Origin of the sequence: Bradyrhizobium sp. SZCCT0153 (assembly GCF_018129995.1) — a bacterium.
Taxonomy (GTDB): Bacteria; Pseudomonadota; Alphaproteobacteria; order Rhizobiales; family Xanthobacteraceae; genus Bradyrhizobium; species Bradyrhizobium japonicum_G.
On the sequence record NZ_JAFCKS010000005.1, the window covers coordinates 1 to 54,480 of the forward strand.

A 54,480-nucleotide genomic window follows, 5' to 3' on the forward strand; every position below is an offset into this window, starting at 1 on the left:
ACCTGCATGCTGCTGTGCGGTTCTTTTGCGCTACATCTTCGCGCAGCGGACCGCGGGTGCCAGCCGGCACCCGGCCTTCCCTGCGCCCTCTTGGCTTGGAGAGGGCGGAGCGACAAAGCAAAGCTCGGGCGAAATGCGCCGCGAGGATGCGAAGGCGTGCCTGCGACACAATTCGAAGAGCGGAGCCGTCGCCTCATACTCCGTCATTGCGATCGCAGCGAAGCTAAATATTCGGCAATCGTGCCCGCACCGCCGATGGACTTGATTGGCGCAATCCGGTTCAATGCGGCGAATGAGGGTCTATCGAGCGACAATGATGTCGAAATATCTGCTGGTTATTCTGCTGATCGCCTCGCCGGCCATGGCGCAGATCAAGCTGACCCCAAAGACCACGGCGGCGCATCCGGACCCCTGCGCGCCGATCGGGCGAACCGCGGACGGCAAGCTGGTCTACTCCATGAAATGCGAGAACCTGCCGGCGCCGCCCGCGCCGCCGCCGCAGGCGGAACTGAAGGAGGCGCCGCTGCCTGCCGCCGAGCCGGAGCCGGAGGTGCGTCGGAGCGGCGTTTTCGGCTGGTCCTACGACCGCAGGTGATGTGGCCTCCCACTTGCGCGAACCTGTCTGGAATGCTCTTTGCTTGAAGATTCCCCGTGGGGGCAGCGCCCCCGATCCAGAGAGATGAGATGAGCAAACTCGTTATCCGCGCCGGCGATTTTACCTTCGATGCCCGCTTCGAGGAGCAAGCCGCGCCCAAGACCGTCGCTGCGTTCCGCAAGGCGCTGCCGTTCGAAAGCCATATCATCCATGTGCGCTGGAGCGGCGAGGGCGTGTGGATGCCGCTCGGCGACCTCGATTTCGGCGTGGGCTACGAGAACCACACCAGCTATCCCGCGCCCGGCCAGATCATCCTCTATCCCGGCGGCATCAGCGAGACCGAGATCCTGATGGCCTATGGCGGCGTGAGCTTCGCCAGCAAGATGGGCCAGCTCGCCGGCAACCACTTCATCACCGTGACCTCTGGGCTGGAGAACCTGGCAACGCTCGGCAAGAGCGTGCTGTGGAAGGGCGCGCTGCCGATCCGCTTCGAGGAAGTCTGAGTGACTGAGACCCGCTACCCGCGCGATCTCCGCGGTTACGGCCGCAACCCGCCGCATCCGCAATGGCCTGATAATGCGCGGGTCGCGGTGCAGTTCGTGGTCAATTTCGAGGAGGGCGGCGAGAACAACATCCTGCACGGCGATCGCGCCTCGGAAGCGTTCCTGTCCGACGTGCTCGGCGCGCAGCCCTGGCCGGGCCAGCGCCATGCCAATATCGAATCGATGTTCGAGTACGGCTCGCGCGCCGGCTTCTGGCGGCTGTGGCGGATGTTCAGCGAACGCAAATGGCCGACCACCGTGTTCGGCGTCGCCACCGCGTTGAAGCGCAATCCGGAGATCGTCGCGGCGATGAAGGAGGCGGGCTGGGACATCGCGAGCCATAGCCTGAAGTGGATCGAGCACAAGGACATGACCGAGGCGCAGGAGCGTGCGGAAATCGCCGAAGCGATCCGCGTCCATCTTGAGGCGACCGGATCGCGGCCGCTTGGCTGGTACACCGGGCGCTCCTCGATCAACACCAACCGTCTCCTGATGGAGGAGGGCGGCTTCCTTTATCTCTGTGACTCCTACGCCGACGATCTGCCCTATTGGGTCAAGGGCGCCAGCGGCAAGCAGCTGGTCATCCCCTATACGCTTGACGCCAACGACATGCGCTTCATCAACCCGCAGGGATTTGCGGAAGGCGAGCAATTCTTCACCTATTTGAAGGATGCCTTCGATGTTCTCTACGCCGAAGGTGAGACCGCGCCGAAGATGATGTCGGTGGGACTGCACTGCCGCCTCGCCGGCCGGCCGGGCCGCGCGGCGGGGCTGATCCGCTTCCTCGACTACATCGGCAAGCATGAGCGTGTCTGGGTTCCGACGCGGCTCCAGATCGCACAGCACTGGCACGACAAGCACGCGCACCTTGCGGCCGACGCATTCGAGATCGGGTGAGAGACGATGTCGCAGATCTCGCTTTCTGATCTCAATGCCGCCAGCGAAGCCGATTTCATCGCCGCGCTCGCCAATGTCGTAGAATATTCGCCGTGGATCGCAGAGCAGCTCGCCGGGAAGCGGCCGTTCGCCGGCATCAACCAGTTGCACGCCGCGCTGATGGCGGCGATCCAGAGTGCCGAACCCGACGTGCAATTGGCGCTGATCCGTGCGCATCCGGATCTCGCCAACAAGACCCAGCGCGCGGCGGGCCTCACGGCGGAATCGACCGACGAGCAGAACAGCGCCGGCCTCGACCGGCTCTCTGATGCCGAATACGCCGCGTTCGAGCGCGTCAACAAGGCCTATCGCGACAAGTTCGACATCCCCTATATCGTCTGCGTACGTCGTCACACCAAGGATTCCGTGCTGAGCGACTTCGAGGCGCGGTTGCGCAATATCGCCAAGACCGAGATGCGCCGCGCGATCGAGGAGATTGGCCGCATCTCGGCGTTGCGCCTCGATCAGCTCGTTGTTGCCGACGATAAGCTGAAAGTGCACGGCCGGCTGTCGACCCACGTGCTCGACAATCACGCAGGCAAGCCCGCTCCAGGCATCCCGGTGGAGCTCATCGAACTCGCCGCTCTCGGCGAGAGCCGCGTCATCGCGCGCACCTTCACCAATGCGGACGGGCGTACCGATCAACCGCTGATCGGCGGTCGTCCGCTGCCGATCGGCAGCTATGAGCTCCGCTTCAGCGTGGCCAAATATTATGCCGAGCGCAACGTCCAGCTCACCGACCCGGCGTTCCTCGACGTGATTCCGCTGCGCTTTGCGATCAGCGAGCCGGAAAGCCATTACCACGTGCCGCTACTGGTCACGCCGTGGAGCTACTCGACCTATCGTGGCAGCTAGTCGCCAAATTTCTCGTGCAGTGCCGGAAACAGCCGGTCCGGCTTGAAGGGAGGCGCGGTGAAGCGGATTCCGGTGGCGTCCGCGATCGCATTGCCGAGCGCGGCGGCGACCGGATTGTACGGGCTCTCGCTCATCGACTTCGCTCCCAGCGGTCCGATCGTGTCGCTGGTCTCGGCGAAGAAGACTTCCGTACGCGGCACGTCGGCGAAGGAGGGCAGGTGGTAATCGCGGAATTTCGGATTGGTGACGCGGCCGTCCGCGTCGATCACCATCTCCTCGTAGAGCGCCGCACCGAGCGCCTGCGCGACGCCGCCCTCGACCTGGCCGCGGCACTGCATGGGATTGGCGACGACGCCGGCATCCGCCGCCTGCACGCTCCTGAGAATCTTCAGCTCGCCGGTGCCCTTGTTCACGGCGACGCGGAAACCCTGCACGTTGAAGCCGACCGAACGCGGCGTGCCGCCGGAACGGCCGGTGCCTGCGAACGGCTGTCCGCGTTCGCGCGCAAGCCTGGCCAATTCCGCAAACGACATACGCCGCACGCCGCTGACGACAGCGTCGCCTTCGAGCGTGCAGCCGCCGACCTCACAGAGCCATGCAGCGGCTGCCGCCGCCTTCAACTCGGTCGCAAGCTGCATGGCTGCCTCATGGGTCGCCTTGCCGGCGACGAAGGTGCCGGCGCTGCCATAGGCGCCGGTGTCGTGGCCGCCATGGGCGGTGTCGGACTGGCGCAGATGGATGCGGTCGACGGTGGTCGCCAGCACGGTGGCGGCGATCTGCCGGTGCACGGTGCTTGTGCCGTTGCCGAACTCGGCGGTGCCGACGGTGAGATCGAAGCCGCCGTGGTCGTTGAGCGCGATCTTGGCGTCGGCGAGGTGGCCGGCTGGCGGCACCGTGTCGATCATGGTCAGCGCGACGCCGTCGCCGACCAGCCATTCCGGCGACAGGTCCGGCTGCGGACCATCGGCCTGCATCGCGCGCTCGACGAGGTCGAGGCACTGGTCGAGCCCGTAGGAGCCATAGAGCACGTCGTGAAATTCGGATGGCGGCGGCGACAGCATGGGATCGCCGGGCTTGACGACGTTGCGCCGGCGCATGTCGTAGGGGCTGATCCCGAGTTGCGTTGCCAGCTCGTCGATCGCGGCTTCGATCGCAATCTGCGTTTGCGGCAGGCCATAGCCGCGAAATGCCCCCGCCGGCACCGTGTTGGTGTAGACGGCGAAGCCGTCGACCTTCTTGTTCGGACAGTTGTAGACGCTGATGGACTCGGCCAGCGAGTGGAACATCACCGGGCCGGCGTGATTGCCGTAAGCACCGGTGTTGGAGAGCACCTCGAGCTGGAGCGCGGTGAGCTTGCCGTCCGCGTCTGCACCGGCCTTGATGTGGACGCGCATCGGATGCCGCGTCGAGGTTGCGATGAACTGCTCCTCGCGGGTGAGCTCCAGCTTCACCGGCCGCCCGGTCTTCAGCGCGGCAAGCGCCAGGATGTCCTCGACGAACATCTCCTGCTTGCCGCCAAAGCCGCCGCCGACGCGTTCGCAGAACACGCGGACCTTGTCCATGGGAAGCTCGAAGATATCCGACAGCGCGCGCCGGGTCAGGAACGGTACCTGCGTCGAGGTGCGGACATTGAGCACGCCCGACGCATCAAGCCAGGCGAGCCCGCCATGGGTTTCCAGAGCGGCATGCTGCACGCGATGGCTGTGGAAGGTGGCCTCGTAGGTGACGGCGGATGTCGCGAGCGCGGCCGCAACGTCGCCGAATTCGCCGTGCGTCTCCGCGACGAGGTTACGCTGGGCGTCGGCAACGCGATTTTCGCTGGTCCGATCGGGATGAATGATCGGCGCGCCCGGCGCCATCGCCTTCTCAGGGTCGATCAGCGCAGGCAGAAGCTCGTAACTGACCTGCAGCCGGCGGCAGGCCTCCTCGGCGGCGGCCTCGCTTTCGGCGACGACGGCGGCGACCTTCTGGCCGATGAAGCGGACGACGTCGTCGAGGATTCGGGTATCCTCCGGATCCATCCAGTCCTTCTCATGCCGCGCGGTCGAGATCAGGATCGTTGGAGCATCCTCATGCGTCAGCACCGCGTGCACGCCGGGAACGCGAAGGGCGTCCGATTTGTCGATCGCGACGATCTTCGCGTGCGCGTGCGGCGAGCGGAGCAGCTTGATATGCAGCAGGCCGTCGATCTGCGTGTCGAATGTGTAGCGCGCCTTGCCGCGCACGACGTCGGGTCCAGCCGGAGCCGGCAGGCTGCGGCCGAATGCAGCGCCGGGCTCGACGCTCTCCTCGACATTGATCTTGCCGAGAAGCGCATCCTCGATCGAACGATAGCCGGTGCAGCGACAGATGTTGCCCTTCAGCGCGACGCCGAGATCGGTGCGCTGCGCCTGATTCAGCGACGCGCAGGTCAGGATCATGCCGGCGGTGCAGAAGCCGCATTGAAAGCCTTGCGCATCGAGGAAGGCCTGCTGCATCGGATGCGCGCCGTGGTCGTCGCCGAGACCTTCGATCGTGGTGACGGCACGGCCTTCGGCGCGGAAAGCCGGGATCAGGCAGCTATGTACCGGCTCGCCGTCGAGCAACACGGTGCAGGCGCCGCAATCGCCGGCGTCGCAGCCCTTCTTCACGCCGAAATGGCCGAGCTCGCGCAGAAACGTGCGCAGGCACTGGCCGGCGCGCGGGCTCTGCGAAAACGGCTTGCCGTTGATCTCGAAGCTCATGATGGCGTCGCGTCCAGAAGTTCGTCACGGATCTCCTCGGCAAGCCGCAGTGTCATGTGCTTGCGCCAGAGCGGCTTGCCGTGGATGTCGGTGTGGTACAGATCGTCCGTGATCTGCCGAGCAATAGCGTCGCGAAGCGGGCTCGCCTCCGGGGCCTTGCGAAAGGACAATCGGATCGGCCGCACCGTCGATGCGGTGACCGTGATCGTCAGCGTGCCGTCGGCATCCAGGCTGCCGATCAGGAGCGCCGCCGAGCGGCCGACCGGTGCCAGCGAGATCTGGCGAAAGGCCGTGCGGCGCTTCAACGCGGCGATCGGAATATCGATTTGCCGGAGCAGGTCCCCCGGCATCAGAAGGTTGCGCTGGTTGCCGGTGACGAAGTCCGCGACTTGCATCTTCTGTTCACCGCCGCCGGCCTTCCAGATGGTACAGACGCCATCGAGCGCCGCGGTGAGCGAGATCATCGGTCCTGCCGGCAACGACATGCAGAGATTGCCGCCGACCGTCGCCGTCTTCCAGATCTTGAACGAAGCAAGGAAGGCGCGGCAGCATTGGTTGATCAGCGGCGACGCGAACCAGCCGAACGGACAGGCGAGCCCATCGAGCTGCGCGATGGTGCACGTGGCGGCAATGCTGAGATGACTGTCGGTGACCGTCAGCGCCGGCCACTTCAGGTCGGTGAGATCGATGAGCCGAGCCAGGTGGACTTGCGGCTCCGAGAACAGCCATGTGCCGCCCGCGAGCCAAGCATCACCTGGCGTCCAAACGGGCAGCTGCGCGCGCGTTTGCGGATGGGTGACCGCTGTGATGGTATTCAAATCCATGGCCGCGCCAACGCTTCCGCCCGGTGAATCGTGCAGATGAGTCTTGCAAGACCGGAGCCAAGTCGCAACAACAAGTCGCAGCAGGATGGCGTTCGGGCTGGCGTCTGTCTTGCAGGCCTGCCGTCAGCGGATGTGAGGAGAGCAGGATCATGAGCGACGCAAAGCCGATCTGGATCAAGGATCCGCTGGCCATCCTCGCCGACGGGGCCGAGTGCGGGGTCGTGGTGAAGGACGGCCGGATCGTCGAGCTGGTGCCGGTCGGCGCTGCGCCCGCAACTGCGGATGTCGCAGTGTTCGATGCCGGCGAACACGTCGTGCTGCCCGGCCTCATCAACACCCACCATCATTTCTACCAGACCCTGACGCGGGCGTTGCCGGCGGCGATGGATCGCGAACTGTTTCCCTGGCTCCAGGCGCTCTATCCGGTCTGGGCGAAGCTGACGCCGGAGCGGCTGCAGCTCGGCGTCACGGTGGCGATGTCCGAGCTGCTGCTGTCGGGCTGCACCACCACGACCGACCACCATTACGTGTTCCCTGCGGGGCTCGAGGAATCCGTCGACATCGAGGTTGACGTCGCAAAACGTCTTGGCGTGCGCGTGCTGCTCACGCGCGGCTCGATGAACCTGTCGCAGCGCGATGGCGGCCTGCCGCCCGATAGCGTCGTGCAGGACGAAGACACCATCCTCGCCGACAGCGCGCGCGTGGTTGCCAAGCATCATCAGCGAGGTGCGGATGCGATGGTGCAGATCGCGCTCGCGCCGTGCTCGCCGTTCTCGGTGACGACGTCCCTGATGCGTGCCACCGCCGAGCTCGCCGACAAGCTCGAAGTACGCCTGCATACCCATCTCGCCGAGACCGAGGACGAGAACAGGTTCTGCCAGCAGATGTACGGCTGCCGTCCGCTCGACTATCTCGAGCAATGCGGCTGGCTCAATGCGCGCACTTGGCTCGCCCATGGTATCTTCTTCGATGCCGACGAGATGAAGCGGTTGGGTCGCGCCGGGACGAGCATCAGCCATTGCGCCTGCAGCAACCAGCTCCTGGCATCCGGCTGCTGTCCCGTGTGCGATTTGGAGGAAGCCGGCGTCGGCATCGGCATCGGGGTGGACGGTTCGGCCTCGAATGATGGATCGAACCTGATGCAGGAGGTGCGGGCGGCGTTCCTCCTGCAGCGGGCGCGCTACGGGGTGGCGAAGGTCAGCCACAAGGATGCGCTGCGCTGGGCCACCAAGGGTTCGGCAGCCTGCGTCGGCCGGCCGGAACTCGGTGAGATCGCCGTCGGCAAGGCAGCCGATCTTGCGCTGTTCCGGCTCGATGAGCTGCGCTTCTCCGGCCATGGCGATCCTCTGGCCGCAGTGGTGCTGTGCGGGGCGCATCGGGCTGATCGGGTGATGGTGGCTGGAAAATGGGCCGTAGTCGATGGCGCGATCCCGGGCCTCGACGTTGCAGACCTCATCCGCCGCCATAGTGCGGCGGCGCGGGCCATGCAGGCCGGATAATATCCCGGCGAAAATAGAAAGAGGGGGCGACCACAAGTGCCGGGTGCTTCTGGCCACCCCCTCCGAACCTCCTCCGGGAGGAGCAGGTGATCTAGGCAATGCAAGAAGCGTGCTACTTGCCCGGCAGCTTGTCGTCGATGCCCTTGACGTAGAAATTCATGCCGAGGATCTGGCCGTCGTCGAGGTGATCGCCGCCTTTACACTCGACCGGCTTGCCGTCCTGCCCAATGACCGGGCACTTGAACGGATGCAGCTTGCCCGCGGTGATCGCCGCCTGGGCATCTTCGGCCATCTTCTTCACGTCGTCAGGCATGTTGGTGTAGGGCGCCATCGCGAACATGTGGCTGTCGAGGCCGCCCCAGGTGTCCTCGGACTTCCAGGTTCCGTCGAGCTCGGCTTTGACGCGGGCGATGTAGTAGGGGGCCCAGGTGTCCAGGATCGAGGTGAGCTGGGTCTTCGGCCCGAACTTGATCATCTCGGAGTCCTGGCCGAAGGCGAGCTTGCCGCGTTCGCTGGCGATCTGCATCGCCGCCGGCGAGTCCGTGTGCTGCATGATCACGTCGGCGCCCTGGTCGATCAGCGCCTTGGCGGCGTCGGCTTCCTTGCCCGGGTCGAACCAGGTGTTGGCCCAGATGATCTTGACCTTGATGTTCGGGTTGATGGTCTGCGCCGCCAGGATCGTCGCGTTGATGCCGGAGACGACCTCCGGAATCGGGAACGAACCGATATAGCCGAGCACGCCGGACTTCGACATCTTGGCCGCGATCAGGCCCTGGATGTAGCGGCCCTGGTACCATTTGGCCGAATAGGTCGACATGTTCTTGTCGCGCTTGTAGCCGGTCGAATGCTCGAAATGCACGTTCGGATACTTCTTGGCCACCTTCAGCGTCGGATCCATGTAGCCGAACGAGGTCGTGAAGATCAGCTTGTTGCCGGCGCGGACGAGCTGCTCGATGGCGCGTTCGGCATCGGGACCTTCGGGCACATTCTCCAGATAGGTGGTCTCGATCTTGTCGCCCAGTTCCTTCACCAGCGCCTGGCGCGCGAGGTCGTGCTGGTAGGTCCAGCCAAGGTCTCCGATCGGACCGAGGTAAATGAAGCCGACCTTGAGCTTGTCGGCGGCGGAGGCTGCACTGACGCTTCCGGCAAGCAAAAGCCCGGCAGCCAGCGCAAGAAGTGTTTTCCTCATCATCAATCTCCAAACATCAGGGGAAAGCCACGATCCGCACCGTGCGCGCCCCATCGCGCACGGTGCGGAAATGAAACTCAGCGGTCAGGCACGAACACGGTGCCCAGCGCAGCCGGCGCGGTCGATCCGCCCGTGCGCGCGCGGGAGAGCAGGACCAGGACGATGACGGTCGCAAGGTAAGGCAGCGCCGACATGAGCTGCGAGGGAACGCCGACGCCCCAGCCCTGCGCGTGCAGCTGCAGGATCGTCACCGCGCCGAACAGGTAGGCGCCGACCACGAGCCGTCCGGGTCGCCAGGACGAGAACACGACCAGCGCCAGCGCGATCCAGCCGCGGCCTGCGGTCATGCCGGGAATGAAGAACGGCGTATAGGCGAGCGGCAAGTAAGCGCCGGCAAGTCCGGCGCAGGCGCCGCCGAACATCACGGCGAAGGTTCGGATGCGCAGCACGGGATAGCCGAGCGCATGGGCGGAGACGTGGTTGTCGCCGCAGGCGCGCAGGATCAGGCCCGGCCGGGTACGGTATAGAAACCACCAGACGCCGACGATCAGCGCCAGCGAGAAGTAGACGAAGGCGTCTTCGCCGAACAGCACGCGGCCGATCAGCGGAATGTCCGTGAGACCGGGGATGTGGAGATGAACCGCCGGCGTGATGCGCTCACCGACAAATCCGGCGCCGATCAGGCCGGACAGTCCGATGCCGAGAATGGTCAGAGCAAGGCCTGTCGCAACCTGGTTGACCGCGAGCCCGAGCGTCATCAGAGCGAAGACCAGCGACATCAATGTGCCCGCAACGATGCCGAACAGCGCGCCGATGAAGATCGAACCGGTCAGCCAGGCGCCGGCAAAGCCGCAGGCCGCCCCGACGATCATCATGCCCTCGACGCCGAGATTGAGCACGCCGGATCGTTCGGTCACGAGCTCGCCGGTCGCCGCGATCAGGAGCGGCGTCGAGGCGGCGAGCACTGCGAGGATGATGGCTTCAATTAGCTCCACGAGCCACCTGTCGGTTCGGGAAGACCAGCTTGAAGCAGTAGAGAATGAGGGAATCGCAGGCGAGCACGTAGAACAGCAGGATGCCTTGAAAGACCTTGGTGACGTCCAACGGGATCTTCATCGCGATCTGCGCCTGCTCGCCGCCGATAAAGGTCAATGCGAGAAAAAGGCCTGCAATTAAAATTCCAAGCGGGTTCAGCCGACCGAGGAAGGCAACGATGATCGCGGTAAAGCCGTAGCCGGGGGAGATGCCGGGCTGGAGGTGTCCGACGGGACCTGCGACCTCGATGATGCCGGCAAGGCCCGCGAGTGCACCCGAGACGGCGAAGGTCAGGAGGATCAACTGGTTCGAATTGAATCCGCCGAACCGCGCGGCGCGGGGGGCTGCGCCCACCACGCGGATCTCGAATCCCTTGATGGTGCGTCCGAGCAGGATCGCCACCGCCGCGACGACAAGCAAGGCGATGATCGAGCCGAGATGCAGCCGGCCGCCTTCGATCAGCAGCGGAACGGTTGCGACCGGATCGAATTCGGCCGTGGTCGGAAAGTTGAAGCCGTTCGGATCGCGCCAGGGGCCGCGCACCAGATAGTCGAGGAAGAGATCGGCGACATAAACCAGCATCAGGCTGGTCAGGATTTCGCTGGCGCCGAACCTCACCTTGCAGATTGCCGGGATCAGCGCATAGAGCGCGCCTGCCGCGGCGGCGAGCACGAACATGACCGGCAGTACCCAGGCGCCGGCGTCGGTGCCTTGCGTCTTCACGGCGATCCAGCTTCCGGCGACAGCGCCGATCAGAAATTGCCCCTCGGCGCCGATGTTCCAGGCATTGGCGAGATAGCAAAGCGACAGCCCGATCGCGATCATCACCAGCGGTGTCGCTTTCACCGCGATCTCCTGCAGCGAATAACTGTCGGTCAGAGGCGCGATGAAATAGGCGTGCAGGGCAAGGAGCGGATTCTTGCCGAGGATCGCGAACAGGATGACCATGGTGACGATCGTCAGGCCGATTGCGATCAGCGGCGAGACCAGCGCGATCGTGTTGGAACGCTCGGCGCGCTTCTCAAGCACCAACTGCATGCGCGGCCTCCTTCGGCTCCAGGCTGCTGCCGCCCATGAGGAGGCCGAGCTTTTCGCGAGTGGCTTCGCTTGTTGCGAGCGGCGCGGACAGTCGGCCATGGAACATGACGGCAATGCGGTCGGCGATTTCCGCCAGTTCGTCGAGGTCCTGGCTGGTGACGAGCACGGCGGCGCCCGCGGTTGCCAGATCAAGCAGCGCCTGGCGGATGACGGCGGCCGCGCCGGCATCGACGCCCCAGGTCGGCTGGCTCACCACCAGCACGGCGGGGTTGCGCAGGATCTCGCGTCCCACGATGAACTTTTGCAGATTGCCGCCGGAGAGGGATGCGGCTTCCGGATCGCGCTTGGCCTTGCGGACGTCGAACGTCTCGGTTGCGCGGTCGACGGTCTTGAGCGTGGCCGCGGTGTCGATAAAGCCATGATTGACCATACCGCTCGCGGCATGGCCGGTGAGCAGCGCGTTCTCCGACAGCCTCATGCGCGGCGCGGTGCCGTGGCCGAGCCGCTCTTCGGGAACGAAAGCCGCACCCAGCTTGCGCCGCTGCGTGATCGAGAGATGGCCTGCGGCGATGCCTTCGATCACCACCGTACCGGGATCCTTGGACAGGCGCTCGCCGGACAGCGCGGCGAATAGCTCGTCCTGGCCGTTGCCGGCGACGCCGGCGATGCCCAGGATTTCGCCGCCCTTCAACTCGAACGAGATGTGCTCCAGTCGCACGCCGTGCGCCTCGCTAGGGGCCAGCGAAAGATCGTTGACGACGAGCCGAGGTACGGTGGTCGTCCGGCCGGCGGCAGCCTTCACTTGCTTGATTTCGCCACCGACCATCATGCGCGCGAGCGAAGCTGCGGTCTCGAGCCCGGGATTGCAGGTCTGGATCTTCTTGCCGCCGCGCAGGATCGTTGCGGTGTCGCAGAGGCGCTTCACCTCCTCCAGCTTGTGGCTGATGTAGAGGATGGCGCGGCCTTCGGCCTTCAGCCGCTCCAGCACGATGAAGAGCTGGTCGGCTTCCTGCGGCGTCAGCACCGCCGTGGGCTCGTCCAGGATCAGGAATTTCGGATTCTGCATCAGCGCGCGGACGATCTCGATGCGCTGGCGCTCGCCGACCGACAATTGCCAGACCTCGCGTTTGGGATCGAGCGGCAGTCCATACGTCTTCGACACCTGCTCCAGTCGCGCCGACATGTCCTTGAAGGATTCCTTGCCGTCAAGGCCGAGCGCGACGTTCTCGGCGACGGTGAGATTGTCGAACAGCGAGAAATGCTGGAACACCATGCCGATGCCGCGGTCGCGCGCTTCCGAGGGACCGGCCAACACGATCGGCAGGCCCTGCCAGAAAATCTGGCCGGCGCTGGGCTGGATCAGCCCGTAGATCGCCTTGACCAGCGTCGACTTGCCGGCGCCGTTTTCACCGAGCAGCGCGTGGATTTCCGTTGGCCAGATATCGATGTCGATGGAATCGTTGGCGAGGAAGTCGCCATAGCGCTTGGTGAGCCCGATCGTCCTGAGGAGCGGAGACTCGCCGGAATGCAGGCCGTTAGCCGTGGGATCCAACATTCGCTGATGCGCTTGCTTGGGGTGAAGTGCCTCAATAGTGGGCTAGTTTAAACCGCCGCCTCTGGAGAACTGTTGCTGCCGCCTCCTGCTTATGGCGTCTGTTGCAAATTTGTGACGGTTCAAGCCAAATCGGAACCTGCTGTGCAGGCTTGATGCGAAGTTGAGCAAAACTCCGCCAGCGCGCGTATGCAATTCCCGATCGTGAGGACAATCGCCGTGGCCAATTTTGTCGACACCGTCCGCTCGACGCAAAAGACAAACGAAATCAATCGGGAATGTCCGGCAAGGACGGCCATCGCGCGACCTGGCGCACGTGACAGCGAAGCAAAAAAAATCTTCTGAATTTCGCTGAGAGGCGCCGCTTGCTGCTGAAACGTGCGGCATGGCTTGAAAGAAGTTGAGGCTTCTCACCCCGGGAGATCGGCGCAAGTGTCGCACCCAAGGGACGTTCATTTTTACGTGTCCAAACTTGGGGGTATTCAGGATGTCGTTTCGTTTCAGGGCAATTGCAGCAGCGGCGCTGTCACTTGCCACGCTCGCCACAAGTGGCCTTGCTCAGGCCGCGGACTTGCCGGTCAAGGCCGCCAAGAAGGCGGCCGACCTCCCGTTCTTCCTGGTGATCGACGACCGCGTCACCTTCTCCTACATCTTCGACGCCTCGCAGCCGGGCGCGTTCACCAACACTAACGGGGTGATCAACGCCAAGACGACGAAGCAGGTCTACTCCTTCACCCATTTCGACGCCTGGGCTTACGGCACCAACTTCTTCACCATCTCGCTGTTCAAGTCGGACCACAACGACCCGGCAGGTCCCTGCACCGCTACCGGCGTGATCGTGTCGCCGGCTGCAGGCTTCGCAGCGACGCCCGCAAACTGCGCCGGCGCAACCGAAATCTATGGCCTGTTCCGCTCGACCTTCGGCTGGAACGAGATCTTCAACACCAAGGCCTTCACGCAAGGCCCGCTGCATAACATCTCGTTCGAGGTTGGCATGGATGCCAACACAGAGAACCGGTACTTCGGCGCCGCCAAGCGCGACGTCGTCGCCGGTCTGCAGTTCGCCTTCGATCTTCCCTACAAGGGCTACTTCAACGTAGCGCCGCTGGTGTATTGGGAGTTCGCCAACCACAACTCCTTCTCGCAGTGCGGCGCCGGTTGGTCGGCCCCGTGCATCGCCGACGGCAACACGTCGTTCAAGCCGACCTGGGCGGTCGAAACCAACTACTATATGGACCTCGGTTTCCTGCCGGCGAACATGCAGTACTTCTCGATCAGCGGCCGCGCCGGCTGGTACGGCAAGAAGGGAACGGACACGGAGCCGCTTCCGGCCAGCGTTGCCAACAACGTCTATCCCACCAAGGTCGAGTTCAACTCGGAGCCGATCCGCCTGACGCTCGATGCCTCGAAGGCGGTCTGGGGTGAGAAGTACTCGCACTTCGTCGACGTTTGGGTCGCCTATCGCTACTGGCAGAACAAGTTCGGCCTCGATCACAACAACGCCTTTGCTTGCACCACTTTCGTCGGTGGCACGAAGGTGAGCACCGGCTCCTGCACCGAATCCTCGCTGTACTCCGGTATCACCGTGAAGTTCTAACCACCTGACGCGTCAGGTGAACGACGATGACGCCGCGTCAAACCTCCGCGGCGTCATCTTCATGTGTGGGATGCGCTGGTGCCGTCGCCAGGGCCTTCCGCGAGAGCGGGAGCAAGGCTCGCTCGGCAAGCGGCTACTTCGTCCACACGCCGTCGTGCAGCGCTTCGGCCTCGTCTTCGAGCAGCGGTCCAACGACCTCAGTCGGTCGCTGCCCGCTGGCGAACACCTCACGGCAGGGCAGATCGAGCGTCGGGTTCTCCGGATGGTTGCCGGTGATCCCGCGCAGACGCTCCTCGCTGAGACCGTAGACGACGCGGCCGATGCCGGCCCAGTAGATCGCGCCGGCGCACATCGCGCAGGGCTCGGCGGAGGAATAGAGCGTAGCCTTCGCCAGCGCCTCGCGGCTCGATGTGCGGCAGGCTTGCGTGGCCGCCAAGCGCTCGGCATGCGCGGTGCCGTCGTGGTCCGGCATATAGCCGTTCTCGGTCTCGATCAGCACCTTGCCGTCCGCGTCGACGACGATGCAGCCGAAGGGGTGGTTGCCATGGGTGAGGGAACGGCGGGCGACCGCCAAGGACAGCCGAAGGAAGTGTTCGTCGCGTTCGGTTCCGCCGTCCATCAGGGTGCGCTCAATGGCCCGCCATGTGCCGGCCGACCACGGTGAGGTCGGCTTCGCTGGTCCGTGCTTCATACACGAATTCGCCGTGGAACATCACCACCAGCCGGTCGGAGAGTTCGAGCAGCTCGTCGAGATCCTCGCTGACGAGCAGCACGGCGGCGCCGCGGTTGCGTGCCGCCATGATCTCGGCGTGGATCTGCGCCACGGCTGCGAAGTCGAGGCCGAAGCAGGGATTGGCGGCAATCAGCACCTCGACGTCGCCGCCGAGCTCGCGGGCGAGCACGGCACGCTGGACGTTGCCGCCAGACAGTGCCGAGATCGGCGTATCGGGCGTGCGGGTCTTGATCTTGTACTGGGCGATCTTCTTCTTCGCGTCGTCGCGGAAGGCACCACGGTTGAGCCACCAGCCGCCACTTGCAAAGGGTGCGCGGTCGAACTCGCGGAAGGCGATGTTGTCGGCAACGCTCATGCCGCCGACGCAGGCATTCTTCAGCGGCTCCTCGGGAAGGAGCGACATCTTGTGCCGTCGCATCTCCTCGCGGCTGGCATGGTAGGGATCGCCGGCGACGCGGATTTCTCCGCCCTCCGCCTCGCGCTGGCCGGCTAAAACCTCGACCAACTGGCGCTGGCCGTTGCCGGAGACGCCGGCAATGCCGACGATCTCGCCGGCGCGGACCGTGAGCGAGACATTGTGCACGGCGATGGCGCCGGCATCGTCAAGCGCACGGACCCTTTCGAGTTCCAGTCTGGCAGTGCCGGCCTCGCCGGTGCGCGGCGGCTGCACCGTCAATTCCTCGGCGCCGATCATGGTGCGCGCCATCGCATCGGGCGTCAGCTCGGCGACCCTGCCGGCTCCGGCGAGCTTGCCGCGGCGCAGGATCGTGACGTCGTCCGCGAAGGCCATGACCTCGCGAAATTTGTGCGTGATCATCAAAATGGTCAGCTCGCCCTTGACCACCATGTCGCGTAGCATGCCGAGCACCTCGTCGGCCTCCGCCGGCGTCAGCACCGAGGTCGGCTCGTCCAGGATCAGGAAGCGGCGCTTCAGATAGAGCTGCTTGAGGATCTCGCATTTCTGGCGCTCGCCGGCGGAGATGTCGGAGACCCTTGCCGAGAGCGGCACCTTGAACGGCATCCGCGCCAGAAAGGCCTCAAGGTCCTTCATCTCGCTGGACCAGTTCACCACTGCCGGAACGTCGTCGCGCGCCAGCACGAGATTTTCAGCGACCGTCATGGCCGGCACCAGCGTAAAGTGCTGGTAGACCATGCCGAGGCCGAGTGCGTGGGCGTCCTTCGGATTGCCGACCGCCTGCTCGCGCCCGCCGACCAGGATGTCGCCCTCGGTGGCGTGGTAGTAGCCCATGATGCATTTGACCAGGGTCGACTTGCCGGCGCCGTTCTCGCCGAGCAGGGCATGGAACGAGCCCGGCCGCACCTTCAGCTCGACATTGTCGAGCGCCACGAAGTCGCCGAAGCGCATGGTCATGGCGATGGCGTCGACGCCGAAGGCGCCCGACGGCGGAGGCATTTCGCCGATGATCACGAAATCACTCCGATGAACGCGTCGGAGGTCGAGACCGCGCCGAACACGCCGCCCTGCATCTTGATCATCTTCAACGCGTGCTCATGGTTGCTCTTGTCGGTCGCGCCGCAGCAATCGTGCAACAGCACGCATTCGAAGCCGCGGTCGTTGGCCTCACGCATGGTGGTGTGGACGCAGACATCGGTGGTGATGCCCGTCAGCACGATGTTCGCGATACCACGCACGCGCAGGATCAGTTCGAGATCGGTGGCGCAGAACGAGCCCTTGCCGGGCTTGTCGATAACAGGTTCGCCCGGCAGCGGCGCCAGCTCCGGGATGATGTCCCAGCCGGGCTCGCCGCGCACCAGGATGCGCCCGCACGGGCCGGGATCGCCAATGCCGGCGCCGATCTGCCGCGAACGCCAGCGCTTGTTGGCGGGGAGATCGGACAGATCGGGGCGGTGGCCTTCGCGCGTATGGATGACGTGAAAGCTTTGGGCACGCATCGCCGCGAGCAGCTTCCTGATCGGTTCGATCGGCGCCCGCGTCAGCGAGAGGTCGTAGCCCATCTTGTCGACATAGCCGCCGACACCGCAGAAATCGGTCTGCATGTCGATGATGATGAGCGCGGTGTTCTCGGGGCGCAGATCGCCGTTATAAGGCCAGGCGTAGGGCTCGGACTTGATGGTGCGCTCGGGCATGATTTCGCTCTCTAGCGTGTGATCGACAATTCGGCCGGGGCTCCGGTCAACGTGCGTTTCGGCGAGCAGGTGATGATCATGATCGCCAGCGTCAGGATGTAGGGCGCGGCGTTGAACAGATGATAGCCGGACGTGACGCCGACCGATTGTAGCGCCGGTCCAAGCGCCGCGGCGCCGCCGAAAGCGAGCGAGGCCCACAGGCACAGCAGCGGATCCCAGCGCGCGAAGATCACGAGCGCCACCGCCGTGATGCCCTGGCCGGACGACAGGCCCTCGTTCCAGCTTCCGGGATAGAACAACGACAGGAACGAGCCGCCGATGCCGGCGAGGAAGCCGCCCACCATCGTGGCGCGCAAGCGGATCAGCAGCACGGAGTGGCCCATCGCACGGGCCGCGTCCGAACTCTCGCCGGCGGTGCGGATCAGGATGCCCCAGCGCGTGGTGCGGAACGCCCAATAGAGGATCGGCGCGAGGGCGACACCGATCAGGAAGAGCACATTGACGCGCAAGGCGGCGCGGACCTGCGGGATGTCGCTCCACCAGCCGAAATCGATCGCGGGCAGGCGCGGCGCGGTGGGCTCGATCAGCGGTTTGCCGAGGTAGAAGGCAAGCCCGGTGCCGAACAGCATCAGCGCGATACCGACGGCGACGTCGTTGACGCGCGGCAACGAGCAGATGCCGGCGTGAAGGGCGCCCAACAGTGCTCCGGTGATGCCGGCGGCGAGCACGCCCAACCATGGCGATCCCGAGAGATAGGAGATGCCGTATGCGCTCATCGCGCCCATCACCAGCGTGCCTTCGAGGCCGAGATTGATGCGGCCGGAGCGCTCGGTGATGCATTCGCCCAGGCTCACGAACAGGAACGGGGTGGAGACGCGAATTGCGCCGCCGAGCACGGCGAGCGGGACGGTCCAGAGTCCGATCGAGCCATCTGCCATCAGGACTTGCCTTTCAGGAATCCGATGCGGCCATAGAGCGCGTCGCTGGCCAGCACGAAGACGAAGATGATGCCCTGCAGCACCAGCACGGATGCATCCGGCAATCCGAGGCGGCGTTGGAGCAAGCCGCCGCTGGCGCTAATTCCTCCGAGCAGGATCGCGACGGGGATGATGGCGAGCGGGTTATGCCGCGCCAGGAACGCGACTAGGATGCCGGTGAAGCCGTAGCCGGCCGCGAGGTTGGCGTTGGTGCGCCCCTGCACGGCCGCGACCTCGACCATGCCGGCAAGGCCCGCGGCGCCGCCGGCGAGGAAACAGATGGTCAGGATCAGCTTGCTGACGCCGAGGCCGACGATCTTTGCGGCGCGGATGTTGCCGCCGGCAACACGCGCGGCGAAGCCGAATACGGTATGATAGATCAGGATGTAGGCGGCGATGGCGGCGATCAGTCCGAACACGAGGCCCCAATGCACGTCGGTGCCGGGGATGGTGCCGATCATGTTGGCCGCGCCGATCTCGCGCGTCGAAGGCTTGTTGAGGCTGGCGGGATCGCGCATCGCGCCTTCGACGAGATGATTGAGGACCGCAAGCGCGATGTAGACGAGTAGCAGGCTCGAGATCGTTTCGTTGACGCCGCGATATTGCCGCAGCGCGCCCGAGAGCATGACCCACAGGCCGCCGCCGATCACGCCGGCAACGACCATGGCGATCTGCACGATGAGCGGGGGCAGGCCCTGCAGCGCCAGCGCGGCGCTGGTTGCCGACAGCGCGCCGATCAGGAGCGCGCCTTCGCCGCCGATGATGACCATGCCGAGCTGCGCGGGCAGCGCCGTGCAGAGCGCGGTAAGGATCAGCGGCGCCGCGCGCGTCAGCGTGTTCTGCCAGGAGAACCAGGTGCCGAAGGCGCCGTAATACATGTAGAAATAAAGGTCGAGCGGGTTCTTGCCGAACATTGCGACGAAGATGCCGAAGACCACGAGCGCGCCGGCAAGCGCCGCGCCCGGGATCAGGACATATTCGATCGTGCCGCCGTGACGTTGGAGGAATCCTGCATCGGCGGCCGGGGCAACAGTCCCGACCGCTTCAGTGGAATCCACCGCTTCCGTCGTCACGAAGTCGCTCCGAGCACGCCCTCGACCAGGTAGTCCATCTTCTCGAGTTCAGGATCCTTCTGGCCGCGATCAGTGCCGGCCGGGATCACCGTCTTGCCCTTGTTATCGACCAGCCCGCCCTTGAAGATGGCGTAGCCTTCGGCGGACAGGAATTTGGCCTTGACCTCGTCCGCATGCTTGCGCGCCTCGGCAGACACCGCTTCGCCGTAGGGCGAGGTCTTGACGATCTCTTCCTTGAGGCCGCCGCGGTAAAAGTTCGGGATGCTCTCGCCGGCGGCGATCATCTTGACGAACTTCGGATAGAGCGCTTCCCAATTCCACTCGGCGCCGGTGAGATAGGCCTTCGGCGCGAGCGGAGACTGGTTGACGTGATAGCCGCATACCATGGCACCGCGGCGCGCGGCGTTCTCGACCATCGTCTTCGGGCCGTCGACGTGGCAGGTGAGCACGTCCACGCCCTGGTCGATCAGGCTGTTCGTGGCCTCGGCTTCCTTGACCGGCATCGACCAGTCGCCGGTGAAGATCACCTGCGTCGTGGCCTTGGGATTGGCAAGCCGGGCGCCGAGTGCGAAGGCGTTGATGTTGCGCAGCACCTGCGGAATCGGCTTAGCCGCGACGAAGCCGAGCTTGCCGCTCTTGGAAGTGTAGCCGGCGACGATGCCGGAGATGTACTGGGCCTCGTCGATATAACCGAAATAGCTGCCGGCGTTCTTAGGATCCTTGTCCGACCAGAGCCCGCCGCAGTGCTCGAAGCGAAGCTTCGGAAACTTGTTGGCCATCTTGATCATGTGAGGATTGTAGTAACCGAACGAGGTCGGGAAGAGCAGGGTGGCTCCGTCGAGATTGATCATGGACTCGATCGTCTTCTCGACCGCGTCGGTCTCCGGCACTTTCTCTTCTTCCACGACCTTGAGACCGGGAATTTTCTTCAGCGCTGCCGCGCCCTGCGCATGCGCCTGATTGTAGCCGTAGTCATCGCGCGATCCGACATAGATGAAGCCGATGGTGGTATCGGCCGCGAAGGCCGGGCGGGCGCCGGCCGCCGCCCCGAGGGTGAGGGCCGCGCTACCTTGCAACAAATGACGTCGTGAAATCCTGCCAAAATCCATTGCTCGCTCCCCTTGGCGGATGAACCGCCCCAATCTCGCGGCTGCGCCGGTCTGGCGGAGCCCTGGGATAGTTGTCGCAAGCTTCGTGCCAGAGGCCGGGAAGTGAGCGAGATCATACAAGTAATTGAAATATATATATTATAGTCTCTACTCCGATCCCTGATCAGGAATTCACCAGATGAAATTTTAGGCAGGAATTTATGATTGTATGCAAGGGAGTTAAGCAATGTTAACAGGCCTGGACGGGTGCATGACAAGAGCCGGGCGGTCTGCCGCCGACCCGCATTCATGCTAACCACGCGCTGACCGGAACGGCGTCGGCAGCGTGATTTCGCTGGCACCGAACTTGTATCGATTTGCCGCCAGGACCGCCGCTGCCGCGGTCCCATGAGATGGGAAGCTCGCCGAGATGGGTGCTGGTAACGCCGTTCAGACTGCATCGCTCGGCGAAGAGATCGTGCGTCGCATCAACGAGCTTGGTGCGATCTCGGAAGAAGGCGACAAGCTCACCCGCATCTATCTCACAAGAGAGCTGCGCACGGCTGCCGACCTCATCCTGAGCTGGATGCGCGATGCCGGCATGAGTGCGCATCTCGACGCGATCGGCAATGTCTGCGGGCGCTACGAAGGCGAGCGGCCGGGGGCGCCTTGCCTGATGCTTGGTTCGCACTACGACACCGTGCGCGATGCCGGTAAATGGGACGGACCGCTGGGCGTGGTGACCGCCATTGCCTGCGTCGCCGATCTCAACCGCCGCGGCAAGCGCCTGCCGTTCGCGATCGAAATCGTCGGTTTTGCGGATGAGGAGGGGGTGCGCTTCGCCTCGACCTTGCTGGGCAGCCGCGCGCTGGCCGGCACTTTTGACGAGAGCGTTCTGAACACGCGTGATCGTGATGGCGTGTCCATGCGCGATGCGCTCGTGCAGTTCGGGCTCGACCCCGATCACATCGGCGCGGCCGCGCGGACCCGGCGCGAGCTGCTCGCCTACCTCGAGCTGCACATCGAGCAGGGGCCTGTGCTGGAAGCCCAGAATCTTCCCGTCGGCGTCGTTACCGCGATCGCAGGCGCCACGCGCCTTGCCGCGCGGCTGACCGGCATGGCCGGTCACGCCGGCACGGTGCCGATGGCGCTGCGCCGTGATGCGCTCGCCGGTGCGGCCGAATGCATCGGCGCGATCGAGCAGTTCTGCCGGACCGACGCGAGCGGCCTCGTCGGCACCGTTGGTTACATCCAGGCGAGGCCCGGCGCGACCAACGTCATTCCGGGCGAGGTGTCCTTCACCATCGACATGCGCGCGCCGACCGACATGCATCGCAAGCGCGCGGTCGCGGATGTCGTCAGGCAGATCGAGGCGATCGCAAAGCGCCGTCAACTGGCGCTTCAGCTCGACGTCACCCACGAAAATCGCACCGCGCCTTGCGCGCCATGGCTCAAGGAGCAGATCGCGCAGGCTATCAAGGCGGAAGGTTTTTCCGGGTTCGAGCTGCCGAGCGGGGCGGGGCATGACGGCATGGCGATGATCGACATCGCCGATGTCGGCATGATCTTCGTCCGCTGCCGCGGCGGCATCAGCCATCACCCGGACGAGCATGTGGAGTTCGCCGACGCCGACGCCGGCGCGCGGGTGCTGCTGCGGGTGATCGAGAATTTTCGGCCGCGGGAAGGCTAGGTCGAGCCCGCAAGTCACCGGATGGAGATACGAATCAGGCACCATTGGAATGGCGACTGCCATTGCCGGGATCACGAGACACCAGCCGATTGACGCATATGAACAGCGACATCACTTTTCCATCGCATCGCGAAAACCGGTTCTATCGGGGGCTGGCGGCGACCTTCGTCGCCAACGCCCTTCAGGCGGTGAATTTTCTGGGCGATCGATTCCTGAGGAGGTCGCATCATTCGTTCACGGCCATCGAGGACCTTTACCGGCATTCGATGGACAGCGCCTTTTCGGTGTCCGAGTCGTTTCTCGTCACCGGCGCGCCGCACGCTTCCGCTTACTATCCACGCGACTTCGCCTGGTTCTATCCTGATGTTCTCGACCCCGAAACCATCATGGATTCGGGGGACGCGGTCCGTCGGGTTCGGCTGCTCGACAAGAGCGTCCGCCTGCTGCTGGAGGCGGTTCGCGCCGACGTAGTCACGACGACCATCGTCCCGGCGGGGCGCGCCCGGTATCTCGGCGTGAACTATTTCTCGCGCCCCTCGGATACGCTGCTCGGCGTTCTTGCCGGCCTGCAGCAGATGATGAGCGCAGAGGGGAGGGCGTCACCCTATCTGGCGATGTCGCAATGTGCGCATGCCGGCCGCCTGCTGCTGGCCGAATACGGCGGCGATCTGAAGCGCGCGATCCTCCAACTCGCAAGCGAATTGGAGCCGTTCGATCATGACGGCATCCGGTATTTGCTGTGCGATGCACGCGCCCCGCGCTCTGCGGCAACCGACACCCGCGCGGAGCGCCGGCGGTTTGTCACTAATGCCTGCGTCTACACGACATTCGTGTGGGGCGTACAACTCGGAGTCGTCGACGAGAGCGAGTTGAAGCGGCTGCTCGGGCGCGACCTCGCGCAGTACAAGAGGGACCTGCTCCAGCTTTTCGGCAAGAACGGTTATATCAGGCATTCCCTTGACGGCCCGGCAAGCTCGCCGGTCTCTTCAGTGGCCCTGGATTTCGTCAGTGTGCATCGCGGCTTCTGGGATATGAACGATGCGAGCGAGCGCGCGTTGTTCGCGGCCACGGCGGATCTGATCATTGCGGAGCCGCGCTTTCGCATCCCCAGCACGTTCCACTTCCTGGTGTCCGCGGATAATCCGCGGAACAAGATGATCCACAAGATCGCGGCTCCCGCCTACCAGGGACGTTCCTCCTGGCCGACGTTCAACGTCGAATTTGCCGATCGCATGCTCGACTACGACGAATTTTCAGGTCGCGACACCTATCGCGCCTGCGCCCGTGGAATATTGAAGGACATTCGGACAGCAACCGAGGTCCACGGCGGCTATCAGGAGCTGATCTCGGAACAGGGTCTTAAATATCGCACCTGGGCCTACAAGGGCGCGGTTGCTCACTCCTGGTTTCCGCGATTCCTGTCTGTCTGGAGGAGGGCATATGGAACGTCGCTCCTCCATTGGAATGATTGATCCGTCGGGCGCTATCCCGCCGTCACGTCCACCAACTCGCCACCGTCGAGAACCTTGGCCGCCTTGGCGCGGTCGAGGTCACCTTCCCAGGCCGCGACGACGACCGTCGCCACGCAGTTGCCAATGAGGTTGCCGACCGCGCGGGCCATGCCGATGAACCAGTCCACCGACAACACCAGCACGAGGCCGATGGCAGGGATGCTCGGCACCGCGTTGAGCGTTGCGGCCAGGATCACGATCGCCGAGCCCGGCACGCCATGAGCACCTTTCGACGTGATCAGCGAGACGCCGAGCACCAGCAGGAGATCGCCGAAGGACAGCGGCGTATTCGTCGCCTGCGCGATGAAGACGACGGCGAGCGTGAGGTAGATCGAGAAGGCATCGAGGTTGAAGGAATATCCGGTTGGGATCACGAGTCCGACGACGGAATCTTTCACGCCCATCCGCTCCAGCTTCTTCATGATCTGCGGCAGCACCGCATCGGACGAGGCGGTCGCGAGCACGATGGTGAGCTCCTCGCGGAGGTAGGCGAGGAATTTGAGGATGCTGATTCCGGCGAGAGCCATCACGCCGCCGAGCACGCCCAGCACGAAGATGCCGACCGTCACGTAGAACAGTGCCACCAGGGAGACGAGCTGCTTGAGTGAACCGACGCCGTATTTGCCGACGGTGTAGGCGACCGCGCCGAGCACGCCAAGTGGAGCAACGCGGACGATAAGCCCCATGACGCGGAACAGCACGGTGGAGGCGGCGTCGATCATCGAGGTGACGAGTTTGCCTTTCTCGCCGCCGACCAGTGCCAAGCCGACGCCGAAAAGCACCGCGAAAAACAGTACCTGGAGCACGTCGTTGCGCGACAACGCGTCGAAGGAGGTAGTCGGAATCACGTTGAGCAGGAAGGAGCCGATACCGCCGCCCTGAAGCTTGTGGGCGTTGTCGGCGTAGGCGTTGAGCGCCTTGGCATCCAGCGTCGAGGGATCGATGTTCATGCCATGGCCCGGGCCGAACAGATAGGCCAGGATGAGCCCGACCACGAGGGCGACAGTGGTCATCACCTCGAAATAGACCAGTGCCTTGACACCGACCCGGCCGACTTTCTTGAGGTCGCCGGCGCCGGCAATGCCGTGTACGACGACGCAGAACACGATCGGCGCCACGATCATCGAGATCAGCTTGAGGAAGGCGTCACTGAGGATCTTGAGCGAGATGGCGAATTCCGGCGCGGCCACGCCGAGGATGATGCCGAGGGCCAGCGCCGCGAGGACCTGGACGAACAGCGAGGTGTAGAGCGGCTTGCGCTCGGCGGTCGGGACCGCAGCAATGGTCGACATGGTGATTCCCCCGTTTTGACGACGTCTCGATCGTCAAAAGGAGCAACTACCGTGCCAGATTGTCGCGGTCTTGGCTGGAAATGCCTATTCGGCCGCCTTCGCGGCCTTGCCGAACATCCGAGTCGGCGCTGCGAAGCCGCAGGAGCTGCCGTCGGTGACCTTGACCTGATCCTCCCAGGGCAGGCGATAGGTGCCCGCGACCATGTCCTGCATGAAGGTGTAGGGACAGTCCATCGCTCCGCCCTTCACCGCGACGTAGCCGCGGTGCCAGAGCTGGTAGATGTTGTTCTCGACGCCCCAATTGATGCGGGCCTCGCGCACCAGATCGGGACGTATCTCGGCGGTGATGATCTCGTCGGCGCGCCCGGTGGTGCCATGCGCCAGCACGCTGCCGTCGAAATTCACGATCATGCCTTCACCCATGGAATCGAACGAGCCGTCGGAGCCACACATGCAGACATTCGCTGTGACCATCAGGTTCTGGAAAGAATTGGCCTGGTTGGTGAAGCGCCAGGCTTCGCGGATCGGTGCGGTATAGCCGGCGGTGCGGATCATGATCTCCGCGCCCTTGTAGGCGCATTCGCGCGCCATCTCCGGGAACATGCCGTCATGGCAAATGATCAGTGCGATCTTTGCGCCGTTGGGGCCCTCGATCACGGGAATGCCGACGTCGCCGGGCTCCCACGGCTCGACTGGAATCCAGGGATGGAGCTTGCGATAATAGAGCTTGATCTCGCCGTGGTCATCGATGATCAGGCCGGAATTGTAGGGGTTGCCGTGCGGGTTGAACTCCATGATGGAGAAGCAGCCCCAGATCCGGTTGTCGATGCAGGCCTTCTTGAAAGCCGCGACCTCAGGTCCGTCGAGCCGGCACATGATCTCGGGATTGGTGTCCATCGAGAGCCCGTGCAGCGAATATTCGGGGAAGACCACCAGATCCATGGTGGAGAGATTGCGGCGGGCCTTGCCGACCATCCAGACGATGCGCTCGGTCTGCTTCGCCAGGTCGGCGCGGGTCACGACATTCGGCAACTGCAACTGCACCAGCCCGATGACGACGCCGTTGGGAGATTTGTTCAGCCCGCCAAGCCCGTTCATATTTAGCTCCCTTGCCGTCCGCGCGGCGCCTCTGCGCGCAGTTCTCGGCAGAGCAAATCCGATTTTGGTGAGGCGCAAAAGTCTATTTTTCAGGCGACGTGCGAAAGTCGGTCGCGCGAGGGCGCGTGGGCGCTCCCCTCAGGCGGCTGACGCCCATTGTTGCGGCGGGGCGTGCCTCAAGTCTCGGCTTGACCCTCCAATCCGCTCAATGTCAGACTTATGACATGAGTACAGCAAAGCGACACATCGCCAGCCTTCGTGACGAGTATGCCGAGATGACGCGGCAGCGCATCGTTGCGGCTTTTGTCGAGACGCTGGAGGATGAGGCGGCTGACGACATCTCCATGGCCGCGGTGGCCAAGCGCGCGAAGGTGGCCGAGCGAACCATCTATCGGCACTTCAAGACCCGCGCGGAGCTGTTTGCAGCGGCCGGCGAATGGATCGAGGACAACGTCTTCAGCTACATTCCCTTCACTTCGCCCGACGAGCTGCCTGATATTTTCCGGAAGCTTTGCAAGCGGTTCGATCGTCATCCGCATCTGGCGCGCGCCATTGCGGTGACGCGGGCGGGCCGCCGCGTGCGCGCCGGATTCCGGCGGCACCTGATCGATCAGCATCGCAGGGCGATGGCGCCCCTGGTGCGACATCTCCCCGCGAAGGAGGTCCGCAAGGCGGAGGCGCTCGCGTCCTATCTCAACAACGTGCTGGCCTGGAATGCGATGCGCGAGGACTTTGGCATGTCCAGCGCGGAGATCGCCGATGCGATCGAGTGGGCGCTCAGGACCCTGTTGAACGATGTCCGTCAGCGCGATGCCGCTGCGGTACGGAGCGGCAAGGCCGGCAAATCGCCCCGCAAGCGAACCGCAACGTCGAAGGTGCCGGCGTAGAATGAGGCGAGCCATGAATGCGATACCCGACGACCTCCTGATCAACGCGCCTGATGAGATTCGCATCCGCCAGGATCTGGTGCTGACGGCGCTCGGCCGCCGTCCGGCAGATCGCTCCTTGCGGGTCGGCCGGCTGCTCGACGTGCACAGCCGCACCTGGAGCGATGATCAGGAAATCGTGTTCAAGGGCCGACGGATCGCATGGGTCGGGCCGGCCGGCAGTTATCCGGGCGAGGTCCGGGAGCGCGTGCATCGTCCCGACCTCGCAGCAGTTCCCGGCTTCGGCGAAGTCCATAAGCATATCGAAAGCTCGCATCTGACGCCGGAATGGGAAGCGGCGCTGGTGCTGCCCCATGGCAACACCTGGACGTGCGAGGCGAGCCATGAATTCTCCAATGTCAACGGCGCACGTAATCTCGAATTCTGGTTCGAGGCACGTCGTCGCGGATCGCCGCTGAAGATCTTTCCGCAACCGGGATCGGCGGTGCCGCCCACGGCGTATGAGTGGGGCGGCGGCTGGTATGGCCACGACGAGCAGGCGCGCTTCATGGCGGAGAGCCTGATGGTCACCGGGCTTGACGAGGTGATGGACTGGCCCGCGGTCTGGAATCCGGAAAACCCGTCCTACAAACGGTTATGGGGCATGATCGAGGCCACGTTCGCGGCCCGCGGCGTCGTCGAAGGCCACGCCTCCGGTCTGCGGGACCTGCCATCCATCAACGCCTTCGCCGCGGCCGGCCTCGCCTCCGATCATGAAGTGCAGACGCCGGAGGAGACCTGGGACAAGCTCACCCGCGGCCTCTTCATCGAGTTGCGCGTCTACGCCATGTCCGAGATCGTCGCCTGGCTGCTCGCCAAGGGTCTGCAGGACTGGTCGCAGATCGCCTTCACCACCGACGACCGCAGCGCCAGCCATACGCTCGAGCTCGGCGCCAGCGATCACAACGCGCGGGTGGCGATCGAGGCCGGTCTCGCGCCGGAAGTCGCGATCCAGTGTCTTACCATCAATCCCGCGCGTCACATGCGCATCACGCCGTTCGTCGGCAGTCTCGCGCCGGGGCGATTTGGCGATGTTGTGCTGCTATCGGATGTCGCCAAGCTGACCATCACCGAGGTCTGGGCCGACGGCGCGCAGGTGTCCGAAGGCAAGCGCTATCTGGGCAGGGTCCCCGAAATCTCCTGGCCCGATTGGGCGACCAGGACGGTGAATATCAAGCGTACGATTGAGCCGAAGGACTTCGAGCTGCCGGCTGAACCCGGCCGCGCCACGATGAAAGCCGCCGTGATCCGCCCGTTCCACTGGCATCCGGAGTTCTACACCCTCGATTTGCCGGTGCGTGACGGCGCCGTGCAGCGCGATGAGAGCGAGGCCATCACCAAGTTTGCGATCGTCGATCGCTTCTCCGGCGACGGCCGGGTTGCAAAGATGTTCTGGCGCGGCTGCGGACCGCGCACGCCGGATACCGCGGTTGCCTGCTCGGTCGCGCACGACAAGCACAACATCTGGGTGGTCGGCTCGTCCGACGCTGCGATGGCCAAGGCCGTGAACGCGCTGGTCGAACGTCAAGGCGGATGGGCGCTGGTGCGCGAAGGCGAGCTCGTCGCCACCGTGCGGTTCGAGGTCGGCGGATTGATGAGCTGTCGCTCGGCGCAGGCGCTCGATGCGGAGATGCAGGCACTCTACGCGGAGGGCCGCAAGGTGGACTGGATGTACGAGCCGACCTTCCGTCCGCGCTGGTATCCCGGATTTCCCGAGCGCCTGATGTTCGCGACGCTGACCTGCGCGCCCTGGAGCTGGGTTCTGGTCGCGCCCTGCGAGCAGGCGCCGCTCGGATTTATCAACGTGCAGACCGGCGAAGTGCACCCGGTGGTCTGGTAGAGGAGCGACTGCGATGAACGAGATGACGCAACCGCAACCGGCTTCCGCGGAGCCGACGTCGAACCCGGCCAGAGGTTCGCTCGACCGCATCTTCCGCCTTACCGAGCGCGACACCAGCGTTGGCCGAGAAGTGATGGCGGGCGCGACCACGTTCGCCGCGATGGCCTATATCATCGCGGTGAACCCTGCGATCATGTCCAACGCCGGAATGGATCGAGCCGATCTCGTCAGCGCCACCGCACTTGCCGCCATCTTCGGTTCGGCGATGATGGGACTTTGGGCCAATCTGCCGCTCGCCGTTGCCCCGGCCATGGGCTCGAACGTCATCTTCACCTATGTGATCGTCAAGCAGATGGGCATGCCATGGCAAGGCGCACTTGCCATGGTTGCTTTCACCGGCGTCCTGTTCCTGATCCTCAGCCTGTCGAAGCTGCGCGAGCGCGTTGCCAGGGATGTTCCAGAGGCGTTGAAGATCGGCATCCAGGCGGCCGTTGGCACGCTCATTGTTTTCATCGCGCTTCGCGGCGCCGGTTTCGTGGTGCAGAATCCCTCGACCTATATTGCGATGGGATCGCTGCGCAGCCCATCGGTGCTGTTGACCCTGTTCGGTCTCTTGCTCACACCGGTACTGGTGGTGCGCCGGGTACCAGCCGCGCTGATCCTGTCGATTGCGGTGCTGACGCTGATCGGCCTTTTCGTTCCTGGCGCGAACGGCAAGATGGTCACGTCAGTGCCCTCGGCCATCATGTCGTGGCCGCGCTGGCCTACGAGCACCTTCATGGCGCTCGATTTCGGCTATCTCTTCAGCCATTTCATCGTGGCGTTGCCGCTCCTGTTCTACTTCCTTTGCGCCGAATTCTTCTCGACCCTCGGCACACTGATCGGCGTGACGGGCGCCGCCAATCTGCGCCGGCCCGATGGTTCGATCCCGAACGCCACCGCCGCATTTGCGACGGATGCGACGGCGTCAATCGTGGGGCCGCTGCTCGGTACCTCCGTCGTCACGGCCTATATCGAATCCATCACCGGCGTGCAGGCCGGCGGTCGCACCGGCCTGACCTCGCTGACGGTCGCAGCGTTCTTCTGCTTCGCGCTGTTCTTCTGGCCGGTCTTCGTCATCATCCCGCCGCAAGCCACCGCGCCGGCACTCGTGCTCGTCGGCGTCTTGATGATGCAGGGGCTCGCCCGCATCGACATGACCGATCTCGTCAATGCGGTGCCGATCGTGCTGACGTTGCTCGTTACCGTACTGACCAACAATCTGATCAACGGCATGGCCCTGGGCACGTTGAGCCATATCGCGCTGGAGGTCACGATGGGCCGGAGATCGCAGATTCCCGCGATGGTCTGGGGCCTTGGTGTGGTGTTCGTTGCCTACGCGATCGTGATCGCGCAGATATTCTAGATGCATCGACGTCGCGGAAGCCTATGCCGCGAGATCCAGTAGGCGACACGATCCGCGTACCAGCACCTTGCGGCCATTCGGCGTCATTGCAGGTACGCCGTCGCTGACGACGACAAGACCAAGCTTGACGAGGCTCTCGATGAGATAGGCCTTCGAGAGGCGACTGCTTGACGCCGGCTTGCGAAGTGCGCGCAAGGCTTCCCATTGCTCCGGCGAAAGATCGAAGTCGACGTCGTTGCTCATGTTGCCTCAAGCGATAGTACCGTTCGTGCGCCCCTGTTAGCGGCGCTGCGTGAAGACCGTGCGACGACAATGAGTCGGGAATTCGGTGATCTGTCTAGAACGCCTCTTCACGAATTGCCGCACTTCATTGCGCCACAACAGTTAAGATCGGTCGGGCGCGAATTTCGTCCCGCGCCGCGATCACACATTGATGATGAAGACTTGATATTGCGCCGCGAGCTACCGCGCTGCACGGGAAGCGCTGCTGTCCCATTCCGCGTCGCAATACGCACAGAAACCATGAGACGAAGGTTGCGGGACTCTGTTACGCTGATTCGCGGGGAATGGCTTCACACAGCAGGAGTGGAGTGCATGAACAGGCTGGTGGAAATTCGCAGTCAGGAATCCCTGTGCCGGGAGCGCGCCGCGCTCGATTCTGAGCGCCGGATCTTCTGGCTCGCGCAAGCCCAGGAATGGGAGCAGCGCGCGCTTGACGAGATCGCCTATCACTTCCGAGAGTGCAATGTGGCTCGGACGGAGCCTTGCGCGAAACTGACGTCGGCAGTGACGTGAAGACTTACTGATAGGTCGCCACGATATCGGACACCGCGCGCTCGAGCTGCTGCGCGGTGGCGCATTGGCGGACGATGCTGCAAAAGGTCGCGTAGCGCGGCATTTCCGAATCGCCAAAACCCCAGGCGAGCCGCCCCTCGGGATTGAGCCAGACCAGGCGCGTCGAGCGTTCGGAGACGCGGCGCAGGATGTCGGCGCGCGGGTCCAGATTGTTGCTGCGGGCATCGCCGAGCACGATCACCGTGGTCTGCGGCGTGAGCGTGCTCATGAAGTCCTTCTCGAAATCGACCAGCGAGGATCCGTAGTCGGACGATCCGAAGCCGACCTTGGACATGATCTCGGCCATCGCCTCTTCCGGCGACTTCTTCTCCAGGATCTCGCTGACCTCGATCAGATGCGAGGAGAAAGCGAAGGAGTGGACGTCGTCGACCACCTCGTGCAGCGAGTGGATCAGGAGCAGGAAGAAATCCGAGACCTGCGCGACCGAGCCGGAGACGTCGCACAGTGCGACGATCTTCGGCCGGTCGCGGTGCTTGCGCTTCCAGGCGGTGAGGAACGGCACACCGCCCCAGGCCGCGTTGCGGCGCAGTGTGCGGCGAACGTCGAGATGGCCGCGGCGCTGACGCTTGCGCGGTTTCGAATAGCGTTCGCGCAGGCGCCGCGCGATCTGGCGGATCAGGGCACGCATCTCGGCGACCTGGCGCCGCTCGATGCGGGCCAGCGGTGCATTGCGCAGGATCTCGTTGCGGAGGTTTTCAGCCTCCTCGCGGGCATAGAGTGCAAGCCCCTGCGCAACGGTATCGCGCACGGCTTCCCGCAACGCATCGAGCGCGGCCCGAAGCCGCTCGGCCAGTGCCGGGTTGGACGCGGTCAGCTCGTCGAGATCGTCGCGCAGGCGCTGGAGGCCCATGGCGTCGAGGATGCGGCTGGAGAAGATGCCGCGCTGCGTGGAGTAGCGGATGTCGGACAGGGAGGCTGCCCCGGAAGCGCTGGCGATGGCGGCGGCGACCGCATTGCGATCTTGCGACAGCAGCATCCGGGCAAGCGGGCCCAAGCCTTCGGGAGGCTGTCCTTCGCCCGCTTCGCTGGCCGAGCTGGACGAGGGCGACTGATCCGCATCCTGCGAGGCGGCGTTGCTGTCGGCCTCGGGCTGATCCTGCCGCGGCTCCGGCTGGCTGAAGAACAGATCGAAACAATCCCCGAGCGCGAGCTTCTCGTCCTGCGACTTGGCGAGGGTCAACAGAAGGGTGTCGCGCAGGATGGCGCGGTCGGACATGCCGACCTGCGCAACCGCGCGCATCGCATCGATGCTTTCGGCGGGCGAGACATGGACGCCGGCGCCCCGCGCCGCGCGGAAGAAACGATGGAGGTTTTCGCGCATCGGCGTCAACCGAAGACGTTGGATCGTGCTGCCTTGGCAATGAAGGTCGTAATCTGAGGCTGGGCCGCCTCTATGTCGGCCTCGTATTTCAGGAGCACGTTGAGCGTGTCCTTGACGATGTCCGTGTCGAGCTCGGAAGCCTGGAGCAGCACCAGCACGCGCGCCCAGTCGATGGTCTCACTGACCGAGGGCAGCTTCTTGAGGTCGAGCGAGCGGATCTCGTGGATGAAGCCGACCATCTGCCGCCTTAGCGTCTGCGAGATGCCGGGCACGCGGCTCTCGACGATGCGCTCTTCGAGCCGCTGCTCGGGGAAGCCGATATGCAGATGCAGGCAGCGCCGCTTCAGGGCGTCGCCGAGATCCCGTTCGCTGTTGGAGGTGAGGATCACCGTCGGCGGCGTGATCGCCGAGACGGTGCCGAGCTCGGGGATCGTGACCTGGAAGTCGGAGAGGATTTCCAGCAGGAGGGATTCGAATTCCGCATCCGACTTGTCGATCTCGTCGATCAGGAGCACGCAGCCGCCCGGCTGTTCCAGGGCCTGGAGCAGCGGTCGTGGTTCGACGAACTCCTTGGAGAAGAACACGTCGCCGAAATCGTGGAGCTGCGCCAGTGCGGCGTGCAGCGTCTGCGCGCCGCCGAGAACTTCGCCAAGCTTGTCCTTGAGGATCTGCGTGTAGAGAAGCTGTTTTGCGTACTTCCACTCGTAGAGCGCCTTGGCCTCGTCGAGGCCCTCATAGCATTGCAGGCGGATCATTTTCATGCCGCGCCAGGCGGCGATCGCCTTGGCGAGCTCGGTCTTGCCGACGCCCGCGGGGCCCTCGACCAGAATCGGCTTCTCGATCTGTTGCGACAAATAGACGGCCGTAGCGATCTGCCGGCTCGCGATATAGCCTTGCGCGGCGAGGCCGCTCTCGACTGCCTCGATCGCGATCGAGGGCTTCTGTTCAGCCACGAAAGAGCGCTCCCAAAGGTCTTGCTTGGGGCTTGTTCTGCCCGCGTTCCCGGCAAAGAACAAGCCTCGTTTGGGAGACATCAGACCCGCACGGACGGCGCTTTTTCCGCTCAACGCAAATTCGGGGGCGACCGACCGGCCGCGCGATCAGTGCCGCAGCAGTTCCGGCTTGCGGATGGTCTGTCTGACCTCGGCGCCGCAATCGGCGCATTCATAGACGAAGTCGATCTTGGCAAGGCTCCAATGCGGTTCGACCTCCCGCACATACATCGGCAGGAATCCCATGCAGGACGGGCAAATCACAGGCGCGATCTCGATATCCTGATGATGCTGTACATAAGCTGGCATCTCGGCTCTCCTTCGCAGGCGACCACCAAACCCCGCACAAAGGCTACTGCCGGTCGGCCCAAGCCTGAGATCAACTCTTTCGAACAGAGGCGGAACGATGGGCGTTTGTCGTTCGCTGTGACATTCTTGTTACGTCGCTGTACTGTAAGGGGCGGACCAAATGCCTATTTCACAGGGTGATCCGCTTTCCACGGACTTTACCGCAACGATAAGGGAGCAACCCATGACGCATGCCATTCGCTTTCGCAATACCGGCGGTCCGGAAGTCCTGGTCTGGGAGGAGGTCAGTGTTGGCAAGCCTGGGCCGGGCGAGGCGCGAATTCGCCACACAGCTGTCGGTCTCAACTTCGTCGACATCTACAATCGCTCGGGTGTGTATCCAGTGGAATTGCCGAGCGGTCTTGGCAGCGAAGCGGCCGGAACCGTGGAGGAAGTCGGGCCCGGTGTCACCGACCTGAAGCCCGGTGATCGCGTCGCGTATGGCGCCTCGCCGCTCGGCGCCTATTCCGAGGCGCGGCTGATTCCCGCCGACCGGCTATTGAAGCTGCCGGATGGCGTCGACGACAAGACCGCAGCGGCGATGATGCTGAAAGGGCTCACGACCCAATATCTGATCCGGCAGACCTATCGCGTGAAGGCCGGCGACACCATCCTGCTGCATGCCGCCGCCGGCGGCGTCGGACTGATCCTGAGCCAGTGGGCCAAGCATCTCGGCGCGACCGTGATCGGCACCGTCAGCAATGACGAGAAGGCAAAGCTCGCCAAGGCGCATGGTTGCGATCATGTCATCATCTACACGCGCGAGGATTTCGTGAAGCGCGTCGACGAGATCACCGGGGGCAAGAAAGTGCCGGTTGTTTATGACTCCGTTGGCAAGAATACGTTCCTGAAGTCGCTGGACTGTCTCGCGCCGCTCGGCGTCGCGGCGTTGTTCGGGGCGTCCTCCGGTGCCGTCGAGCCGCTCAATCTCGGTTTGCTCGCCCAGAAAGGCTCGCTCTACGTCACCCGGCCGACGCTATTCACCTACGCCGCCAAGCGCGAGAACCTGGTCGCGATGGCTAACGAACTGTTCGACGTCGTGAAGTCCGGCGCGGTCAAGATCGAGGTGCACCAGACCTATCCGCTGAAGGATGCCGCCAAGGCGCATGCGGATCTTGCCGCGCGCAAGACCACGGGATCGACCGTTCTCACCGTGTGATCTGCCGAACGGGCGCTGACGCAGGCCGCCCGGGCCTGCGTCACGTCCGTTCGTGCTTGCGCAGGTCGCGGGCGTGATCGAGGCGGATCGCCTGAAGGTCGACATCTTCAGGAGGAATCTGGGGGAGGGCGGCCTCGTTCATTATCGCCTCGGTGACGTCCTCGACCGAGTTCTCCACGATTTCGTGGATGAACGAGATGTTCTGATATTCACCCGAAGTGACGCGGGAGATGACCTCGCGCCTTGTGATCTCGGGATCGACCACCGCCTCGCGGCCGCGTCGCCCATAGTCGATCATCACGACGAAATACTGCATGAAACAATCCTGCCGCGCCCCGTGACCGGGAGCGCGGCAGGAGTATTTCCGAAAAACGGAATTAAGTCAAGGGCGATTTTCGAAAATCGGAAGTCTTGACTGGCCTCCTACTTGCCCTTTTTGCGGGGGCGCGCAGACTTGGCGCGCAGCCGCTCGAGCTGGCCCTTGGGCATCGACAGGCAGATTTCTCCCACCCACTCGAGTTTCACGCCGACGATCGGCTTAGCGTTGAAGCTGTTGAGATTGACGACGGAAGGGGTTTTGCCCCGCTCGATGGTCTTCAGGTAGCGCTCGCCGGTCTTGAGCCGGACCACAGCCTCTTCGCCGTAGAAACTCGACAGCGGATGGCGCTGATCCTTGTAGACCACGATCACGTCGCCGCTCTCGTATTTTGGCAGCATCGAATCGCCCACGATCTCGAATGCGACGGTCTCTTCCATGATCGGGAAGGGCAGCGCGATATCGCCGAGGCCTTCCGGGGGAACCTGTTCGTAGTCCGGCTCGATCACAGCGCCGGCGCCGACGCGGCCCATGATCGGCGCGAGGTTGAGCTCGAGGTATTCCATGATCGGAATGATTTCCGACGCCTTTACCAGGCGTTCGCCGCCGAGGATCTCCGAAACCGCGCCGGGTCGCACGCCCATGGCCGCCGCCAAGCCGCCCTTGCTCTTGCCTGTCTTTTCCAGGCCCCGCTCGATCATTGCAACGTCCAACATGCTGATTCCCTTGATTGCGCGCCGTCTCACCCTCTTGTAATCCGAAATTCGGAATTGATGCAATTATGAATATCAGAATTATTGCTTGACTTCGGTTTCGGAATACCGGAATGTGCGTTTCGCCTCGCGATCGTGCGATCGGAGGAGGCGCATCACAGGACAGCAGCATGGAACCGGGCCATTGGCCGTCGGAGCACTCCGACGCGCTTCGCGACTATTTTCTCAAGGGCATGTCTTATGCGGAGATCGGAAGGCAGATTAATGCAAGGTTTGGAACGGCTTACACGCGCAACGCGGTGGCTGGCCGCGCCAAGCGGCTTGGGCTCGCCGCACCGACGCGGATGACGGGTCCATCGATCGTGCCATCTTTGCCGTCAGGAGCCCGCCCTATCGCGCCGCCCCGTCCGGCGTTGCCGAACCTCAACTTACCGCCGAAATCCGCAATGAAGCCTGCGCGGGCCAAGTTGCGCTGCGTCGGGGTCCAGCCGCGCCTGATCCCGTTGGTCGAACTCGCGCGCGGCGATTGCCGCTATCCCTATGGCGGCGACAGGGAGGGGGAGGAGATTGCCTTCTGCGGGCACCCGCGCCAGCCGGGCTCGAGCTATTGCACGCCGCATGCGAGCCTGACGTGCCGTTCTGGAGCCGAGGCCGCCCGCATCGCCGGTCCCGTGATGCTGAGGCTGGTCTCCGCTGCCTGACCTCGTAGTCACCCGCTCGATCGTCAATTTCACAAGGAGTATCCAAGTGGCTCGCGTCCGACGCAACAAGTCCTACAAATTGGCGAATATCCACGACCGCCGCTCGCGCGAGGTGCCGTTCAATGCCGAAGTGGCCGAGGTCGAGATCGACAATCCGCTGGCGCTCGACCCCGGAGAGAAGATTGTGGCCGTGCGGTCGATCCGCGGCGATCCGCTCGGCCGGTTGCACGCGCACCATCAGATCGATGAGGCACAATACCGCAGTGGACGTGCCTTCCAGAGCGATTGGGAGATGGCGGAGCGAGGCCCTCAGGCGATGGACCCGACCCGAGAATATGTCGATGGCGCGCGCACGCGCGAGCCTGTCACCGAAAGCCAGCGCCAGGCGGTGCTCCGGCTCAACCGGATCGAGCGCGAACTCGGCACCGACGGCGCTGCGCTGGTGCATGACGTGCTGGTGCTCGGCCTGACCATGGACCAGATCGGGCAGCGTCGCGCCGTCCGGACGCAGCGCTGGAACGACTATTTTGCGAGGCGTTTTCGTGAATGCCTTGATCGGCTGGCACTGATCTATGGCTTTGCGACGGATGCGGGGAAACAGCGTGCAGGGCAGCGCAGATGACAACGGCACGCCTGCCATGGCGACCGCCGGCGTGCCAACCTGCTGCTCAGGGATGCGGCAGGATCTGGTAGGGCGTGGTATAGGGCTCGACGCGCAGCGAGGCGTTCGCCAAAAGCCCGATCCTGGCAGTCGGCGCCTGCTGCAATTCCCCGTTCGGACCGCGATGCACGTTGTATTGCCAGACGGTGAGATCGCCCTTCTGCGCCAGAGCGTGTGCAACCGCGCTAGCATCAATGCCGCCGAGCGCGTGAAGCTCCTCCGCCGACAATCCGACGACGATTTCGTCCTTGATGGTGACGATCTTGAACAGGTTCATCTTGGTCTCCTGCGCCCATGTGCCTGGTATCGAAAGGGTGAGAAGCGCGACTGCGGCGCCCTTGATGAGATCGCAGCGAGAAAGCATGCCGTCGTCCTTTGGTGGCGGCGCCCGAATGGATTCGTCCATCGGCCATGGCGCGCTTGATTTGAGTGACTGTTCCGCAACCGCTCTGTCGTGCTCTCTGCAACAACGGTTCACGGGCGGAAACATATTCGGCGACCGATGAACCCCGATGCGAAGAGTTGCGTCCAATTCCAACGGCGCAAGGCGACGGAGCAGATGAAATTCACCGGCATCGTCTGCCTTCTCACATCTCTTGGTGCGGCAGGCTCTGCGGCGGCAGCCGATCCGTTCTACATCGGCAGCTGGACATTCACGGCCGCCGTGGTCGCGCCATGGGCCGATCCTCAACACAAGCCTGATGGCACCGAGCAGGCGCGGCTGATCGGAAAAGCGGTTGTCTTCAAGGCGAGAGAGATATCAGGACCCCGTTCCTTTGCCTGTGAAAATCCGCAATACAAGGTCACGTATTACGGCCCCGACATGGTCTTCCAGGGGGCATTCGATGAGATGCGGCGCGCCGACAGGAAGGTCGATCCCAAGGCGCTTGCCACCTCGCTCGGCTTCACCGCTGCGCGGATCCGGACGCTGGAGACCGGGTGTGAGATCGACATTCATTTCGTCGACGATACAACCGCAGAGATCGGACTCAACAATTACGTGTATACGCTGAAGAAGCACTAATTCGCACTCGCCAATGTCCATTCACATCCGAAACAGAGCGAAATGCACCGCCGATTTGACTGCAGGCGGGTTCGTGTGCGGTATGAATGACGCTTCTTGACGCAGGTGGGTGACGGCGCTTCATATTCCTGTTATCCGGAATTGCCGTGCTGCGATGCAGACAAAGCATCGCTATGCCGACCGTTGGACTTGCCGGAAGGGTTGTTGCTTGGCATAATTGCAACCTGTTCGGTCGAGCCCGTCGGTTCGGGATATTGTCGTTCAGCGTGCTAACCCGCCGGGTTTCCCGGCCGAGAGTTCGCCGTCGCCATGCCATCCGGTTATGGCGTTCGGTTATCGAGTGGGACCCTCGACGTCGGATCACGAAGGCCGATGCTTGTCATAGGTGCGAGATGAAAAACCTCAATTTCGCGGCTGAGCTGCACCTCAAGCTCGGCGCGCCTGCGGGCAGCACCGTCGAAAGCCTGCGCCTGCTCCGCGCGTTTTTGAAGCTCGCACCCCGGCAGCGTTTTGAGGTCATCAAGCTCGTTGAAGACCTTGCCACCGACGAATCCCTCCCCGAGCACCCCCTGTCCTGAGCCAGGCCACGCGCCGGCCTCACGCCTTGTCCCGCGTTTTCCTCCCTGAAGCGGGCCGCAGGGCGACGTTTGCCCCCGGCTGGCCGCTGGTAGGCAATCCGGCAAGTGTGGTATTCAGTTAAGAAAAAGGGAGGAGTGCGATCATGATCGAACCGAAGCTCGAAGTTCCGGCCGAACTGCGCGACCTGGCCGAGAAGACGATTGACCAGGCCGAAAAGGCGTTCGGCATGTTTTTCGAAGCCGCCACCAAATCGATGTCGTCCGTTCCGGGCGCGGGGACGGAAGTGTCGAAGCAGGCCCTCGTTTTCACCGAGCAGAACATGAAGTCGGCGTTTGAGCATGCACGCAAGCTCGTTCATGCCACCGACCTGCAGGAAGCGATGCGAATCCAATCCGATTTCCTGCGCAGCCAGTTCACCAGCGCCGGAGACCACATGCGCCAGATGACCGGCAGCCTCATGCAACCTGGCAAGGGCAAGTCCTGATTGATCCTGGGCGGCATGGAATCCGCAGCTCGATGCTGGCGCAACTCCATGATGGGCCGCCGACTCGAGCTCATGCGCCGTCCATCATCCTGCTGATCCCTGCCGGTCCTCCGGCAGGGATTTGCATTTTGTGACAGGTGTCGCGCTTGGCTGGCGCTCTACGGACGCAGCGATCCGATATAGGCCGCGATGTCGCCGGCTTCGGTCCTGCTCAAGGGAAAGCTCGGCATCTTCGGATGTGGGTCGAGCAGGAAGAAGGCGAGCTTCTCCGGACTGAAGTCCGGCCGGCGCGCAACGGACGCGAAGGAGGGGACGTCTGCGCTTGCCTGGGCCTGGCCCTCCGCCACGACATGGCAACTTGCGCACCAGCGCTTGGCCAGGTCGGCACCGTGACCGGCATCGGCGGCTAGAGCGGACGACGTGCCGAAGCCCGCGGCCACGGCAAGCAACAGGCAGATTCGTCTCAAATGCTGGTGCATCGGGCAACCTTCATGCGTTCGCTTGCGGCCACTGTGCTCATCCGCAGCACGATCCCGGAAACTGGGAGAGATCGATGCGGGCGACGATCGACCGCAGCAGCCTGCGGACCGAACGATAGAGATGCCGCGCGAATCCAGGTGTCCTTGTCGCGCGCAAGCCCAAACGTTTCGTATCAAGGCTTTCGATGGACTGCGACACGTGCCTCTCCGAGATTGTGAGGCTCTCTGTATCGTGGCTGGTCCGGAGGCGCCTTGATCTGCCGCAAGGCGTCCCCCGGCTAATAGTCGCCGGGGTTCATGATCATCGGGCTCTTCGTATCGGCCGGCGCGAGCGCGCTGCTGGCGCTGTCGCGCAGGAATCGGTCGAGCGTCGCCTGGATCTTCTCCTTGACCGCATCGGGCCCGCGATCGCTCATCTCGGTATGCTGAGCGCCAGTGTGGACAATGTCGATGCCGCGCGCCTTGGCCACTTCCGGCGTTGGCAGCACGCCGGGATCGGTGACGAAATGCGGATCCTTCGATCGGAAGGACAGGATCTTCATGTTGTCGCTGAGCACGAAAGGCACCCGCAGATTGTCGAGCGTGATCACTTTCGACACCAGCTCCGGGTGCTGGTGGGCGACATACATCGAAACGTCGCCGCCGTTGGAATGCCCGACGAGCGTGATGTGGTCGTAGTCGGCGTTCTCCTGCCGCCTCTTCAGCTCACCCAGGGCGAAGAGGATGTTGGCCTCGCAGCGGATATAGACCTCGCGCCGTCCGACATACGGCTGGCCGACCTGGGTCATCAGCGGCGGATCGCTCGGCAAGTCCTGCTGGATGCTGGCAACGAGATAGCCGCGTGCGGCGAGCACGTTGGCGAGGAAGGAATATTCGGTGGCCTTCACGGTGTTGCCGTTGCTGATGATGGCGAGCGGGAGCTTCCAGAGGCCGAGATTGGCCTTGGTCTCGTAGTCACGCCGCACCGCAATTTCGACCGAGATCGGCCGCTGGCGCGCGGCGTCGAACAGGGTCAAAAGCTCATGGCGGATCGCGAACCGGCTGACGACGAAATACTGGCCGACGCCGAGGACGCAGAGAAGCGCCAGAATTGCAAACACCCTTTTCATGGTCTCGTCTCAAATCACGTTTGACTGAACATGGCCATTGTGACCGCCCGGGTCGAGCGATCGTGAGAAGGTTACGGGATTAAATTTAGGCAAGTCTGTGAGCAATGCCCCAAAAGGGGCTGCATCCGGGGGGCCGCGCGATGGGCGTTGGACCAAAGGCAGCCGCCCTTGCCGCGTTCCGGGCAGAGCCGGAACGCGCTCGACAGCGTAAACAGCAAGCGCGGACTGCGGCGTTCGTTGTCGGGCGCCCGATAGCTTAGGGGGACGGCCACAGCGAGGTCGGCCTGGAGATCGTCTGGCAGGAAGAAGCGCACGCCTGCTCCGGCCGATGTCAGAGAGAGGCCGCCGCTCGGGCGATAGCCGTCGTTCCAGACTGCCCCGGCGTCGCCGAAGGCGTAGAGCTGATAGCCCGTCCAGTAGCGGAAATTGAGCTTCTGGTCGAAGCGCGGTTCGAGCGAGCCGGCAAGACCGTTGTCGCCGCTGATCTCGACTGCACCGTAGCCCCGGCCGAAGGCCGCGCCGCCGAGATAGAATTGCTGCGAGGTGAACAGCGGCCGCGACGCCGTGTGGCTCGCCGCGGAGAGCTTGAGCGACCAGGCGTCGTTGAGTGTCTGGTAGCGCGTGAACCAGAGGTTCAGCACCGAGAAGTTCGATGATGCGCCATCCCGCGACAACAGATCGTCGTCGAAATGGGAGGCACCGAAGATGTCGAGGCCCTGGCGGTAGGTCAACGTCGCGAAGTTGATGCCGCCGAAACGATCCTGGAGCCGGTAGTCGGCGACCCAAACCAGACGTGCTGGCTGGCTTATTTGATGCTAAAGTCTCTGCGCAAAAATGCATGCTGAGCCTCATGCGCACGTTTGCACGGGCTCTCGCATGAAACGCGCTGCGGAGGATTGGGATGAAAATCGACGGGCGTTGTCACTGTGGATACATCACCTTTGAAGCCAAGATCGAGCCGGACAAGACCCTGCTGTGCAATTGCACCGACTGCCAGACGTTCTCCGGCTCGGCATTTCGCGTGCATGCCTTCGCGGAGGAAGACGATTTCAGGTTGCTCTCGGGCGAACCGAAAATTTACGTCAAGACCGCCGAAAGCGGCAACAAGAGGCCACAGGCGTTTTGCCCGGAATGTGGAACGCATATCTACGCTACGGCGCTCGGAGCAGGCCCCAAGGTCTTCGCCATCCGCGTGGGATCCATTCGTCAACGCGACCAGATCGTCCCCCATACGCAGTGGTGGTCTCGCTCCGCTCAGCCCTGGCTTAAACATGTCGATTCGATGCGAACGTTCGAGAAGCAGCCTTAGATCGACCAGACCGGCAATCTTGACCTGATGGCCGTTGGCCGCAGCGATCGGTCTGCGATTGACCTGAACTGGACATTCAGCCCAAAGTGCCTGCGATTTTCGCTCGCGCCCGTTTCCATTCTCTGACAATTAAGACATATTTTCGCCGACGGCAGACATCACGCCGAGGCGGCAAGCCGAGATGCGGCGTCTGGGGTAGGCACCAGGAGCATTTAGCAAATGCTGACGACCGACTATTTGATCATCGGCAGCGGTGCCGCGGGCATGAGCTTCGCAGATCAGTTGTTGACCGAAACCAATGCAAGCATTGTCATCGTTGATAGACATCACCTGCCTGGTGGCCATTGGAACGACGCCTATTCGTTTGTCCGCCTGCACGCGCCATCTGCATTTTATGGCGTGGGCTCACGACGCCTCGGCAACGACTGCATCGACGTATCCGGCCTAAACAGGGGTTATTATGAATTGGCCTCGGGTGCGGAGATCGTCAGTTATTTCGACAAGTTGATGCAAGAGAGATTTCTTCCATCCGGCCGTGTCCAGTATTTTCCGATGTGTGAGTACCTGGGGCACGGACGGTTTATTTCTCGCCTCTCAGGCACAATGCAACAGGTCGCATTTGGCAAGAGGCTCGTGAACGCCACGTTCCAGGACACACAGGTGCCCTCGACGCACACTCCATCTTTTCAAGTTGCCGAAGGTGTCGAGCTTACAACGCCTAACCTGCTGCCCATGTATGCGCCCGGACACGAACGACGCGTTATCCTCGGAGGTGGCAAAACAGCGATGGATGTCTGTATCTGGTTACAGCAGATGGGCGCCCGGCCAGAAAGTATCCGATGGATCGTGCCACAAGATTCCTGGGTACGAAATCGCGATATGATGCAGCCCGGAGATGCATTTTTCGAGCGTACTGTTGGCGGAACGGCCGATCTGTTTGAGGCAGCGGCCGAGGCCACTTCGGTCGCCGATCTCTTCGAGCGTCTGGAAAAACGAGGTCAGATACTGCGCATCGATCGGACGATCTGGCCGACGGCTTTTCGCGGAGCTACGCTTTCGATACTCGAAGCGGAAGCGTTGGGCACCATCAAGGACGTGGTGCGCAAGGGGCGTGTTAGGCGGATCGAGCGCGACTCCATTGTCCTTGACAGAGGCAATGTCGATGCCGCGCCGGACGATCTCTATGTCGATTGTACCGCGAAAGGATTCAGAAAACGCCCTGCGGTTCCGATCTTCAATGCGGATCAGATCACGCTACAGCAAGTACGTCCCGGACGTCTCAGTTTTAGCGCGGCCTTCATTGCACATGTGGAAGCATCCTATAACGATGACGCGATCAAGAACGATTTGTGTGCGCCAATTCCGTCAGTTGAGGTCGCCGAAGACTTTCTCAGCACCATGATCGCGACTTTGCGAAATGAGCGACGATGGACGACCGAAAAGGAGCTGCGTCGTTGGATCGACGAGCACAGGCTATCTGGCACCGGCTTCCCGGACACCGGCGTAGCGTCGAGTCCTAAAGGGACACGCATTCTTGAGCGTCTGCGAGAAGCGCGTCCACGAGCTGCGGCAAACCTGGCGCGCATTATCGCCGAACTCGATTCGACGCACCAGGCTTCGTGACCGGTGCACTCGCGAGGTCAGCTTCTGGCCGACCTGCGACCTCGGAGGCCTTCCGCTCTCCGGACATCAGGCGGCCTGCCGCTTGGTGAGCACACGCCCTAGCGCCGACGCGCAACCGCGACGCCGAACAGGAAGGCGACGAACAGGCTGGCAAGCGGCGCTTCGCGCGTGATCGCCGCAACCGTGGAGAGGGGCCGGCCGGGCTTTCGCGCTTCCTCGATTGCAGAGCCCAGGCGGTCGACAGCTGCATGCAGCCCACCAGCGACTTCACCCACCGTGCGGGAGACGTCCGTCGCTGCATCGATGGCGCGCTCGGCCATGCCGGGTTTGGAATCGGACTGCGGGATCTCGGTGCTCAAGCGTGCGACTCCGGGCTGATCGTGTGACGGAGGCCGGTACCTTTGGCTATCCGCGCGAGCGCTCGTTTTGAACAGCGGGTCGCATGACCTTTGGCTATCCGCGACAGGCGCCGTGTTTCTTACGGCGGGTACCGGCCTTGAATAAGCAATGCGGGGCGCGGGATTTTGTTCCGGGATGATCCGCCCGAGCGTGGCCTTCCCCGTGAAACGACGGATGCGAATCTCTGTTAGGCTGGCTTAACCTTGCCGATCTCAGGAGGCTGCTGTGACCGATCGGACCACGACGGATCGAGCCCGGCGCATCGCCTTGCTCGGTGCCCCCATCGACATGGGAGCTTCGCAACGCGGCACCCTGATGGGGCCTGCTGCGCTCCGCACCGCGGGCCTTGCGACACTGCTCGAAAGCCTGGATTTCGAAGTCGTCGATTACGGCGATCTCTCGGTCGCCGAGCTTCGGGATCTCGCAGACACGCCCCCCGAAAAAGCCAATCACTACCGTGAGATCCAGCGCTGGACGCGCGTGCTGAGCCTGAGAGGCTACGAGATCGCGAAAACCGGTGCGCTGCCGATCTTTCTTGGCGGCGACCACACGTTGTCGATGGGATCGGTGAATGCCATGGCCCGTCACTCGCGGGAGCGCGGACGCGAACTGTTCGTGCTGTGGCTGGATGCCCATGCCGACTACAACACGCCGGAGACGACGATTACCGCCAACATGCATGGCATGTCGGCGGCGTTCCTGTGCGGCGAACCCGGCCTCGACGGACTGCTCGGCAATGATCCGCGCGCCTCGATCGATCCGGACAGGCTCGACTTGTTCGGCGCGCGTTCGATCGACAAGCTCGAAAAGGAGCTGATGCGCACGCGCCGAATCCGGGTTGTCGACATGCGCCAGATCGACGAGTTCGGCGTCGCCGTGCTGATCCGCCGCGTCATCGAACGCGTCAAGGCGAGGGATGGCGTGCTGCATGTCAGCTTTGACGTCGATTTTCTCGATCCCTGCGTCGCGCCAGGCGTTGGCACGACGGTGCCGGGCGGCGCGACCTATCGTGAGGCGCATCTGATCATGGAACTTCTGCACGATTCCGGCGTGGTGGGATCGGTCGATATCGTCGAGCTCAATCCGTTCCTCGACGAGCGCGGCCGCACCGCGCGCACCGCGGTCGAACTGATCGGCAGCCTGTTCGGCCAGCAGATCGCCGACCGGCCGACCCCCAGCAACGCGATCGCGCCGGGCGAATGAAACGCGGGCCCTTTGTGCGTGCGAAGAAGAGAACCGCTGTCACGGCCAGCGGAGTTAGATCAGCCCAGATGGACGCCATTGCAGGAGTTCGATGGCATCATCACGCCGAACGGACTCTTCTACGAGCGGCATCATGGCGGCGTGCCGACCATCGATCCGGCCCAGCACCGGCTGATGCTGCACGGGCTGGTCGAGCGCCCCCTGATCTTCACGATGGACGATCTCAGGCGTTTCCCATCGGAATCGCGCATCCACTTTATCGAATGTTCCGGGAATCCCGGCTACAGCAAGCCTTACGGCAAGACGGCATCGGACCTTGTCGGTCTGGTGCGTCGTGCGGAATGGACCGGGGTGAGCCTCAAGCTGGTGCTGCAGGAGGCTGGATTGAAGCCGGAGGCCAAATGGGTCGTCGCCGAGGGCGCCGACGCGGCCGCGCTGACCCACAGCATCCCGATCGAGAAATGCCTCGAGGACGCCCTTCTGGTCTACAGCCAGAATGGCGAACGGCTCCGCCCGCAGCAGGGTTATCCGCTACGGCTCTTCCTGCCGGGGTTCGAAGGCAATATGAGCGTGAAGTGGCTGCGGCGCCTGCATGTGACTGCGGAGCCGGTTTATTCGCGCGAGGAGACCTCGAAATACACCGACCTCCTGCCGGACGGGACGGCGCGCGAATTTTCGTTTTACATGGAGGCGAAGTCGATCATCACGCGTTCGTCCGGCGGCCAGCGTCTGAACGCGCCCGGCTTCCACGAGATCACCGGCATTGCCTGGAGCGGGCATGGCAAGATCGCGCGGGTCGAGGTGTCCGTCGATGACGGCATGAGCTGGCAGGACGCGCAATTGCAGGATCCGGTGCTGACGCGGGCCCTCGCGCGCTTTCGATTGCCCTGGCGACGGGACGGCAAGCCTGCCGTGATCCAGAGCCGCGCGATCGACGAGACCGGTTATGTGCAGCCGACGCTTGCCGAGCTGCTCGCGGTTCGCGGCGAGAACTATTTCTACCACAACAACGCGATCTGGCCCTGGCGCGTTGCGGCCGGCGGCGAGGTGACCAATGCGCTGGCATGAGATTTTCGGCATTGCCTTCGCGATCCTGTTCAGCGCTTGGGCAACTGAAGCGCGGGCGCAAACTTCCTACGGCATCGGGCGGCTTGCAACGGCAGCTGAGATCGCGGGCTGGAACATCGATATCGGGCGCGATGGCAGCAATCTGCCGAAGGGAAGTGGCTCGGTCAGCCATGAACGCGAGGTGTTCGCCCAGCAATGTGCATCATGCCATGGCGACAAGGGCGAGGGTGGGCTGGGTGATCGGCTTGTCGGTGGGCAGGACACGATCGGAACGCCAAAGCCCATTCGAACCGTCGGCAGCTATTGGCCCTATGCGCCGACGCTGTTCGATTACATCCGCCGTGCGATGCCGCAGAACGCGCCGCAATCGCTGAGCGAGGAGGACGTTTATGCAGTGTCTGCGTACATCTTGAACCTGAATGGACTGGTGGGAGCGAATGCGACGCTCGATGCCAAATCGCTTGCAGCGGTCAAAATGCCGAACCGCGACAGGTTCCTCGGCGATGCGCGCCCCGACGTGAAAAGTGAACGTATCGTGATGAGCGAGTTCCGCGCGGTGGCGCGGGACTTGCTTAAGCGAAGGGCGGAACTCGCGGGACGCGCTTGCGTTAACCCGCGAGAGGAAAACAGTATGGGTCCTTCGATGGCAACTGATCGCTTCGCAAACTCCATGTCCTCGGCGCTGCGCCATCCCGGCGTGATCGCGTTGATCGTGGCCGCCTTGACGATTGCTGCGATGCTCATCGTCGACCACGGGCCGTGGAACCGGGCCAAGACGCAACCGGCGCATGTCGCGATGTATCATACCACCGGTGAGGCCGCGCACGCTGCTGGCGCCAAGGTGCTTCCGACCCAACCAAAATCGCCGGTCGAGCCGGAACGGCCGGGGCCGAAAACGTCCCCGACCGTCAATCCCGTGACGCCGTGATACGCCTCAACTCTTGATAGGCCTCAGCTCTTGCGACCGTAGTTGAGAAGTCCGCCGCTGGCCTTGGGCGGATGCGCGCGAAGGGCTTCCTCGTTCGGATCGGTGCCCCAGCCGGGCCGGTCCGGAATGACCAGATGGCCGTTCGCAATCTCGGGCTCATGCGTGAATAGCTCGCGGTCCCACGCCAGGCGATCGATGTCGATCTCCATGATGCGCAGGTTCGGCACCGCGGCGCAGAAATGCGCGTTCATCATCGAACAGAGATGGCCGTAGAAATTGTGGGGAGCTACGTTGACTTCGAACGCTTCCGCGGCGGCCGCGATTTTCATCGACTGCCAGACGCCGTTCCAGGGCGTGTCGATGATCGCGACGTCCATGGCTTGCTCCTTGAAATAGGGCAGGAATTCCCGCAAGCCCAAAAGAGTCTCGCAGGACGAGATGGGATGCGGGCTTTGCCGGCGGATGTAACCGAGCGCTTCCGGATTGAAACTGTCGATCTCGATCCAGAACATGTCGAGGTCCGCGATGGTGCGCAGGATCTTCAGATAGCCCTCGGTCTTGGCGTTGAAGTTGCAGTCAAGCAGGATGTCGACGTCGGGGCCTGCACCGTCGCGGATCGCTTCCAGATGCATGCGCAGGTCGCGCAGGATCTTGCGGTCGACGTTGATCTCTGGGGCGAACGGAGAGCCGAAGCCGGGCCGCCAACCGGTCGGCTTGCCATCATCATAGGAAAAGATGTTGGTCTTGAGCGCGGTGAATTTCTGCTCGCGTACCTCGCGGCCCATCGCCTTGACGCCGTCGAGGTTCTCGATCGGAGGCTTGTACCAGGCGGGGTGGTTGATCCGCCATGTGGCGCAATGCGACCAGTAGACCCTGATACGATCGCGGATCTTGCCGCCGAGCAGCTCGTAGCAGGGCACGCCGAGACACTTTGCCTTGGCGTCGAGCAGCGCATTCTCGGTCGCGCCAAGTGCCTGCGCCACCACGCCGCCGGCGGCGGGACGTGTGGCCGCGAACAGCTCGGCGTAGATGCGCTCGTGCTGGAAAACGTTCTGCCCGATAACACGGGCGGACAGGCGCTGGATCGCAGCGCCGACGCCGGGCGAGCCAAAGCCCTCGTCGAACTCGCTCCAGCCGACAATCCCGTCTTCGGTGGTCAGCTTGACGAAGTGGTAGTTTCTCCAGCCGGCATCGCAGGCAAGAATTTCCAGACTTGTTGCTCTTGATGATTTGGTCATGTCGCTCCCTGTCGCCCGGCCGGGCCTTGTTTTTCTTGTGACTTCGCAAGCACGAGCCCAGCCTCAATTGTTAAGCTAACGATCGGCCGTCGTGAAGCCCGCCAAGTCGCGTCAGGACACGCCATTCGGCCCTTTGAGCTGGAAAATTCTGTGGAATCCGGTGGGGATCGCCATGATCTTTTCCGGGGTCGTCCCGAAATTGCGCCAAGCTCAGGCTTATTTGGCCACAATCGCGACCGATCCTGCCGCCATGAAATTCTTGGCCGTGATTTCGATTCTGGCGCTGCTCACGATGGGCGGGGGCGCCATTTCCGATCAGTTTCTGACGGCCGATCAGCACGTCGCGCAAGGGGTGGAATAGCGCGGCGGGCCAAGGCTCATTTTGTCCTTGGGGCAAGGCTGATCAGCCGATCGCGGACGAGGCCAGCAGCGCGAGCACGGCCAGCGCCATCAGCGCGGTGCCGAGCCAGCCCAGCGCGATCAGCCATGACCGGGCCCTGAAGCGGCCCATGATTGCCTTGCTCGAGACGATCAGCATCATCATCGCCATGATCGGAACGGCGACGATGCCGTTGAGCACGGCGCTCCACACCAGCATATGTATCGAATCGATCCCGGTGAAACCGAGTCCGAAGCCGATGATGGTTGCCGCGGCGATGATGGTGTAGAAGCCGACCGCCTCGTCCGGCTTCGCCTCCAGCGTCGCGCGCCAGCCGAAGATCTCCGCGACGCCGTAGGCGGCCGAGCCCGCCAGCACCGGGATCGCCAGCAGGCCCGTGCCGATGATGCCGAGCGCGAACAGGGCGAAGGTGAAGTCGCCGGCGAGCGGGCGCAGTGCTTCGGCGGCTTGCGTCGCCGAACCGATGTTGGTGACGCCGTTGGCGTGCAGTACCGAGGCGGTGGTGAGGATGATGAAGAAGGCGATGCCGTTGGAGAGCAGCATGCCGGCGATGGTATCGGCCCGGATGCGCGCCAGCTCCGGATCGCCCTTGCGCTGCGTTTCCTCGCGCAGCGGCTTGTCACGCTTGCCCTGGTTCATCTCCTCGACCTCCTGCGAGGCCTGCCAGAAGAACAGATACGGGCTGATCGTGGTGCCGAGCACGGCGACGACCATCATGAAATAGTCGGGGCTGACATTCGCCTTCGGCCACACTGCCGCGAGCAGCGCCGTGCTCCAGGAGATCTTCACGGTGAAGGCGGTTGCGACATAGGCGAACAGCGCCAAGGTGAGGAATTTCAGCACCGGCGAATAGCGGCGATAGGGCAGGAACACCTGGAGGATGGTCGATCCTGCCGCGAAGATCAGCGCGTGCTCGTGGTTGAGGCCGCCGATCACGAGCGAAAGCGCCTCGGCCATCGCCGCGATGTCGGCGGCGATGTTGAAGGTGTTCGCGGCGACGAGCATGGCGACGAGCGCCAGCACCGCCCAGCGCGGCGCGATGCGCATGACGTTGGCGGCGAGTCCCTTGCCGGTGACCCGGCCGATCTGTGCGCTGACGAGCTGAATGGCGATCATGAACGGGGTGGTCAGAAAAACCGTCCACAGCAGTCCGTAGCCGAATTGCGCGCCGGCCTGCGAATAGGTGGCGATGCCCGACGGATCGTCGTCGGCGGCCCCGGTGACGAGGCCCGGCCCCAGTCTCTGCAACAGCGTCGGCGCGGATTTCGTCGGCGTGAGGGCGCTGTCGCTCATGGAAGAAGAACCTCGATCGGTGCGGCGGTTGAAAGCAAATGCCAGCGAGGGAACAAAGGTTCCTGACAGGCGATTGGCTCCTTGCCATTTCCGATTATGCTAAGCGCCCGTGAAGCGCCGTTTTCTGGAGTCCCTCATGGGCACGGATCTTGGGGACGGATCTTGGGCGCGGATGGTCGAAGAACTCGCGGCTCCGAGCCGCGCGAATGCAGCACCGCGAAAAAAGTTCCGGTCGCTTTTCGAAAATAAACTCGTGGGCGACCGCGTTGTCGAATACGCGGTTTCCGGTTACCGTGCCGAATGTCCCTGCTGAAATTCGACCGTTCGGTCCCGACGCCGGCCCTGTTCGCGTCCTTTCTGGCGCTCGACCAGGCCATCCTCGATGCGCTGCCGATCGGCGTTTACGCATGCGATGTCGAGGGGCGGATCGTTCGTGTCAACCAGCGCGCTGTCGAGCTCTGGGGCCGGGCGCCGAAACTGCGCGATCCCGAGCAGAAGTTCTGCGGCTCGTTCCGCGTCGAAAGCCTTGACGGCGATTTCATCCCGCCCGGCGAGACGCCGATGGCGCTTGCCGTGCTGACCGGCAAGAGCTTTGAGGGCGTGGAGGCGGTCGTCCACAATCCCGATGGAAAGCGATGGGTCGCGCGCGTCAATGTCGCACCCCTGCGCGACGACGACGGCGCGGTCGTGGGCGGCATCAATTGTTTCCAGGATGTGACCCACGAGCACCAGATGCGGGTTGCGCTGGAGCGGCAGCAGCGCACCTTCGACCTCGCAATGATCGCCTCCAATATGGGGACGTGGCGCTACACTTTGGCCGACAACATCTGCATCTATGATCACAACGCTCAGCGGCTCTATGGCCTGACCGAGGCGCGCTTCCTCCACGACAAGGACGGCGTCGAAGCCAAATTCCACCCCGCCGACATGGATCTGATGTGGGCCCGCGTGGCCAGGGCGCTCGATCCGCAAGGCGATGGCCGCTACGAGGTCGAATACCGCGTCAGGCAACGCGACGGCAGCTGGCGGTGGCTGAGCGCCTGGGGCCTCGTGGAGTTCGAGGGCGAAGGCGCCGGGCGCAAGCCGGTCGCGATCGCCGGCGCCAGCCGCGATCTCTCCGAGCTGAAGCAGTCTGAAGAGCTGCAGCGCCTGCTCACCAACGAGCTCAATCATCGGGTCAAGAACACGCTTGCCACCGTGCAGTCGATCGTCAACCAGACGCTTCGGGGCGCTGTGGAGGTTGACGCCGCGCGCAAGACGGTCAATGCGCGTCTGCTTGCGCTGGCCGGAGCTCATGATCTGCTGACCGCGCGGGCCTGGGCGGGCGCCGACATTGCCGACCTCGTGGCGCGCACAATTGCGCCGTTCCCGGCGGGCCAGATGGTGCTCGATGGACCTTCGCTGGTGGTCTTGCCGACACAGGCCCTGGCGCTCTCGCTGGCCCTGCACGAGCTTGCCACCAACGCGGCCAAGTATGGCGCGCTGTCCCGTCCCGAAGGCCGGGTCGAGATTTGCTGGTCCGTGCAGGAGGGCGAGGTCAACCTGAGCTGGCGCGAAAGTGGCGGCCCTCCGGTTGCGCCTCCGAGCCGCCGCGGGTTCGGCAGCCGCCTCATCGAGCACGCAAGCCGCGACATCGCCGGGCGCTTCCGGCTGGATTTCGATCCGGCGGGCGTTCGATGCTGGATTTCGGCCGCGCTCGCCCCAAGCGAGGAGGGACTGCGGGCATCCGCCTGAGCCATCGCGGCAGGTCTGCCGAGCTCGCCCAACCCCGACAATCCGATTTCACGATTCGGATTTTATGAAATCAATTTGACCCGTCGGGCAAAACACCTGTATAAGGTCATCATCGCAACAGGTCCGAGGCTCATGGCGGCGCCCGTCGCGGTTTGTCTTGGACCGCGTCCTGCTCCCTCCAAGTCCCGGCGCGATGATGGCTGACCCTTGCACACCTCGCGTTGAGGTTGTAGGGAGCGCCATGAACGATTGCATGAACGATTGTCTGACGGCCACGAAGGTCGGTCGGCTGGACGCGGAGCAGGCTGCCGGCCTCGACCGCGACGGCTATCTGCTGTTGCGCAGTGCGGTGCCCGAAGCCTGGCGCGACGGCTTGCGCGCTGCCTTCGAGTGCGGCGTGGGCGCCGGCGACCAATGGTCCGCGCCGCGCGGCGCCGGCTGGCGCCACGCTCTCGTCGATCTGGATCCGGTGGTGCAGCAGACTTGCCGCCTGCCTTTGCTGCTGGCTGCGGGAGCACAGGTGCTCGGCGGTCCTTTCTTTCTTGCCCAGGTCGAGGGCCGCGAGCCGCTGCAAGGCGGCGGCCATCAGCCCCTGCATCGCGACGGTGCAGGCACGAAGGCCGTTGCCGCCCTGGTCTTCCTCGACGCATACGGGCCGGACAATGGCGGGACGCGGCTCGTTCCGCGCCATCTCGATCCAGGCTTTGTCGGCCAGCCCCTTGTCGATCGAGGCCTCGCCAATCAGGCCCTGCCGGACGAGACCCTGGCCCTGACGATCGCGGGCGAGGCGGGGGACATTTTGGTGTTCGACGCCGATCTGCCGCATGGGGCGACCTGCAACCGCTCCGGCGCGCGGCGCCGTTCGCTGCTGCTGAGCTTCATGCCGGAGCGTAATCGCGCAGCCATGGACGCCTGTCGCGCCATCCGCAACGTGCGCATGGACACCAGCGAAAGGTTCATCCCCTGAGCGGGCGCTCGGCGCTACTTGATGCTGACGAACATGCCCCAGGCGCCGGCCAGCGCCGCACCGGAGAAGACGATCAGCGGGTTGTCGCAGAACGCCCCGCCATAGGTGCACATGGTGACACCGAACGAGCCGATCTCGTGATTGCTCGCGGAATAGAACAGTCCCGACAGCACCAGCAATGCAGCGGCGACGTAATACATCGACGGTCACTCCTCGGATTTGCCAAAAGCGGCTTCGCCTGGCGCCGCCGCACAGGGCGGCCGAAGCACCGGCAAAGGGGTACGCGGCCAACGTGGCACAAGGAACTTTCATTCCGCCAAATCGGGTCCGCTGCATTTTAGATAAACCTCGACGGGTCATCGCAAGCATCCCACTGGCGCCTGCGGGTGCGCCGGCTGGCTCGTTCTTCAGTTCACTTTTATACATTCGCCTGGAACCAAAGTTCCCCTGCCGCGTAGTCCCCGGCTCGCAGCGGCGCGGCGATGACAGGGGAGCCAGGGCGTGCAGGGTTTACCGGTGGTCCTGGTCACGGAAGATGACCAGCTCGTGCAGGGTATCGTCGAGGAAGCGTTGGCCGAGGGCGGTTTCGAAACGGCCACGGCGACGACCGGCGAAGAAGCGATTGCACTCCTGACGGCCGACGCCGACCGGTTTCGCGCGCTGGTCACCGACATCCATCTGGGAGGCAAGCTCGACGGCTGGGACGTCGCGCGCGCGGCGCGGGAGATCAACGCCAACATTCCCGTCGTCTACATGACCGGCGCTGCGGCCGACGAATGGGCGTCGAAGGGCGTGCCCAACAGCGTCCTCCTCAACAAGCCGTTCGCGCCGGCGCAGCTCGTCACCGCCGTATCGCATCTTCTCAACGCGGCACCGCCCAACACGGCGACGGAATAGACTGGCGCTGGCGGCACGACCTGGTTGTTGGCTGATGCCGGTTTTGACCCGCACAAGATAGGCCCACTTCGCGCAGCGTGGATCTTGCCAACACAGGACGGCGGAACTTATGTCCACTTTGGCGCTTAGGAACTCGCATCATGCGAGGTGAGTCATGTCCGAGACCAGGGAAGCTGAGCCGTTGTCGCCGCGGCCTTCGCAATGGGGACCATCCTGTCCGAAGTGCCAGGCGCCCTCGCGCTTCACGACCTCGATCCTTGACCTGAAGAACGACAGGCCGGTGCAGATCTATCGCTGCGACCGGTGCCGGGAAGAAATCTGGAATTGAGAGCGCCGCACATTGGATCGTGCGTGGTCCGCGACAACGCCCCCGGCGGAGCGTGCGGTTGCATGTCGAGCGGCGGCCTTTCAATTTGTACCACCCCGTCAACATGGAGAAGCTAGGCTGCCTTCGCAGAAGGCTGGCAATTGAGGCCGATGCAGTAATGACGGCCGCGCTGATCCCCCTATGGGAAAAGAGACCGAACGAAGCGCCATCGCCATTCAGAAGGAA

53 protein-coding genes and 3 pseudogenes are annotated in these 54,480 nt (G+C 63.6%); 28 read left to right on the forward strand and 28 right to left on the reverse strand.

Translation table 11 applies throughout. The annotated features are described in order from the left end of the window. Window positions 1-316: 316 nt before the first annotated feature. From JQ572_RS21465 to uraD, 4 genes are all read left to right on the forward strand, one after another. Window positions 317-595, forward strand: a complete 279-nt coding sequence (locus JQ572_RS21465; RefSeq protein WP_372703294.1) for a hypothetical protein — start codon at window positions 317-319, stop codon at window positions 593-595. 89 nt (window positions 596-684) lie between these two features. Beyond that, window positions 685-1,098 (forward strand): DUF3830 family protein, encoded by a 414-nt coding sequence (locus JQ572_RS21470; protein ID WP_211384828.1) that lies wholly within the window; start codon window positions 685-687, stop codon window positions 1,096-1,098. After that, a complete protein-coding gene (puuE, locus tag JQ572_RS21475; RefSeq protein WP_211384829.1) occupies window positions 1,099-2,034 on the forward strand; it encodes an allantoinase PuuE in 936 nt (311 codons plus the stop codon). A gap of 6 nt (window positions 2,035-2,040) precedes the next feature. Beyond that, complete coding sequence (gene uraD, locus JQ572_RS21480; RefSeq protein ID WP_211384830.1) at window positions 2,041-2,928, forward strand: 2-oxo-4-hydroxy-4-carboxy-5-ureidoimidazoline decarboxylase; 888 nt, start codon at window positions 2,041-2,043, stop codon at window positions 2,926-2,928. On the opposite strand, the gene JQ572_RS21485 is transcribed toward uraD, so the two are convergent. Together JQ572_RS21485 and JQ572_RS21490 are read right to left on the reverse strand one after the other, a co-directional pair. Next, window positions 2,925-5,651, reverse strand: coding sequence for a molybdopterin-dependent oxidoreductase (locus JQ572_RS21485; protein WP_211384831.1), 2,727 nt, complete (start codon window positions 5,649-5,651; stop codon window positions 2,925-2,927). The two genes, uraD and JQ572_RS21485, sit on opposite strands and share 4 nt — an antisense overlap. Then, window positions 5,648-6,475 carry an FAD binding domain-containing protein gene (locus JQ572_RS21490; RefSeq protein ID WP_211384832.1) on the reverse strand — a complete coding sequence of 276 codons (828 nt, stop codon included), beginning with the start codon at window positions 6,473-6,475 and terminating at the stop codon, window positions 5,648-5,650. The genes JQ572_RS21485 and JQ572_RS21490 overlap by 4 nt, the downstream gene beginning before the upstream one ends. A 149-nt stretch (window positions 6,476-6,624) precedes the next feature. On the opposite strand from JQ572_RS21490, the gene JQ572_RS21495 reads away from it, so the two are divergent. Continuing rightward, window positions 6,625-7,974: an 8-oxoguanine deaminase gene (locus JQ572_RS21495; protein WP_211384833.1), complete on the forward strand. Its 1,350-nt coding sequence runs from the start codon at window positions 6,625-6,627 to the stop codon at window positions 7,972-7,974. Window positions 7,975-8,086: 112 nt separating this feature from the next. Here JQ572_RS21495 and JQ572_RS21500 read toward each other — a convergent pair whose 3' ends face one another. From JQ572_RS21500 to JQ572_RS21515, 4 genes are all read right to left on the reverse strand, one after another. Then, complete coding sequence (locus JQ572_RS21500) at window positions 8,087-9,163, reverse strand: BMP family ABC transporter substrate-binding protein (RefSeq protein ID WP_211384834.1); 1,077 nt, start codon at window positions 9,161-9,163, stop codon at window positions 8,087-8,089. A gap of 77 nt (window positions 9,164-9,240) precedes the next feature. Further along, complete coding sequence (locus JQ572_RS21505; protein WP_211384835.1) at window positions 9,241-10,158, reverse strand: ABC transporter permease; 918 nt, start codon at window positions 10,156-10,158, stop codon at window positions 9,241-9,243. Beyond that, window positions 10,145-11,236 (reverse strand): ABC transporter permease, encoded by a 1,092-nt coding sequence (locus JQ572_RS21510; protein WP_211384836.1) that lies wholly within the window; start codon window positions 11,234-11,236, stop codon window positions 10,145-10,147. The genes JQ572_RS21505 and JQ572_RS21510 overlap by 14 nt, the downstream gene beginning before the upstream one ends. After that, window positions 11,220-12,791, reverse strand: a complete 1,572-nt coding sequence (locus JQ572_RS21515) for an ABC transporter ATP-binding protein (RefSeq protein ID WP_211384837.1) — start codon at window positions 12,789-12,791, stop codon at window positions 11,220-11,222. The genes JQ572_RS21510 and JQ572_RS21515 overlap by 17 nt, the downstream gene beginning before the upstream one ends. A gap of 484 nt (window positions 12,792-13,275) precedes the next feature. On the opposite strand from JQ572_RS21515, the gene JQ572_RS21520 reads away from it, so the two are divergent. Next, window positions 13,276-14,385 carry a hypothetical protein gene (locus tag JQ572_RS21520; RefSeq protein WP_211384838.1) on the forward strand — a complete coding sequence of 370 codons (1,110 nt, stop codon included), beginning with the start codon at window positions 13,276-13,278 and terminating at the stop codon, window positions 14,383-14,385. Window positions 14,386-14,518: 133 nt separating this feature from the next. Here the strand turns inward: JQ572_RS21520 and JQ572_RS21525 are convergent, their stop codons facing one another. From JQ572_RS21525 to JQ572_RS21550, 6 genes are read right to left on the reverse strand one after another with little or no spacing between them, the layout of a single operon-like run. Continuing rightward, the gene (locus tag JQ572_RS21525; RefSeq protein WP_211384839.1) at window positions 14,519-15,004 is read right to left on the reverse strand and encodes a nucleoside deaminase; all 486 of its coding nucleotides are present in this window, start codon (window positions 15,002-15,004) and stop codon (window positions 14,519-14,521) included. 10 nt (window positions 15,005-15,014) lie between these two features. Then, complete coding sequence (locus tag JQ572_RS21530) at window positions 15,015-16,532, reverse strand: ABC transporter ATP-binding protein (protein ID WP_211385364.1); 1,518 nt, start codon at window positions 16,530-16,532, stop codon at window positions 15,015-15,017. 11 nt (window positions 16,533-16,543) lie between these two features. Continuing rightward, window positions 16,544-17,227, reverse strand: a complete 684-nt coding sequence (biuH, locus tag JQ572_RS21535) for a biuret amidohydrolase (protein WP_211384840.1) — start codon at window positions 17,225-17,227, stop codon at window positions 16,544-16,546. An 11-nt stretch (window positions 17,228-17,238) separates the two neighbouring features. Next, complete coding sequence (locus tag JQ572_RS21540; protein ID WP_211384841.1) at window positions 17,239-18,165, reverse strand: ABC transporter permease; 927 nt, start codon at window positions 18,163-18,165, stop codon at window positions 17,239-17,241. Next, window positions 18,165-19,277 carry an ABC transporter permease gene (locus tag JQ572_RS21545; protein WP_211384842.1) on the reverse strand — a complete coding sequence of 371 codons (1,113 nt, stop codon included), beginning with the start codon at window positions 19,275-19,277 and terminating at the stop codon, window positions 18,165-18,167. The genes JQ572_RS21540 and JQ572_RS21545 overlap by 1 nt, the downstream gene beginning before the upstream one ends. Then, complete coding sequence (locus JQ572_RS21550; protein ID WP_211384843.1) at window positions 19,274-20,386, reverse strand: BMP family ABC transporter substrate-binding protein; 1,113 nt, start codon at window positions 20,384-20,386, stop codon at window positions 19,274-19,276. Before JQ572_RS21550 ends, JQ572_RS21545 begins: the two co-directional genes overlap by 4 nt. Before the next feature lie 409 nt (window positions 20,387-20,795). On the opposite strand from JQ572_RS21550, the gene JQ572_RS21555 reads away from it, so the two are divergent. Together JQ572_RS21555 and JQ572_RS21560 are read left to right on the forward strand one after the other, a co-directional pair. Beyond that, a complete protein-coding gene (locus JQ572_RS21555) occupies window positions 20,796-22,055 on the forward strand; it encodes an allantoate amidohydrolase (protein WP_211384844.1) in 1,260 nt (419 codons plus the stop codon). A gap of 98 nt (window positions 22,056-22,153) precedes the next feature. Continuing rightward, a complete protein-coding gene (locus JQ572_RS21560) occupies window positions 22,154-23,527 on the forward strand; it encodes a hypothetical protein (protein ID WP_211384845.1) in 1,374 nt (457 codons plus the stop codon). An 11-nt stretch (window positions 23,528-23,538) separates the two neighbouring features. On the opposite strand, the gene JQ572_RS21565 is transcribed toward JQ572_RS21560, so the two are convergent. Then, window positions 23,539-24,858 (reverse strand): dicarboxylate/amino acid:cation symporter, encoded by a 1,320-nt coding sequence (locus JQ572_RS21565; RefSeq protein ID WP_211384846.1) that lies wholly within the window; start codon window positions 24,856-24,858, stop codon window positions 23,539-23,541. Window positions 24,859-24,942: 84 nt separating this feature from the next. Continuing rightward, a complete protein-coding gene (locus JQ572_RS21570) occupies window positions 24,943-25,956 on the reverse strand; it encodes a formamidase (protein WP_211384847.1) in 1,014 nt (337 codons plus the stop codon). 224 nt (window positions 25,957-26,180) lie between these two features. On the opposite strand from JQ572_RS21570, the gene JQ572_RS21575 reads away from it, so the two are divergent. The 3 genes from JQ572_RS21575 to JQ572_RS21585 are packed head-to-tail and all read left to right on the forward strand — an operon-like array spanning window position 26,181 to window position 30,127. Beyond that, entirely contained in the window at window positions 26,181-26,843 is a 663-nt protein-coding gene (locus JQ572_RS21575; RefSeq protein ID WP_211384848.1) for a TetR/AcrR family transcriptional regulator, read from the forward strand. A gap of 1 nt (window position 26,844) precedes the next feature. Beyond that, window positions 26,845-28,722 carry an adenine deaminase gene (locus tag JQ572_RS21580; RefSeq protein WP_211384849.1) on the forward strand — a complete coding sequence of 626 codons (1,878 nt, stop codon included), beginning with the start codon at window positions 26,845-26,847 and terminating at the stop codon, window positions 28,720-28,722. 13 nt (window positions 28,723-28,735) lie between these two features. After that, complete coding sequence (locus JQ572_RS21585; RefSeq protein WP_211384850.1) at window positions 28,736-30,127, forward strand: NCS2 family permease; 1,392 nt, start codon at window positions 28,736-28,738, stop codon at window positions 30,125-30,127. Between the two features lie 21 nt (window positions 30,128-30,148). Here JQ572_RS21585 and JQ572_RS21590 read toward each other — a convergent pair whose 3' ends face one another. Continuing rightward, window positions 30,149-30,370, reverse strand: a complete 222-nt coding sequence (locus JQ572_RS21590; protein ID WP_211384851.1) for a hypothetical protein — start codon at window positions 30,368-30,370, stop codon at window positions 30,149-30,151. A gap of 351 nt (window positions 30,371-30,721) precedes the next feature. On the opposite strand from JQ572_RS21590, the gene JQ572_RS21595 reads away from it, so the two are divergent. Further along, window positions 30,722-30,922, forward strand: coding sequence for a hypothetical protein (locus tag JQ572_RS21595; protein WP_211384852.1), 201 nt, complete (start codon window positions 30,722-30,724; stop codon window positions 30,920-30,922). Between the two features lie 4 nt (window positions 30,923-30,926). Here JQ572_RS21595 and JQ572_RS21600 read toward each other — a convergent pair whose 3' ends face one another. The 3 genes from JQ572_RS21600 to JQ572_RS21610 form a co-directional block, all read right to left on the reverse strand. Then, the gene (locus JQ572_RS21600) at window positions 30,927-32,303 is read right to left on the reverse strand and encodes a vWA domain-containing protein (protein WP_211384853.1); all 1,377 of its coding nucleotides are present in this window, start codon (window positions 32,301-32,303) and stop codon (window positions 30,927-30,929) included. 5 nt (window positions 32,304-32,308) lie between these two features. Further along, the gene (locus JQ572_RS21605) at window positions 32,309-33,256 is read right to left on the reverse strand and encodes an AAA family ATPase (RefSeq protein ID WP_211384854.1); all 948 of its coding nucleotides are present in this window, start codon (window positions 33,254-33,256) and stop codon (window positions 32,309-32,311) included. A 147-nt stretch (window positions 33,257-33,403) separates the two neighbouring features. Beyond that, window positions 33,404-33,604: a hypothetical protein gene (locus JQ572_RS21610; protein ID WP_211384855.1), complete on the reverse strand. Its 201-nt coding sequence runs from the start codon at window positions 33,602-33,604 to the stop codon at window positions 33,404-33,406. A 223-nt stretch (window positions 33,605-33,827) separates the two neighbouring features. On the opposite strand from JQ572_RS21610, the gene JQ572_RS21615 reads away from it, so the two are divergent. Beyond that, complete coding sequence (locus tag JQ572_RS21615) at window positions 33,828-34,802, forward strand: quinone oxidoreductase family protein (protein ID WP_211384856.1); 975 nt, start codon at window positions 33,828-33,830, stop codon at window positions 34,800-34,802. A 40-nt stretch (window positions 34,803-34,842) separates the two neighbouring features. Here the strand turns inward: JQ572_RS21615 and JQ572_RS21620 are convergent, their stop codons facing one another. Together JQ572_RS21620 and JQ572_RS21625 are read right to left on the reverse strand one after the other, a co-directional pair. Beyond that, complete coding sequence (locus JQ572_RS21620) at window positions 34,843-35,118, reverse strand: hypothetical protein (protein ID WP_211384857.1); 276 nt, start codon at window positions 35,116-35,118, stop codon at window positions 34,843-34,845. Window positions 35,119-35,225: 107 nt separating this feature from the next. Further along, complete coding sequence (locus tag JQ572_RS21625) at window positions 35,226-35,834, reverse strand: S24 family peptidase (protein WP_211384858.1); 609 nt, start codon at window positions 35,832-35,834, stop codon at window positions 35,226-35,228. A gap of 167 nt (window positions 35,835-36,001) precedes the next feature. Here JQ572_RS21625 and JQ572_RS21630 point away from each other — a divergent pair, with 167 nt between their 5' ends. Next, a complete protein-coding gene (locus JQ572_RS21630; protein WP_211384859.1) occupies window positions 36,002-36,532 on the forward strand; it encodes a GcrA family cell cycle regulator in 531 nt (176 codons plus the stop codon). Between the two features lie 46 nt (window positions 36,533-36,578). Then, window positions 36,579-37,154: a hypothetical protein gene (locus JQ572_RS21635; protein WP_211384860.1), complete on the forward strand. Its 576-nt coding sequence runs from the start codon at window positions 36,579-36,581 to the stop codon at window positions 37,152-37,154. Between the two features lie 46 nt (window positions 37,155-37,200). On the opposite strand, the gene JQ572_RS21640 is transcribed toward JQ572_RS21635, so the two are convergent. Then, the gene (locus JQ572_RS21640) at window positions 37,201-37,557 is read right to left on the reverse strand and encodes a hypothetical protein (protein ID WP_211384861.1); all 357 of its coding nucleotides are present in this window, start codon (window positions 37,555-37,557) and stop codon (window positions 37,201-37,203) included. 195 nt (window positions 37,558-37,752) lie between these two features. Between JQ572_RS21640 and JQ572_RS21645 the strand changes: the two genes are divergently transcribed. The 3 genes from JQ572_RS21645 (at window position 37,753) to JQ572_RS21655 (ending at window position 39,280) form a co-directional block, all read left to right on the forward strand. Next, a complete protein-coding gene (locus JQ572_RS21645; protein WP_211384862.1) occupies window positions 37,753-38,217 on the forward strand; it encodes a hypothetical protein in 465 nt (154 codons plus the stop codon). A 392-nt stretch (window positions 38,218-38,609) separates the two neighbouring features. Then, complete coding sequence (locus JQ572_RS21650) at window positions 38,610-38,795, forward strand: hypothetical protein (RefSeq protein WP_211384863.1); 186 nt, start codon at window positions 38,610-38,612, stop codon at window positions 38,793-38,795. 143 nt (window positions 38,796-38,938) lie between these two features. Further along, window positions 38,939-39,280, forward strand: a complete 342-nt coding sequence (locus JQ572_RS21655) for a phasin (protein ID WP_094972645.1) — start codon at window positions 38,939-38,941, stop codon at window positions 39,278-39,280. Window positions 39,281-39,438: 158 nt separating this feature from the next. Here JQ572_RS21655 and JQ572_RS21660 read toward each other — a convergent pair whose 3' ends face one another. The 3 genes and pseudogenes from JQ572_RS21660 to JQ572_RS21670 all read right to left on the reverse strand — a co-directional run. After that, window positions 39,439-39,759: a c-type cytochrome gene (locus JQ572_RS21660; protein WP_211384864.1), complete on the reverse strand. Its 321-nt coding sequence runs from the start codon at window positions 39,757-39,759 to the stop codon at window positions 39,439-39,441. Between the two features lie 278 nt (window positions 39,760-40,037). After that, window positions 40,038-40,868, reverse strand: a complete 831-nt coding sequence (locus JQ572_RS21665) for an alpha/beta fold hydrolase (RefSeq protein WP_211384865.1) — start codon at window positions 40,866-40,868, stop codon at window positions 40,038-40,040. Between the two features lie 155 nt (window positions 40,869-41,023). Further along, window positions 41,024-41,647, reverse strand: a pseudogene (locus JQ572_RS21670) (ShlB/FhaC/HecB family hemolysin secretion/activation protein); the annotation flags it as partial. A gap of 122 nt (window positions 41,648-41,769) precedes the next feature. On the opposite strand from JQ572_RS21670, the gene JQ572_RS21675 reads away from it, so the two are divergent. Then, complete coding sequence (locus JQ572_RS21675; RefSeq protein ID WP_211384866.1) at window positions 41,770-42,177, forward strand: GFA family protein; 408 nt, start codon at window positions 41,770-41,772, stop codon at window positions 42,175-42,177. A 219-nt stretch (window positions 42,178-42,396) separates the two neighbouring features. Continuing rightward, entirely contained in the window at window positions 42,397-43,800 is a 1,404-nt protein-coding gene (locus JQ572_RS21680; protein ID WP_211384867.1) for an NAD(P)-binding protein, read from the forward strand. A gap of 98 nt (window positions 43,801-43,898) precedes the next feature. Here JQ572_RS21680 and JQ572_RS21685 read toward each other — a convergent pair whose 3' ends face one another. Then, complete coding sequence (locus JQ572_RS21685; RefSeq protein ID WP_211384868.1) at window positions 43,899-44,159, reverse strand: hypothetical protein; 261 nt, start codon at window positions 44,157-44,159, stop codon at window positions 43,899-43,901. A gap of 265 nt (window positions 44,160-44,424) precedes the next feature. Between JQ572_RS21685 and rocF the strand changes: the two genes are divergently transcribed. The 4 genes and pseudogenes from rocF to JQ572_RS21705 all read left to right on the forward strand — a co-directional run bounded on the left by rocF (window position 44,425) and on the right by JQ572_RS21705 (window position 47,398). Next, window positions 44,425-45,402 carry an arginase gene (gene rocF, locus JQ572_RS21690; protein WP_211384869.1) on the forward strand — a complete coding sequence of 326 codons (978 nt, stop codon included), beginning with the start codon at window positions 44,425-44,427 and terminating at the stop codon, window positions 45,400-45,402. A gap of 72 nt (window positions 45,403-45,474) precedes the next feature. Continuing rightward, window positions 45,475-46,470, forward strand: a pseudogene (gene soxC / locus JQ572_RS21695) (sulfite dehydrogenase); the annotation flags it as partial. Further along, window positions 46,457-46,993: pseudogene (locus JQ572_RS21700) on the forward strand (c-type cytochrome); the annotation flags it as partial. The pseudogenes soxC and JQ572_RS21700, both read left to right, overlap by 14 nt. Window positions 46,994-47,101: 108 nt before the next feature. Beyond that, complete coding sequence (locus JQ572_RS21705) at window positions 47,102-47,398, forward strand: hypothetical protein (RefSeq protein WP_211385365.1); 297 nt, start codon at window positions 47,102-47,104, stop codon at window positions 47,396-47,398. A gap of 23 nt (window positions 47,399-47,421) precedes the next feature. On the opposite strand, the gene JQ572_RS21710 is transcribed toward JQ572_RS21705, so the two are convergent. Next, window positions 47,422-48,636: a mandelate racemase/muconate lactonizing enzyme family protein gene (locus JQ572_RS21710; protein WP_211384870.1), complete on the reverse strand. Its 1,215-nt coding sequence runs from the start codon at window positions 48,634-48,636 to the stop codon at window positions 47,422-47,424. 91 nt (window positions 48,637-48,727) lie between these two features. On the opposite strand from JQ572_RS21710, the gene JQ572_RS21715 reads away from it, so the two are divergent. Next, window positions 48,728-48,997 (forward strand): hypothetical protein, encoded by a 270-nt coding sequence (locus tag JQ572_RS21715; RefSeq protein WP_249129181.1) that lies wholly within the window; start codon window positions 48,728-48,730, stop codon window positions 48,995-48,997. A gap of 42 nt (window positions 48,998-49,039) precedes the next feature. Here the strand turns inward: JQ572_RS21715 and JQ572_RS21720 are convergent, their stop codons facing one another. After that, window positions 49,040-50,329: an NRAMP family divalent metal transporter gene (locus JQ572_RS21720; RefSeq protein WP_211384871.1), complete on the reverse strand. Its 1,290-nt coding sequence runs from the start codon at window positions 50,327-50,329 to the stop codon at window positions 49,040-49,042. Between the two features lie 300 nt (window positions 50,330-50,629). Between JQ572_RS21720 and JQ572_RS21725 the strand changes: the two genes are divergently transcribed. Together JQ572_RS21725 and JQ572_RS21730 are read left to right on the forward strand one after the other, a co-directional pair. After that, window positions 50,630-52,063 carry a sensor histidine kinase gene (locus JQ572_RS21725; protein WP_211384872.1) on the forward strand — a complete coding sequence of 478 codons (1,434 nt, stop codon included), beginning with the start codon at window positions 50,630-50,632 and terminating at the stop codon, window positions 52,061-52,063. 253 nt (window positions 52,064-52,316) lie between these two features. Further along, on the forward strand, window positions 52,317-53,030 hold the full coding sequence (locus JQ572_RS21730; RefSeq protein WP_249129182.1) for a phytanoyl-CoA dioxygenase family protein: 714 nt from the start codon (window positions 52,317-52,319) through the stop codon (window positions 53,028-53,030). 14 nt (window positions 53,031-53,044) lie between these two features. Here JQ572_RS21730 and JQ572_RS21735 read toward each other — a convergent pair whose 3' ends face one another. After that, the gene (locus JQ572_RS21735) at window positions 53,045-53,230 is read right to left on the reverse strand and encodes a hypothetical protein (RefSeq protein WP_211384874.1); all 186 of its coding nucleotides are present in this window, start codon (window positions 53,228-53,230) and stop codon (window positions 53,045-53,047) included. 301 nt (window positions 53,231-53,531) lie between these two features. On the opposite strand from JQ572_RS21735, the gene JQ572_RS21740 reads away from it, so the two are divergent. Next, window positions 53,532-53,927 (forward strand): response regulator, encoded by a 396-nt coding sequence (locus tag JQ572_RS21740; protein WP_211384875.1) that lies wholly within the window; start codon window positions 53,532-53,534, stop codon window positions 53,925-53,927. Window positions 53,928-54,480 lie beyond the last annotated feature (553 nt).

What these genes read in the sequence shown, in the direction of transcription:
- JQ572_RS21495 (WP_211384833.1), top strand. Translation starts at nt 6,625, where the DNA reads ATGAGCGACGCAAAGCCGATCTGGATCAAGGATCCGCTGGCCATCCTC.
- JQ572_RS21645 (WP_211384862.1), top strand. Translation starts at nt 37,753, where the DNA reads ATGAAATTCACCGGCATCGTCTGCCTTCTCACATCTCTTGGTGCGGCA.
- JQ572_RS21660 (WP_211384864.1), bottom strand. Translation starts at nt 39,759, where the DNA reads ATGCACCAGCATTTGAGACGAATCTGCCTGTTGCTTGCCGTGGCCGCG.
- JQ572_RS21525 (WP_211384839.1), bottom strand. Translation starts at nt 15,004, where the DNA reads ATGGACGGCGGAACCGAACGCGACGAACACTTCCTTCGGCTGTCCTTG.
- JQ572_RS21725 (WP_211384872.1), top strand. Translation starts at nt 50,630, where the DNA reads ATGTCCCTGCTGAAATTCGACCGTTCGGTCCCGACGCCGGCCCTGTTC.
- JQ572_RS21665 (WP_211384865.1), bottom strand. Translation starts at nt 40,868, where the DNA reads ATGAAAAGGGTGTTTGCAATTCTGGCGCTTCTCTGCGTCCTCGGCGTC.
- JQ572_RS21540 (WP_211384841.1), bottom strand. Translation starts at nt 18,165, where the DNA reads ATGGCAGATGGCTCGATCGGACTCTGGACCGTCCCGCTCGCCGTGCTC.
- JQ572_RS21485 (WP_211384831.1), bottom strand. Translation starts at nt 5,651, where the DNA reads ATGAGCTTCGAGATCAACGGCAAGCCGTTTTCGCAGAGCCCGCGCGCC.
- JQ572_RS21470 (WP_211384828.1), top strand. Translation starts at nt 685, where the DNA reads ATGAGCAAACTCGTTATCCGCGCCGGCGATTTTACCTTCGATGCCCGC.
- JQ572_RS21570 (WP_211384847.1), bottom strand. Translation starts at nt 25,956, where the DNA reads ATGAACGGGCTTGGCGGGCTGAACAAATCTCCCAACGGCGTCGTCATC.
- JQ572_RS21590 (WP_211384851.1), bottom strand. Translation starts at nt 30,370, where the DNA reads ATGAGCAACGACGTCGACTTCGATCTTTCGCCGGAGCAATGGGAAGCC.
- JQ572_RS21675 (WP_211384866.1), top strand. Translation starts at nt 41,770, where the DNA reads ATGAAAATCGACGGGCGTTGTCACTGTGGATACATCACCTTTGAAGCC.
- JQ572_RS21555 (WP_211384844.1), top strand. Translation starts at nt 20,796, where the DNA reads ATGGGTGCTGGTAACGCCGTTCAGACTGCATCGCTCGGCGAAGAGATC.
- JQ572_RS21710 (WP_211384870.1), bottom strand. Translation starts at nt 48,636, where the DNA reads ATGACCAAATCATCAAGAGCAACAAGTCTGGAAATTCTTGCCTGCGAT.
- JQ572_RS21500 (WP_211384834.1), bottom strand. Translation starts at nt 9,163, where the DNA reads ATGAGGAAAACACTTCTTGCGCTGGCTGCCGGGCTTTTGCTTGCCGGA.
- JQ572_RS21620 (WP_211384857.1), bottom strand. Translation starts at nt 35,118, where the DNA reads ATGCAGTATTTCGTCGTGATGATCGACTATGGGCGACGCGGCCGCGAG.
- JQ572_RS21550 (WP_211384843.1), bottom strand. Translation starts at nt 20,386, where the DNA reads ATGGATTTTGGCAGGATTTCACGACGTCATTTGTTGCAAGGTAGCGCG.
- JQ572_RS21625 (WP_211384858.1), bottom strand. Translation starts at nt 35,834, where the DNA reads ATGTTGGACGTTGCAATGATCGAGCGGGGCCTGGAAAAGACAGGCAAG.
- JQ572_RS21640 (WP_211384861.1), bottom strand. Translation starts at nt 37,557, where the DNA reads ATGCTTTCTCGCTGCGATCTCATCAAGGGCGCCGCAGTCGCGCTTCTC.
- uraD (WP_211384830.1), top strand. Translation starts at nt 2,041, where the DNA reads ATGTCGCAGATCTCGCTTTCTGATCTCAATGCCGCCAGCGAAGCCGAT.
- JQ572_RS21580 (WP_211384849.1), top strand. Translation starts at nt 26,845, where the DNA reads ATGAGGCGAGCCATGAATGCGATACCCGACGACCTCCTGATCAACGCG.
- JQ572_RS21520 (WP_211384838.1), top strand. Translation starts at nt 13,276, where the DNA reads ATGTCGTTTCGTTTCAGGGCAATTGCAGCAGCGGCGCTGTCACTTGCC.
- JQ572_RS21655 (WP_094972645.1), top strand. Translation starts at nt 38,939, where the DNA reads ATGATCGAACCGAAGCTCGAAGTTCCGGCCGAACTGCGCGACCTGGCC.
- JQ572_RS21515 (WP_211384837.1), bottom strand. Translation starts at nt 12,791, where the DNA reads ATGTTGGATCCCACGGCTAACGGCCTGCATTCCGGCGAGTCTCCGCTC.
- JQ572_RS21600 (WP_211384853.1), bottom strand. Translation starts at nt 32,303, where the DNA reads ATGCGCGAAAACCTCCATCGTTTCTTCCGCGCGGCGCGGGGCGCCGGC.
- JQ572_RS21680 (WP_211384867.1), top strand. Translation starts at nt 42,397, where the DNA reads ATGCTGACGACCGACTATTTGATCATCGGCAGCGGTGCCGCGGGCATG.
- JQ572_RS21465 (WP_372703294.1), top strand. Translation starts at nt 317, where the DNA reads ATGTCGAAATATCTGCTGGTTATTCTGCTGATCGCCTCGCCGGCCATG.
- JQ572_RS21735 (WP_211384874.1), bottom strand. Translation starts at nt 53,230, where the DNA reads ATGTATTACGTCGCCGCTGCATTGCTGGTGCTGTCGGGACTGTTCTAT.
- JQ572_RS21595 (WP_211384852.1), top strand. Translation starts at nt 30,722, where the DNA reads ATGAACAGGCTGGTGGAAATTCGCAGTCAGGAATCCCTGTGCCGGGAG.
- JQ572_RS21730 (WP_249129182.1), top strand. Translation starts at nt 52,317, where the DNA reads ATGAACGATTGTCTGACGGCCACGAAGGTCGGTCGGCTGGACGCGGAG.
- JQ572_RS21530 (WP_211385364.1), bottom strand. Translation starts at nt 16,532, where the DNA reads ATGCCTCCGCCGTCGGGCGCCTTCGGCGTCGACGCCATCGCCATGACC.
- JQ572_RS21610 (WP_211384855.1), bottom strand. Translation starts at nt 33,604, where the DNA reads ATGCCAGCTTATGTACAGCATCATCAGGATATCGAGATCGCGCCTGTG.
- JQ572_RS21560 (WP_211384845.1), top strand. Translation starts at nt 22,154, where the DNA reads ATGAACAGCGACATCACTTTTCCATCGCATCGCGAAAACCGGTTCTAT.
- JQ572_RS21720 (WP_211384871.1), bottom strand. Translation starts at nt 50,329, where the DNA reads ATGAGCGACAGCGCCCTCACGCCGACGAAATCCGCGCCGACGCTGTTG.
- JQ572_RS21705 (WP_211385365.1), top strand. Translation starts at nt 47,102, where the DNA reads ATGGGTCCTTCGATGGCAACTGATCGCTTCGCAAACTCCATGTCCTCG.
- JQ572_RS21585 (WP_211384850.1), top strand. Translation starts at nt 28,736, where the DNA reads ATGAACGAGATGACGCAACCGCAACCGGCTTCCGCGGAGCCGACGTCG.
- JQ572_RS21565 (WP_211384846.1), bottom strand. Translation starts at nt 24,858, where the DNA reads ATGTCGACCATTGCTGCGGTCCCGACCGCCGAGCGCAAGCCGCTCTAC.
- JQ572_RS21575 (WP_211384848.1), top strand. Translation starts at nt 26,181, where the DNA reads ATGAGTACAGCAAAGCGACACATCGCCAGCCTTCGTGACGAGTATGCC.
- JQ572_RS21490 (WP_211384832.1), bottom strand. Translation starts at nt 6,475, where the DNA reads ATGGATTTGAATACCATCACAGCGGTCACCCATCCGCAAACGCGCGCG.
- biuH (WP_211384840.1), bottom strand. Translation starts at nt 17,227, where the DNA reads ATGCCCGAGCGCACCATCAAGTCCGAGCCCTACGCCTGGCCTTATAAC.
- JQ572_RS21615 (WP_211384856.1), top strand. Translation starts at nt 33,828, where the DNA reads ATGACGCATGCCATTCGCTTTCGCAATACCGGCGGTCCGGAAGTCCTG.
- JQ572_RS21510 (WP_211384836.1), bottom strand. Translation starts at nt 11,236, where the DNA reads ATGCAGTTGGTGCTTGAGAAGCGCGCCGAGCGTTCCAACACGATCGCG.
- JQ572_RS21630 (WP_211384859.1), top strand. Translation starts at nt 36,002, where the DNA reads ATGGAACCGGGCCATTGGCCGTCGGAGCACTCCGACGCGCTTCGCGAC.
- JQ572_RS21650 (WP_211384863.1), top strand. Translation starts at nt 38,610, where the DNA reads ATGAAAAACCTCAATTTCGCGGCTGAGCTGCACCTCAAGCTCGGCGCG.